49 protein-coding genes (2 of these 49 running past the window's edge) are annotated in these 57,671 nt (G+C 60.8%); 22 read left to right on the top strand and 27 right to left on the bottom strand.

The features are described 5' to 3' along the window. From FGE05_RS02375 to FGE05_RS02385, 3 genes are all read right to left on the bottom strand, one after another. Positions 1–369: the 5' portion of a PAAR domain-containing protein gene (locus tag FGE05_RS02375; protein ID WP_139641236.1), read on the bottom strand. It extends 927 nt beyond the left edge of the window; 369 of the gene's 1,296 nt are visible here — the first part of the coding sequence; the start codon lies at positions 367–369; the stop codon falls past the left edge of the window. Positions 370–397: 28 nt separating this feature from the next. Beyond that, a complete protein-coding gene (locus FGE05_RS02380; RefSeq protein ID WP_139641238.1) occupies positions 398–832 on the bottom strand; it encodes a DcrB-related protein in 435 nt (144 codons plus the stop codon). A gap of 161 nt (positions 833–993) precedes the next feature. Next, positions 994–1,710 (bottom strand): class I SAM-dependent methyltransferase, encoded by a 717-nt coding sequence (locus tag FGE05_RS02385; RefSeq protein ID WP_139641240.1) that lies wholly within the window; start codon positions 1,708–1,710, stop codon positions 994–996. A 164-nt stretch (positions 1,711–1,874) separates the two neighbouring features. On the opposite strand from FGE05_RS02385, the gene FGE05_RS02390 reads away from it, so the two are divergent. Next, the gene (locus tag FGE05_RS02390) at positions 1,875–2,252 is read left to right on the top strand and encodes a hypothetical protein (RefSeq protein ID WP_257225561.1); all 378 of its coding nucleotides are present in this window, start codon (positions 1,875–1,877) and stop codon (positions 2,250–2,252) included. Positions 2,253–2,450: 198 nt separating this feature from the next. Here FGE05_RS02390 and FGE05_RS02395 read toward each other — a convergent pair whose 3' ends face one another. The 3 genes from FGE05_RS02395 to FGE05_RS02405 all read right to left on the bottom strand — a co-directional run bounded on the left by FGE05_RS02395 (position 2,451) and on the right by FGE05_RS02405 (position 4,269). Further along, the gene (locus FGE05_RS02395; protein WP_024777879.1) at positions 2,451–2,726 is read right to left on the bottom strand and encodes an HU family DNA-binding protein; all 276 of its coding nucleotides are present in this window, start codon (positions 2,724–2,726) and stop codon (positions 2,451–2,453) included. 192 nt (positions 2,727–2,918) lie between these two features. Continuing rightward, a complete protein-coding gene (locus FGE05_RS02400) occupies positions 2,919–4,067 on the bottom strand; it encodes an NAD(P)/FAD-dependent oxidoreductase (protein WP_139641242.1) in 1,149 nt (382 codons plus the stop codon). A 34-nt stretch (positions 4,068–4,101) separates the two neighbouring features. Continuing rightward, a complete protein-coding gene (locus FGE05_RS02405) occupies positions 4,102–4,269 on the bottom strand; it encodes a rubredoxin (RefSeq protein ID WP_139641244.1) in 168 nt (55 codons plus the stop codon). Positions 4,270–4,444: 175 nt separating this feature from the next. On the opposite strand from FGE05_RS02405, the gene FGE05_RS02410 reads away from it, so the two are divergent. Further along, complete coding sequence (locus FGE05_RS02410; RefSeq protein ID WP_257225562.1) at positions 4,445–5,008, top strand: chorismate lyase; 564 nt, start codon at positions 4,445–4,447, stop codon at positions 5,006–5,008. Continuing rightward, entirely contained in the window at positions 5,008–5,898 is an 891-nt protein-coding gene (gene ubiA, locus FGE05_RS02415) for a 4-hydroxybenzoate octaprenyltransferase (RefSeq protein WP_139641248.1), read from the top strand. Before FGE05_RS02410 ends, ubiA begins: the two co-directional genes overlap by 1 nt. An 84-nt stretch (positions 5,899–5,982) precedes the next feature. On the opposite strand, the gene FGE05_RS02420 is transcribed toward ubiA, so the two are convergent. Beyond that, a complete protein-coding gene (locus FGE05_RS02420) occupies positions 5,983–6,366 on the bottom strand; it encodes a hypothetical protein (protein WP_139641250.1) in 384 nt (127 codons plus the stop codon). A gap of 151 nt (positions 6,367–6,517) precedes the next feature. On the opposite strand from FGE05_RS02420, the gene phoB reads away from it, so the two are divergent. The 3 genes from phoB to FGE05_RS02435 all read left to right on the top strand — a co-directional run bounded on the left by phoB (position 6,518) and on the right by FGE05_RS02435 (position 10,040). Further along, entirely contained in the window at positions 6,518–7,207 is a 690-nt protein-coding gene (phoB, locus tag FGE05_RS02425; RefSeq protein ID WP_003177195.1) for a phosphate regulon transcriptional regulator PhoB, read from the top strand. Positions 7,208–7,288: 81 nt separating this feature from the next. Then, positions 7,289–8,575: a phosphate regulon sensor histidine kinase PhoR gene (phoR, locus tag FGE05_RS02430; RefSeq protein ID WP_241801609.1), complete on the top strand. Its 1,287-nt coding sequence runs from the start codon at positions 7,289–7,291 to the stop codon at positions 8,573–8,575. A gap of 124 nt (positions 8,576–8,699) precedes the next feature. Next, positions 8,700–10,040 carry a hemolysin family protein gene (locus FGE05_RS02435; RefSeq protein WP_041020539.1) on the top strand — a complete coding sequence of 447 codons (1,341 nt, stop codon included), beginning with the start codon at positions 8,700–8,702 and terminating at the stop codon, positions 10,038–10,040. 203 nt (positions 10,041–10,243) lie between these two features. On the opposite strand, the gene FGE05_RS02440 is transcribed toward FGE05_RS02435, so the two are convergent. From FGE05_RS02440 to FGE05_RS02485, 10 genes are all read right to left on the bottom strand, one after another. Beyond that, a complete protein-coding gene (locus FGE05_RS02440; RefSeq protein WP_041024045.1) occupies positions 10,244–11,140 on the bottom strand; it encodes a M23 family metallopeptidase in 897 nt (298 codons plus the stop codon). Between the two features lie 152 nt (positions 11,141–11,292). Beyond that, on the bottom strand, positions 11,293–12,336 hold the full coding sequence (locus FGE05_RS02445) for a hypothetical protein (RefSeq protein ID WP_139641255.1): 1,044 nt from the start codon (positions 12,334–12,336) through the stop codon (positions 11,293–11,295). Positions 12,337–12,523: 187 nt separating this feature from the next. Next, positions 12,524–13,567, bottom strand: a complete 1,044-nt coding sequence (locus tag FGE05_RS02450; RefSeq protein WP_139641256.1) for a hypothetical protein — start codon at positions 13,565–13,567, stop codon at positions 12,524–12,526. 259 nt (positions 13,568–13,826) lie between these two features. Then, positions 13,827–14,774, bottom strand: a complete 948-nt coding sequence (locus FGE05_RS02455) for a response regulator (protein ID WP_139641258.1) — start codon at positions 14,772–14,774, stop codon at positions 13,827–13,829. A gap of 167 nt (positions 14,775–14,941) precedes the next feature. Then, positions 14,942–15,703: a phosphate signaling complex protein PhoU gene (gene phoU, locus FGE05_RS02460; RefSeq protein WP_139641260.1), complete on the bottom strand. Its 762-nt coding sequence runs from the start codon at positions 15,701–15,703 to the stop codon at positions 14,942–14,944. Positions 15,704–15,815: 112 nt separating this feature from the next. After that, positions 15,816–16,649, bottom strand: a complete 834-nt coding sequence (gene pstB / locus FGE05_RS02465; RefSeq protein ID WP_024777868.1) for a phosphate ABC transporter ATP-binding protein PstB — start codon at positions 16,647–16,649, stop codon at positions 15,816–15,818. 99 nt (positions 16,650–16,748) lie between these two features. Beyond that, a complete protein-coding gene (gene pstA, locus FGE05_RS02470; protein WP_041020232.1) occupies positions 16,749–18,419 on the bottom strand; it encodes a phosphate ABC transporter permease PstA in 1,671 nt (556 codons plus the stop codon). A 15-nt stretch (positions 18,420–18,434) separates the two neighbouring features. Continuing rightward, positions 18,435–20,468, bottom strand: coding sequence for an ABC transporter permease subunit (locus FGE05_RS02475; protein WP_175362316.1), 2,034 nt, complete (start codon positions 20,466–20,468; stop codon positions 18,435–18,437). Between the two features lie 472 nt (positions 20,469–20,940). Continuing rightward, on the bottom strand, positions 20,941–21,939 hold the full coding sequence (locus FGE05_RS02480) for a phosphate ABC transporter substrate-binding protein PstS (protein ID WP_139641264.1): 999 nt from the start codon (positions 21,937–21,939) through the stop codon (positions 20,941–20,943). A 239-nt stretch (positions 21,940–22,178) separates the two neighbouring features. After that, entirely contained in the window at positions 22,179–23,477 is a 1,299-nt protein-coding gene (locus FGE05_RS02485; protein WP_139641266.1) for an MFS transporter, read from the bottom strand. 381 nt (positions 23,478–23,858) lie between these two features. Here FGE05_RS02485 and FGE05_RS02490 point away from each other — a divergent pair, with 381 nt between their 5' ends. Together FGE05_RS02490 and FGE05_RS02495 are read left to right on the top strand one after the other, a co-directional pair. Beyond that, positions 23,859–24,263, top strand: a complete 405-nt coding sequence (locus tag FGE05_RS02490; protein WP_139641270.1) for an acyl-CoA thioesterase — start codon at positions 23,859–23,861, stop codon at positions 24,261–24,263. Between the two features lie 57 nt (positions 24,264–24,320). After that, positions 24,321–25,220 (top strand): D-hexose-6-phosphate mutarotase, encoded by a 900-nt coding sequence (locus FGE05_RS02495; RefSeq protein WP_139641272.1) that lies wholly within the window; start codon positions 24,321–24,323, stop codon positions 25,218–25,220. 133 nt (positions 25,221–25,353) lie between these two features. Here FGE05_RS02495 and FGE05_RS02500 read toward each other — a convergent pair whose 3' ends face one another. From FGE05_RS02500 to FGE05_RS02520, 5 genes are all read right to left on the bottom strand, one after another. After that, positions 25,354–25,890 carry a DUF3299 domain-containing protein gene (locus tag FGE05_RS02500; protein WP_139641273.1) on the bottom strand — a complete coding sequence of 179 codons (537 nt, stop codon included), beginning with the start codon at positions 25,888–25,890 and terminating at the stop codon, positions 25,354–25,356. A 91-nt stretch (positions 25,891–25,981) separates the two neighbouring features. After that, complete coding sequence (locus FGE05_RS02505) at positions 25,982–26,227, bottom strand: GlsB/YeaQ/YmgE family stress response membrane protein (RefSeq protein WP_055136418.1); 246 nt, start codon at positions 26,225–26,227, stop codon at positions 25,982–25,984. A 103-nt stretch (positions 26,228–26,330) separates the two neighbouring features. Beyond that, positions 26,331–27,416: a 5-(carboxyamino)imidazole ribonucleotide synthase gene (locus FGE05_RS02510; RefSeq protein WP_047703863.1), complete on the bottom strand. Its 1,086-nt coding sequence runs from the start codon at positions 27,414–27,416 to the stop codon at positions 26,331–26,333. Positions 27,417–27,428: 12 nt separating this feature from the next. After that, a complete protein-coding gene (purE, locus tag FGE05_RS02515; RefSeq protein ID WP_003196369.1) occupies positions 27,429–27,920 on the bottom strand; it encodes a 5-(carboxyamino)imidazole ribonucleotide mutase in 492 nt (163 codons plus the stop codon). A gap of 469 nt (positions 27,921–28,389) precedes the next feature. Further along, entirely contained in the window at positions 28,390–29,292 is a 903-nt protein-coding gene (locus tag FGE05_RS02520; protein WP_139641275.1) for a LysR substrate-binding domain-containing protein, read from the bottom strand. Positions 29,293–29,473: 181 nt separating this feature from the next. Between FGE05_RS02520 and aspA the strand changes: the two genes are divergently transcribed. The 5 genes from aspA (at position 29,474) to FGE05_RS02545 (ending at position 36,073) form a co-directional block, all read left to right on the top strand. Next, entirely contained in the window at positions 29,474–30,898 is a 1,425-nt protein-coding gene (aspA, locus tag FGE05_RS02525; RefSeq protein WP_139641277.1) for an aspartate ammonia-lyase, read from the top strand. Between the two features lie 447 nt (positions 30,899–31,345). Further along, positions 31,346–32,794, top strand: coding sequence for a sodium:alanine symporter family protein (locus tag FGE05_RS02530; protein WP_139641279.1), 1,449 nt, complete (start codon positions 31,346–31,348; stop codon positions 32,792–32,794). Between the two features lie 130 nt (positions 32,795–32,924). Then, positions 32,925–33,935: an asparaginase gene (locus FGE05_RS02535; RefSeq protein ID WP_139641281.1), complete on the top strand. Its 1,011-nt coding sequence runs from the start codon at positions 32,925–32,927 to the stop codon at positions 33,933–33,935. 187 nt (positions 33,936–34,122) lie between these two features. After that, positions 34,123–35,115, top strand: a complete 993-nt coding sequence (locus FGE05_RS02540; RefSeq protein ID WP_139641283.1) for an AraC family transcriptional regulator — start codon at positions 34,123–34,125, stop codon at positions 35,113–35,115. A 595-nt stretch (positions 35,116–35,710) separates the two neighbouring features. Next, on the top strand, positions 35,711–36,073 hold the full coding sequence (locus tag FGE05_RS02545; protein ID WP_139641286.1) for a DUF6124 family protein: 363 nt from the start codon (positions 35,711–35,713) through the stop codon (positions 36,071–36,073). 111 nt (positions 36,074–36,184) lie between these two features. On the opposite strand, the gene FGE05_RS02550 is transcribed toward FGE05_RS02545, so the two are convergent. Then, complete coding sequence (locus FGE05_RS02550; RefSeq protein ID WP_306669513.1) at positions 36,185–36,874, bottom strand: glutathione S-transferase family protein; 690 nt, start codon at positions 36,872–36,874, stop codon at positions 36,185–36,187. 72 nt (positions 36,875–36,946) lie between these two features. Then, a complete protein-coding gene (locus FGE05_RS02555) occupies positions 36,947–37,693 on the bottom strand; it encodes an SDR family oxidoreductase (protein ID WP_139641288.1) in 747 nt (248 codons plus the stop codon). Positions 37,694–37,831: 138 nt separating this feature from the next. Here FGE05_RS02555 and FGE05_RS02560 point away from each other — a divergent pair, with 138 nt between their 5' ends. From FGE05_RS02560 to FGE05_RS02585, 4 genes are all read left to right on the top strand, one after another. Further along, positions 37,832–38,743 (top strand): LysR family transcriptional regulator, encoded by a 912-nt coding sequence (locus tag FGE05_RS02560; protein WP_139641290.1) that lies wholly within the window; start codon positions 37,832–37,834, stop codon positions 38,741–38,743. 181 nt (positions 38,744–38,924) lie between these two features. After that, positions 38,925–39,956, top strand: a complete 1,032-nt coding sequence (locus FGE05_RS02565) for a histone deacetylase family protein (protein ID WP_139641292.1) — start codon at positions 38,925–38,927, stop codon at positions 39,954–39,956. An 11-nt stretch (positions 39,957–39,967) separates the two neighbouring features. After that, positions 39,968–41,068: a polyamine ABC transporter substrate-binding protein gene (locus tag FGE05_RS02570; RefSeq protein ID WP_139641294.1), complete on the top strand. Its 1,101-nt coding sequence runs from the start codon at positions 39,968–39,970 to the stop codon at positions 41,066–41,068. Positions 41,069–41,692: 624 nt separating this feature from the next. After that, complete coding sequence (locus tag FGE05_RS02585; RefSeq protein ID WP_139641298.1) at positions 41,693–46,306, top strand: dermonecrotic toxin domain-containing protein; 4,614 nt, start codon at positions 41,693–41,695, stop codon at positions 46,304–46,306. A 40-nt stretch (positions 46,307–46,346) separates the two neighbouring features. Here FGE05_RS02585 and FGE05_RS02590 read toward each other — a convergent pair whose 3' ends face one another. Beyond that, complete coding sequence (locus FGE05_RS02590; protein ID WP_139641300.1) at positions 46,347–47,972, bottom strand: PLP-dependent aminotransferase family protein; 1,626 nt, start codon at positions 47,970–47,972, stop codon at positions 46,347–46,349. 100 nt (positions 47,973–48,072) lie between these two features. On the opposite strand from FGE05_RS02590, the gene FGE05_RS02595 reads away from it, so the two are divergent. Genes FGE05_RS02595 through FGE05_RS02605 form a run of 3 tightly spaced genes read left to right on the top strand, consistent with a single transcriptional unit; the run spans position 48,073 to position 49,851 of the window. Further along, positions 48,073–48,714 carry an FMN-binding negative transcriptional regulator gene (locus FGE05_RS02595; RefSeq protein WP_139641302.1) on the top strand — a complete coding sequence of 214 codons (642 nt, stop codon included), beginning with the start codon at positions 48,073–48,075 and terminating at the stop codon, positions 48,712–48,714. Positions 48,715–48,716: 2 nt separating this feature from the next. After that, a complete protein-coding gene (locus tag FGE05_RS02600) occupies positions 48,717–49,163 on the top strand; it encodes a GNAT family N-acetyltransferase (RefSeq protein ID WP_053192030.1) in 447 nt (148 codons plus the stop codon). 10 nt (positions 49,164–49,173) lie between these two features. Then, positions 49,174–49,851, top strand: coding sequence for a GNAT family N-acetyltransferase (locus FGE05_RS02605; RefSeq protein WP_024777843.1), 678 nt, complete (start codon positions 49,174–49,176; stop codon positions 49,849–49,851). Between the two features lie 58 nt (positions 49,852–49,909). Here the strand turns inward: FGE05_RS02605 and FGE05_RS30010 are convergent, their stop codons facing one another. Both FGE05_RS30010 and FGE05_RS02615 read right to left on the bottom strand, forming a co-directional pair. After that, positions 49,910–54,862, bottom strand: a complete 4,953-nt coding sequence (locus tag FGE05_RS30010; RefSeq protein ID WP_257225567.1) for an OTU domain-containing protein — start codon at positions 54,860–54,862, stop codon at positions 49,910–49,912. Positions 54,863–55,095: 233 nt separating this feature from the next. After that, positions 55,096–55,995, bottom strand: a complete 900-nt coding sequence (locus FGE05_RS02615) for a homocysteine S-methyltransferase family protein (protein WP_139641304.1) — start codon at positions 55,993–55,995, stop codon at positions 55,096–55,098. Positions 55,996–56,108: 113 nt separating this feature from the next. On the opposite strand from FGE05_RS02615, the gene FGE05_RS02620 reads away from it, so the two are divergent. Both FGE05_RS02620 and FGE05_RS02625 read left to right on the top strand, forming a co-directional pair. Next, on the top strand, positions 56,109–56,930 hold the full coding sequence (locus FGE05_RS02620) for an ABC transporter substrate-binding protein (RefSeq protein ID WP_139641305.1): 822 nt from the start codon (positions 56,109–56,111) through the stop codon (positions 56,928–56,930). Further along, on the top strand, positions 56,927–57,671 hold the 5' portion of the coding sequence (locus tag FGE05_RS02625) for an amino acid ABC transporter permease (protein ID WP_139641307.1). 92 nt of this gene lie beyond the right edge of the window; 745 of the gene's 837 nt are visible here — the first part of the coding sequence; its start codon is at positions 56,927–56,929; the stop codon falls past the right edge of the window. Before FGE05_RS02620 ends, FGE05_RS02625 begins: the two co-directional genes overlap by 4 nt.

The raw sequence follows: 57,671 nt of genomic DNA on the forward strand, positions 1-57,671 counted from the left end.
CAGCACCGGGAATGGCCAGATCGGGTGATTCATCGGCAGGCCCGAACACGAGGACGACACGTCTGCCCCCGCGCGCATCGCGTTGCGGTTATTGATCTGGACGTTGAGGCTGCCCATGACCAACACTCCCGTGGTCGGCTCGGGCAGGTTGAAGATGGTGTTCAGGCCCTTGATGATCTGGAACATCGACAGGCCGCCCGCGGCAATCGAACCGGCCATGATCGCCAGCGCCACGCCGCCGGTCGCCACGGTGGCTGCGACCACCGCCGCACCGATCAACGCACCGGCAACGGCACCCGCCACCATCGCGGCGACACCAAAACCGTGGGCAATTTCATCGCCAAGACGCGCAGCGGCCAACATATCCATTTGGGGTTATCGTCTTCGCGCAGGGTAATCAGGCCGTTTGTGGACGCAGCTTGAGTGAGTGCATGGCCATCTTCCACGCCGACTCGTGGTGCACGAGATCGTTCGGGGTGGTGGTCAGGGTCGTGATCAACCCCACGGGCTGGCGGTCGATGAACACCTGGCGCAGCATCAGCTCCCGCCCCTCGCGCTGCCAGCTGTAATCGAGCAACACCGCTGCATGGCCATGGAGCGCGAAATCCCAGCGCTTGATCAGATTGAATCCGGGCAACTGCTGCTCGGCGCTTGCCAGTTGCGTGGCGACGTAGTCGTTGAACGGTGTATCGCCCCGGCCCGGGTCGCGGCTGATGACGAAACTGGCTTCCCTGGCCGTTCCGACGGCGGGCAACTTGAAGATGTTAATGCTCTGGTCCTGCCAACTGTCGGGAATGTCGAGGTCGGCTTCTTGGAGGCGATAGAGCGGCATGATTCGGGTTGTTTCCAGGCAAGGAGGTGGCGGAGTCAGCGGCAGATCTTCAAGCAATAGATGGTAACAATCAAGGCATGGGGAGGGGCCGTTCACGGGGCTATGACACCCGTCTCATTTCTCCCTCCCACAGCCTCCCTGGTCACCCGTTACCTGGATCTTCAAGCCGTCTTGCACGTCAACCAGGCGCTCCAGAACAGGCTGCTGAAGAAGCGGGTGGCATCGCCGAATCCGGACTCATGCAACAACGTCATGACGGCTGCCTCGGAATGCGGAGGGTCGGCACCTTCAAGGATCTTACCGAGCTTGACCTTCACTTCATCCGGACTTGCGCCGTGCTGCCGCCAGCGTTGTCCCCAGGCCGCCAGCAGCAACGGTTGGCTGGCATAAGCGTATTGGTTCCCCGCCACGACCAGAGGCGCCCCCGGTTTCAAATGGGCCCGTATGGACCGAAAGATCTGCCGCTTGGCTTCATCGCCCTCGAGGTGATGGAACACACCGATCAGGGTGGCGGCATCGTAAGACCCGTCCGCTGCCAGGTCCTCGACCTGACCGAGATGCAGGCGTGTTCTTTCAAGCAAGCCGTTCGCCTCCAACTGTTGCCTGGCGGCCTCCAGCATCGGCTCAGAAGGGTCGACGGCAGTGAAGCGCCAACCTGGCTCCAACGCTGCCATTGCAATGATCTCCTGAGCCGTGCCGCCAGCGCCCACGACCAGTATGTTCGCCGAGCCTGTCTGATCGAGGCTTGCCGCCAGCATGCAGGCGGCCAAGTCTTGGCAGGCGTCATACCCGGCCAGCGCGATACGGCTTTGTCGACCGTATTCATTGGCTCGGGCGGCATCGAATTTTGCAGCTGAGGGGTGTGGGGATGATTTCAAGGCGGCTCTCCTATGTCCGAGAATCAAGCTACGTCACCCGTTGGGATAATAAAAATTCATTAATTTCATGCGCTACATTCCCATCAGGAATGGCAAGCTCTATTCGAATTGAATTCGACGCCAGGGTAAGCTTCCCTCCAGCCCCCATCTCGAGCCGCACAACGATGAATAACCAGGCGATGCGCCGTGTGTTAATGGCTTTGATTTTCCCGCTGATGTGCGCGCCCGTGCATGCGGCAACGTGGCAGATCTGCCGTCTGGAACTGCGCATCGTCGAGGTGCTGAAACAACCGTATCCGCAGCTCCAGGCCGAGGTTCTGAAAGTAAGCCGCAAATCGCCCGCGATCGAATGTCCGGAGGAAGGCTCGAGCCTCACGTTCACGCCGGAAACCCCCGACTACCAAGCCACGCTGCCCCGCAAGCAATGGCCGGGGAAAGGGCAGTCGGTGCGTGTCGACTACCGGTATCTGGATGGCATTTGCAAGGGCGATGGCAATAACTATGCGTGCCGCATCAGGCATTACCCGGTGGTGGGTCGGTAGACCGCTATCGCGAGCAGGCTCGCTCCCACAATGGATTGGGGTCGTTCGCAGATCCCCTGGGGGAGCGAGCCTGCTCGCGATAACAGCTTGACGGGCACTGGGCCACTGAAAAAAAGCCATAAAAAAGGGCATCCGACTCCCTCGTCATGCCCTTTTTCATTGCTGCTTTATCCCCTCTGCCCGAGGAGCCCGTAGCAATTACGGGTTGACGCTGTCCTTCAACATCTTGCCCGGTTTGAAAGCAACGGTGTTGCTGGCCTTGATTTTCACCGGCTCACCGGTTTGTGGGTTCTTGCCGGTGCGGGCGCCGCGGTGACGTTGCAGGAAAGTGCCGAAGCCCACCAGGGTGACGCTGTCCTTGCGGTGCAGGGCGCCGGTGATTTCTTCCAGGACGGCGTTGAGGACGCGGTTGGCTTGTTCTTTGGTGAGGTCTGCTTTTTCCGCGATGGCGGCGGCGAGTTCTGGTTTACGCATGAATGAAGCCCCTTTGACGGTTTTTTTGTTGTTATGTCTGGACTGTTCTCTTGGGAAACAGCCTCTAAGGCACCGCAGGCTCTACACTGCGGCAGACGGGAGTGAGGATGGCACGGGCCCGGACACGACGCCAGTGTCCGCGCGACCTTTGTGGCATCAAAAGCATGGCTTTTGCGACAGACCCCCCAGTATTTACGCCAGCAAGGGCGGAAGTTCCTTGTTCAGGGCCAGTTTCTCCGTCACCGCTGTGCCTGTCAGGGCATAGCCCAGGAGGTTGCCTTCGGCGTCGCGGCACAACACCTTGATGTCGGAGCCCTGCCCTTCGACACTCCAGGTACCCTCACGGCCCCGTGGTGGCGGCGATACGACCAACGGGCATACCGGTGTCTTCACAGTAATCGGCATCGGACCGTAGCCGACGGCGGTCGGATTGCCCGCCAGGGTCTGGGCCAGGGCGCGGGCGCAGCTCATCAGCGGCATCACGTACAGCAGGTTCAAGCCATCGACCTCGGCGCAGTCGCCCAGGGCATAGATGTTGGCGTGGGATGTTTTCAGGTGGCGGTCGACCACCACGCCCCGATTGACCACCAGGCCGGCGGCGGCCGCCAGGTCGATACGCGGACGCAGGCCGATGGCCGAAACCACCAGGTCGCAGGCGATCACCTGGCCGTCGGACAGATGCGCCTCCAACCCGTCGGCGACCCGTTGCAGGCGGTTGAGTACCGGCCCCAGGTGGAAGCGGGCACCCAGGCTTTCCAGTCCAGCCTGCACCGCAGCGGCGGCAGCCGGATGCAGCAGCGTCGGCATGACCTGCTCGCAGGGCGCCACCAGTTGCACTTCGTAGCCGCCGAGGATCAGGTCGTTGGCGAATTCACAGCCGATCAGGCCGGCGCCCAGCAACAGCACCCGGCGCTTGCCGGCGGCCGACGCACGAAAGCGGGCGTAGTCTTCCAGGTCATTGATGGGGAAGATCAGGTCCGCCGCGTCGCCTTGCACCGGCACGCGCACGGTTTCAGCGCCCCAGGCCAGGACCAGGTCGCGGTAGTTCAGCGCTTCTTCACCGATCCACAAGCGCTTGTGGCCCGGATCGATGCCGCTGATACGGGTGTGGGTGCGGACTTCAGCCTTCAGTTGCTCGGCCATGGTCCCCGGCTCGGCCATGCTCAGGCCGTCGGCGTCCTTGTTCTTGCCAAAGCCGGTGGAAAGCATCGGCTTGGAGTAGGAACGACCGTCGTCCGCGGTAATCAGCAGCAGCGGGGTCTCGCTATCGAGTTTGCGAAACTCCCGGGCCAGGTTGTAACCGGCCAGGCCGGTACCGACGATGACGACAGGTGCGCTCATGTTGCTCTCCATGGGGCCTTTACGTGAAGGATGATCAGTTGATTTCGATCATTTCGAAGTCCATTTTGCCGACACCGCAGTCCGGGCAAAGCCAATCGTCTGGAACGTCCTCCCAGCGGGTGCCGGGCGCGATGCCATCGTCAGGCCAGCCGTCAGCTTCGTTATAGATCAGGCCACAGACGATACATTGCCACTTCTTCATTCCAATTCTTCCTCAAGATGTCAGGCCTTGGCCGGTATTTTCCGACTCAGGGCCGTTTTGTACTGATGGCTCGCGGCAGATGCAAGCACGATCGGCAGGCCGCAGGCCGGGCCAGTCAAAACCAGCGTCCGACATGGTAAGCTCGCGGCCTCATTTGCTGCCATTCAAGACTTCTGTGCCGCATACAAATTCGATATTTCCTACACTTCAATGGCAGCCCCGGCACCTGCTGTCACCTCGCCCCGATGCCGGTGTACTCGACTGGCTGTTCGACGAAGGCTCCCTGACCCGGCGCCTCACGCACCTGTCGGACGGACATTTCAGTGTGGCACCGTTGTTCGAGGGCTGGCAGCCGCTGCGCGACGACGAGTGTGCCGCGCTGGACCTGGCTCCTGGCAGCGAAGGCTGGGTGCGCGAGGTGTATCTGCACGGCCACGGCGAGCCCTGGGTGTTCGCCCGCAGCGTGGCGGCCCGCAGTGCATTGCAGGGCGACGGCTTGCAGATGGACGAACTGGGCAGCCGATCCCTGGGTGAGCTGCTGTTTAGCGACCAGGCTTTCCAGCGCGGGGCCATCGAGGTGTGCCATTACCCCGAGCCATGGTTGCCGCACGAGGTGCGCGCCGCTGAGTTGTGGGGCCGGCGCTCGCGTTTCGATCGCGGGGCGTTGAGTGTGCTGGTCGCGGAAATCTTCCTGCCGCGCCTGTGGAGCGTCGCCCGCGCCTATTCGGAGACTTGCTGATGTACTTGCAACTGCTCAAATCCTTGAATCGCTTGAACCCGCGGGCGTGGGACTTCGTGCAATTGACCCGCATGGACAAGCCCATCGGCATCTATCTGCTGCTGTGGCCGACCCTGTGGGCACTGTGGATTGCCGGCGACGGCTCGCCGTCGCTGGCCAACATCGTGATATTTGTTCTCGGCGTGACGCTGACCCGGGCCGGTGGCTGCGTGATCAACGATTGGGCCGACCGCAAGGTGGACGGCCACGTCAAGCGCACCGCACAGCGCCCGCTGGCCAGCGGCAAGATCAGTTCGAAAGAAGCCCTGGTGTTCTTCGCCGTGCTGATGGCTGTGAGTTTCCTGCTGGTGCTGTGCACCAACACGCCGACGATTTTGCTGTCCTTTGGCGGGCTGGCGCTGGCCCTCACCTACCCGTTCATGAAGCGTTACACCTACTACCCGCAGGTGGTGCTGGGCGCGGCGTTCTCCTGGGGCATGCCAATGGCGTTCACCGCCGAAACCGGCCATTTGCCGGCGTCCGCGTGGTTGCTGTACATCGCCAACCTGCTGTGGACCGTGGCCTACGACACCTACTACGCGATGACCGACCGGGACGATGATTTGCGGATCGGCGTGAAATCCACGGCGATTCTGTTTGGCGATGCCGACCGGGTGATCAATCTGACGCTGCAGGGCCTGGCGCTGGGCTGCCTGCTGCTGGCCGGCTCGCAGTTCAAGCTGGGCGGCTGGTTCCACCTGGGGCTGCTGGTCGCCGCCGGGTGTTTTGCCTGGGAGTTCTGGTACACCCGTGGCCGGGACCGGATGCGCTGCTTCCAGGCGTTCCTGCACAACCATTGGGCGGGGTTGGCAATTTTCGTGGGGATTGTGCTGGATTATGGGTTGCGCTGAGGCTAACTGTGGCGAGGGGCGGTGCGACGTTTCGCTAAATCCCCTCGCCACAATTGAATTTCACTAGCCCAAGCAGGTGGTTCGTCAGTCGGCCTTCGCAGCCTTCCAGGCGCCATCCATCAGGCCATCACCGGTCTTGTCCCCGGGCGCCTTGTCCTTGATGAAGGTGTACAACGGCTTGCCGTCGTAGGCCCACTGCATCGAGCCGTCGTCTCGCTTGATCACGGTCCATTCGCCCATGGACTTGTCGGTGTCCGTCGCCATGAGCGGTGGCCAGTTGGTTGCGCATTGGCCATTGCACATCGACTTGGCCCCTGCGTCCTTGGCAAACGTATACAGCGTCATACCTTTGTGGTCCGTCAGCATGCCGTCCTTTTCCATCGCCGGCTCAGCCGCGAAGGCCAGCGCCGGAAGCGCCAGGGCAGCCGTTACCGCCAATGCCTTGAGGGATTGCGTGAAATAAGTCATGGAAACCTTCTTTGGTGGTTGTCAGGATTCAGACTGAAAAGCGTAGTCCAGAATCCTCCTTGCCGTCGGACGCGGAAATACTGTCACACGACTGCAATAATTCCGTTATCTAATGCGGCGCAAGACAGTTAAATGACAAGAGGATTACCCCATGGTTGGCAGGAGCATTCTGATCGTCGACGACGAGGCGCCCATCCGCGAGATGATTGCCGTTGCGTTGGAGATGGCCGGCTATGACTGCATGGAAGCAGAGAACTCCCAACAGGCCCATGCCATCATCGTTGACCGCAAGCCCGACCTGATCCTGCTGGACTGGATGTTGCCCGGCACGTCTGGCATCGAGCTGGCGCGACGCCTCAAGCGTGATGAGCTGACCGGGGACATCCCGATCATCATGCTCACCGCCAAGGGCGAAGAAGACAACAAGATCCAGGGCCTGGAAGTGGGTGCGGATGATTACATCACCAAGCCGTTTTCCCCACGGGAGCTGGTGGCGCGCTTGAAAGCCGTGTTGCGCCGCGCCGGGCCAACCGATGGCGAAGCGCCAATTGAAGTCGGCGGCCTGCTGCTGGACCCCATCAGCCACCGCGTGACCATCGACGGCAAACCCGCCGAGATGGGCCCGACCGAATACCGCCTGCTGCAATTCTTCATGACCCACCAGGAGCGCGCCTACACCCGCGGGCAACTGCTGGATCAGGTCTGGGGCGGCAACGTCTATGTCGAGGAGCGCACCGTGGATGTGCACATCCGTCGCCTGCGCAAAGCCCTCGGTGACGCCTACGAGAATCTGGTACAAACCGTACGTGGCACCGGTTATCGTTTTTCTACCAAGGCCTGACCCGAGCCCTGACCGCCCGACAAGCTGACAAGGACGCGCGCTCAATTGAATCAAAACTGGCATGGCACCCTGATTCGCCACATGTTGTTGCTGGTGACCGGCTGTTTGCTGATCGGCCTGATCAGTGGCTATTACGGCTGGAGCCTCGCCGCGGGCCTGGGGCTTTACCTGGCCTGGACCCTCAAGCAGTTGCTGCGCCTGCATGAATGGCTGCGCCTGCACAAACCCGACGAGGCGCCACCCGACGGCTACGGCCTGTGGGGCGAGGTGTTCGACAGCATCTATCACCTGCAACGTCGCGACCAGCGCGTTCGCGGCCGCCTGCAGGCGGTAATCGACCGGGTCCAGGAATCCACTGCCGCCCTGAAAGACGCGGTGATCATGCTCGACAGCGACGGCAACCTGGAGTGGTGGAACCGCGCCGCCGAGACCCTGCTGGGCCTCAAGACGCCCCAGGACAGCGGTCAGCCGGTGACCAACCTGGTACGTCATCCGCGCTTCAAGGAATATTTCGAACAGGACAACTACGCCGAGCCCCTGGAGATTCCCTCGCCCACCAACGACCGGGTGCGCATCCAGTTGTACATCACCCGCTACGGCAACAATGAGCACTTGATGCTGGTGCGCGACGTCACGCGCATCCATCAATTGGAACAGATGCGCAAGGACTTCATCGCCAACGTATCCCATGAGCTGCGCACGCCGTTGACGGTGATCTGCGGTTACCTGGAAACCCTGCTCGACAACGTCGAAGAGGTGAATCCGCGCTGGAGTCGGGCCTTGCAGCAGATGCAGCAGCAGGGCGGGCGCATGCAGACCCTGCTCAACGATTTGCTGTTGCTGGCAAAACTGGAGGCCACCGATTACCCGTCGGACAACCAGCCGGTGCCCGTCGACGACCTGCTGCAGATCATCAGCGAGGATGCCCAGGAGCTGTCCGGGCCCAAGCGGCAGACCATCACCCTGGAGGTCGACCCTGCGGTGCAACTCAAGGGCAGCGAGGCGGAACTGCGCAGCGCGTTTTCCAACCTGGTGTTCAACGCGGTCAAGTACACGCCGGAACAAGGCCGGATCCACATCCGTTGGTGGGGCGATGTGCAAGGTGCCCACCTGAGTGTGCAGGATTCGGGCATCGGCATCGACAGCAAACACCTGCCACGGCTGACCGAGCGCTTCTACCGCGTCGACTCCAGTCGCAACTCCAACACGGGAGGCACCGGGTTGGGCCTGGCGATCGTCAAGCACGTATTGCTGCGCCATCGCGCACGCATGGAAATCAGCAGCGTACCCGGCCACGGCAGCACGTTTACCTGCCATTTCGCCCCGGCACAGGTGGTTCGCGCGCGCCTCACCAACCCCGCCGATTGACACCGGTCGGCACTACCCCCTAGGCAATCGCCGAGTCAGCCGCTACATTGGCTGACTTATGCCTGCTTTTTCAGGCCCTCATTTTTAACCTCTACAGCCCTTACGGAACCTGCAAAACTCCATCATGGACCCTTCCCCTGGCTTGTCCCTCGTTACACTCTTCGCCGAATTCGGCATGATTCTTTTTGCTCTGATCCTGGTTCTGCTCAACGGTTTTTTCGTTGCGGCCGAATTCGCCATGGTCAAATTGCGCTCGACCCGGGTCGAAGCCATTGCCGACCAGAACGGCTGGCGGGGGCACATCCTGCGCACCGTTCACAGTCAGCTCGATGCCTATCTGTCCGCCTGTCAACTGGGTATCACCCTCGCCTCCCTGGGCCTGGGCTGGGTGGGCGAGCCGGCGTTCGCCCACATCCTCGAACCGTTGCTGGACCTGGTGGGCGTTCAGTCGCCGGAGTTGATCAAGGGCATTTCGTTCTTCACCGCGTTCTTCATCATTTCGTATCTGCACATCGTGGTCGGTGAGCTGGCGCCCAAATCCTGGGCGATCCGCAAACCCGAGCTGCTGTCGCTGTGGACCGCCGTGCCGCTGTACCTGTTCTACTGGGCCATGTACCCGGCGATCTACCTGCTCAATGCCAGCGCCAACGCCATCCTGCGCATCGCCGGCCAAGGCGAACCCGGTCCCCATCACGAACACCATTACAGCCGTGAAGAGCTGAAGCTGATCCTGCACTCCAGCCGTGGCCAGGACCCGAGCGACCAGGGCATGCGCGTCCTGGCGTCGGCGGTGGAGATGGGCGAGCTGGAAGTGGTGGACTGGGCCAACTCCCGGGAAGACCTGGTGACGCTGGAATTCAACGCGCCGCTCAAGGAAATCCTGGCGCTGTTCCGACGCCACAAGTTCAGCCGTTATCCGGTGTACGACAGCGAGCGCCAGGAGTTCGTCGGCCTGCTGCACATCAAGGACCTGCTGCTGGAACTGGCGGCCCTGGACCACATTCCCGAGTCGTTCAACCTGGCCGAACTGACCCGTCCCCTGGAGCGCGTGTCGCGGCACATGCCGCTGTCTCAGTTGCTGGAGCAGTTCCGCAAGGGCGGCTCGCACTTCGCCGTAGTCGAGGAAGCCGACGGCAATATCATCGGCTACCTGACCATGGAAGACGTACTGGAAGTGCTGGTGGGCGATATCCAGGACGAACACCGCAAGGCCGAGCGCGGCATCCTGGCGTACCAGCCGGGCAAGCTGCTGGTACGTGGCGATACGCCTTTGTTCAAGGTCGAGCGCCTGCTGGGGATCGACCTGGACCATATCGAAGCCGAGACCCTGGCCGGGCTGGTCTACGAAACCCTCAAGCGGGTGCCGGAAGAGGAAGAAGTGCTGGAAGTCGAAGGTCTGCGGATCATCATCAAGAAGATGAAAGGACCGAAGATCATTCTGGCGAAGGTGTTGATGCTCGATTGAGCATCGCCCTGTGGCGAGGGGGTTTATCTGTGGCGAGGGGATTTATCCCCGTTGGGCTGCGCAGCAGCCCCATACAGCCTACTCAATCTGCCTGAAACACCGCGTTGCTGGTGTTCAGGGCTGCTTCGCAGCCCAGCGGGGATAAATCCCCTCGCCACAGATAGATCCTCTCGCCACAAAAACTCCCTCGGCACACCTCCAATCTATTGCTTGCCCACCGCAAAGTTGGGCAACTCCCCCACCGGTTGATCGAACTGGTAGGGAATCGACACCAGCCCCAACCCGGTATTGCGCTGCACCACGAAGTGCAGGTGCGGCCCGGAGCTGTTGCCGGTGTTGCCCGATAGCGCCAGTGGCGTGCCCACCGCCACCCGCTGTCCTTCCCGAACGCTCACCGAACCTTTCTGCAGGTGCAGGTAGACGCCCATGGTGCCGTCATCGTGCAGCACCCGCACGAAGTTGCCCGAGGGGTCGTCGCCACGGCCGGTCTGTTCATTCTCGGTCTTGATCACCACGCCGCCCCGCGCCGCAATGATCGGCGTGCCTACCGGCATGGCAATGTCCATGGCGTAGCGGTTCTTCGGACCGTAGTGACTATATTGGCCGTTGGCCCCCTGGCTCAGCCGGAACGGCCCACCGCGCCACGGCAACGGGTAGCGATAGGCCTGTGCCGCGTCTGCCGGGTCGCCCAGGGAGTATTCGAACCTGGGGGTGTACATCAACGGCTTTCCAGGTTGAATGGCCGTGAGCAGCGCCAGGCGCAGGTTGCTGCGCGCCGGCAAGACCCGACGAATCGGCCGGCTCGGCGCCCCGCTCACATTGTCCAGACCGGCGAAACTCAATTCGATCTCTACCGGTGCGTACAAGTCATTGCGCACGAACACTGCGTCCGCGCCCTTCTGCTTCTTGATGTCGAGAAACACCTGGCGCTCCAGGTGTTCGACCATGCGATCGCGAAACACGAACACCTGAGCGCCCCTGCTCGGGCGATCACTATAGGACACCACGCCATTGGCATCCGTGGATTTGTAGATCGTCATGGCCATGGCCGAAGTGGAGGCCAGGACAAGACCGCAAGCGAACAGCAGGGGCGCGAGCATGGGCAAAGGTTCTGTCGAAAAGTGGAGGCCTGCACAGCAGCCTAGCAGCTGGGATGGACATTCGTAATCGACAGATGTTGCAGAGAGGGCTTGCCCGGGACCCACAGTCCCATCGCGAGCTGGCTCAGGATGGGGCTGATAAATACCTGTAATTAACTATCAGGAAACACCACCAGCTCCAGGTCAGGAGAACCAGCGGCCGTGCCGGCGAGTCGATCGACAATGCTCCAGATCGCGACTTTCGTCCCCAAAGGCAGATACGAAACTGGTACTTCATAGAGTATTTCACCCCCGTTGATGTCTGACTCTCTGACGGGAAAACGCCGCACGAAACCCATGCCGAAAATGCTGAGCATCAATACCACCACATCTCCCGCACTCATGCCCTGGGTCTTGATTCGTCCCGAGATTATGTCGCTTCCATCAGGCGGTAAGAGATTAGGGTAGTTCCCTCGAATCCAAAAAAGCGGCTCAGGCACAGTCAGGTCACCCGCGACCTCCAGCCTGAGCGGTCGAGATATCACGGTACCCGTCGTAGATTGCACCGTATAGATAATCCGAACGCTGCCGTACTTGATCGACGTCAGGTAAGCCGGTTCGACCGGCACGAGCAGATCTTCAACCGGGCCAGCGCCGATGGTCAGGTGTTTGACGAAACAGGCGTCTGCACTGGAGCCCCACCAATAAACCGAAACCAGTGCCCCCGGCGTGAATGAGGACGTAACCCTGAGCCTGAGGTTGACCCCTTGCGATTGCACAGACAGAGGAATCACGCCGTCAACGGCCTCATCCACGCACGGCGGGTAAAGCTGCCCCTCAAAAGCCAGGGGAGTGCTCGGTGATGTCGGATCTTCGAATTCGCTATAAAAATAGTACAGAACCGCGTCATACCATTGAAACAGCAACGCCCGTTCAGGCGGCACTTCCACCGTGACGTCCCGCCCTTCCTCCTCAATCGCTCCACCCTGGCCAAACATGGCCAGCAAATCCAGTGAGTGGAGGGCCACTTGATATCGCCCACCCACCCGCATCCCGTCGACAAAGGGAAACCGAATGGTTAAGCCTTTTTCCATAGCGGAAAATGGAATCTTCCCATCTACGGCTTCATCGATTGACGGCGCGAGTAAAGGTCCTTCATTTTGACGCAACGCCTTGGCAATCCGGTTCCTTTCTTCCAGGCTGATGAACTTGTTCATCGCGTTTTCCTATTTGGTGATGCGCACACGAAAAGTGCTCGCTCACGACAACCTAGAAAACAACGCCCCCAAAAAAACCTGTAGGAAATAACAGTTCAGACAAGCGGTTTCGTACAGCCGAACAGCTGTGTGGCTACCTGGCCTCATCGCGAGCAGGCTCGGGATGGGGCTGATAAATATCCTGCAATTAACTCTCAGGAAACACCACCAGCTCCAGATCAGGAGAGCCCGTGGCCGCGCCGGCAAAACGATCGACAATACTCCAGATCGCGACTTTCGTCCCCCATGGCAAATACGGAGTCTTTACCTCATAGAGTATTTCGCCCGCGCCGATGTCCGGCTCTCTGATGGGAAAACGTCGCACAAAGCCCTCGCCAGCAACGGAGAGCATCAATATCACCACATCTCCCGCGCTCATACCCTGGGTCGTGATTCGTCCCGAGATGATGTCGCTTCCGTCAGGCGGTAAGAGATTGGGGTAGCTCCCTAGCATCCAAAAAAGCGGCTCAGGCACAGCAAGGTCACCCGCGACCTCCAGCTTGAGCGGGCGAGATATCACGGTACCCGTCGTAGATTGCACCGTATAGATAATCCGAACGTTGCCGTACTTGATCGGCGTCAGGTAAGCCGGTTCGACCGGCACGAGCAGATCTTCAACCGGGCCAGCGCCGATGGTCAGGTGTTTGACGAAACAGGCGCCTGCACTGGAGCCCCACCAATACACCGAAACCAACGCCCCTGATGTGAATGAGGGCGTAACCCTGAGCCTGAGGTTGACCCCTCGCGATTGAACAGACAGAGGAATGACGCCGTCAACGGCCTCCTCCACGAGAGGCAGGTATAGCAGCCCCTCAAAAGCCAGTGGAGTGGTCGGTGACATCGGGTCTTCGAATTCGCTATAGGAATAGGACAGAACCGCGTCATAACCTTGAAATAGCAGCGCCCGTTCAGACGGCACTTCCACCGTGACGTCCCGCCCCTCCTCTTCAATTACTCCACCCTGGCCAAACACGACCTCCGTACCCGGTACTCGAAGGCTCACGTGGTATCGCCCACCCACCTGCATCCCGTCGACAAAGGGAAACCGAATGGTCAGCCCTTTTTCCATAGCGGAAAACGGAACCTTCCCGTCTACGGCTTCATCGATTGACGGCGCGAGTAAAGGTCCTTCATTTTGACGCAACGCCTCGGCAATCCGGTTCCTTTCTTCCAGGCTGATGAACTTGTTCATCGTAGTTTTCCTGTCTGATGATGCGTTCACGAAACGTGCTCGCTCACGACAACCTAGAAAACAACGATCCCAAAATAACCTGTAGGAAATAACAGTTCGGACAAGCGGCTTCGTACCGCCGGACTATGTGGATGCCTGGCCCATCGCGAGCGGGCTCGCTCCCACACTGGCGCTGCTGCGGGCACACATTTCGTGACACTCAGAGCCCCATGTGGGAGCGAGCCTGCTCGCGATAGGCGGCCCAGCAAGCACTGCCGGATCAGGCGCCCGGTACGAAGTGCTTCTGCGCGGTGCCGCGGGCGATCAGGCGGGAGATGTAATCGAGTTTCTGCGGGTCTTTGTCGACGAAGCGGAAGGTCAGTTGCAGCCACTCGCTGTCCGGCGTCTGTTCGTGGGCGACGATGGCGTGCAGGTAGCCGTTCAGACGAGCGGTTTCAGCGTTGTCGCCCTGCTCCATGTCCAGCACCGAGCTCTCGAGCACCTGCGGCAGGGTGTCGGAGCGCTTGACCAGCAGCAGCGCTTCCTTGAGGCTTAAGGCCTTGATCACGCACTGTTGGGTGCCGCTGGACAGGCGCAATTGGCCCTGGCCGCGGCTGGCGCCGGCAGAGGCGGATGCGACAGGTGCCTTGACCGGCGGGCTGTTGAGCAGGCCACGGGCCGGCGCAGCGGCGGCAGCAGCAGGCGCCGCTGCGGCTGGCCTGGCAGGCGTAGGGGCTGCTGCCGCGACAACCGGAGCCGCCTTGCCGCCCGTCAGGGCGCTGAGGGAATCATTGCCGAACGCCGAGTTCATCTTGGTCGGAGCGCTGTTCATCAGCGTGTCGAGCTTGCCGACCTTGTGCAGGGCCTGTTTGACTTTCGTCAGCAACTGTTCGTTGGTGAAGGGCTTGCTGACATAGCCGGAAACACCGGCCTGGATCGCCTGGACCACGTTTTCCTTGTCGCCACGGCTGGTGACCATGACGAACGGCATGCCCTTGAGGTTGTCCTGCTGGCGGCACCAGGTCAACAACTCCAGGCCAGACATTTCCGGCATTTCCCAGTCGCACAGCACCAGGTCGAACGCCTCGCGGGCCAGCAGAGCCTGGGCTTTTCTGCCATTCACCGCGTCTTCGATACGGATGCCCGGGAAGTAATTGCGCAGGCACTTCTTCACCAGGTCACGAATGAACGAAGCATCGTCCACGACCAACACACTGACCTTACTCATCCAGATACACCTCTAAAAAATCCCGGCAAGCATACCGCTTTTACTGATGGCACATCGCCAAAAACCTTCAGTCACGCCGGGACTTTTCGTTCACGGGGTGCTGCTGTCGATAAAAAAAATGGCAAAAAAAAGCCCGACCAGAAGGCCGGGCGCTTTTCTTGGCAATCCTACTTATCGTCAGTTTCGCCCGGAACATTAGGGGTTTCGGACAGGGTGCCCTCAACTTCTTCCTTCATGCGCTTGAGTCCCATGTGCCGTACGTCGGTACCACGCACCAGGTAGATCACAAGTTCGGAGATGTTGCGCGCATGATCGCCGATACGCTCCAGGGAACGCAGCACCCAGATGATGCTCAGCACCCGGGAGATCGAGCGCGGGTCTTCCATCATGTAGGTCGCCAGCTCACGCAGGGCGGTCTTGTATTCGCGGTCGATGATCTTGTCGTACTGGGCCACCGACAACGCCAGGTCGGCGTCAAAGCGGGCGAAGGCGTCCAGGGCATCGCGAACCATGTTGCGTACCTGGTCGCCGATATGACGCACTTCGACATAGCCCCGTGGCGCCTCGCCCTCTTCGCACAACTGGATGGCGCGACGGGCGATCTTGGTGGCTTCGTCGCCGATCCGCTCGAGATCGATCACCGACTTAGAGATGCTGATGATCAGCCGCAGGTCGGAAGCAGCCGGCTGGCGACGCGCCAGGATACGCAGGCACTCTTCGTCGATGTTGCGTTCCATCTGGTTGATCTGGTCGTCGATCTCGCGCACTTGCTGGGCCAGGCCGGAATCGGCCTCGATCAGCGCGGTCACCGCGTCGTTGACCTGCTTTTCCACCAGCCCGCCCATGGCCAGCAGATGGCTGCGCACCTCCTCCAGCTCGGCGTTGAACTGGGCGGAAATGTGGTGAGTAAGGCCTTCCTTCGAAATCATGGGTTTGCTCCGCAAAAGCTGTGAGCTGCAAGCTTCAAGCTGCAAGCTGATTTGTGTCGTTACGCTGAACTGCTTTTACTTGCCGCTTGAAGCTTGCGGCTCGCAGCTGCCGCTAGCCGTAGCGGCCGGTAATGTAGTCTTCGGTCTGCTTCTTGGCCGGATTGGTAAACAAGGTGTCGGTATCGCCGAACTCCACCAGCTTGCCCATGTACATGAAGGCCGTGTAGTCGGAAACCCGCGCCGCCTGCTGCATATTGTGGGTCACGATGACGATGGTGAACTTGGACTTGAGCTCGTAGATCAACTCTTCGACCTTCAATGTCGAAATCGGGTCCAGGGCCGAGCAGGGTTCGTCGAGTAGCAGTACTTCCGGCTCCACGGCGATGGTGCGGGCAATCACCAGGCGTTGCTGCTGACCACCGGACAGGCCCAGGGCCGAATCATGCAGGCGGTCCTTGACCTCATCCCACAGTGCCGCCCCCTTGAGCGCCCATTCCACGGCTTCATCGAGAATGCGCTTCTTGTTGATGCCCTGGATGCGCAGTCCGTAGACCACGTTTTCGTAGATGGTCTTCGGGAACGGGTTGGGCTTCTGGAACACCATACCCACGCGACGGCGCAGCTCGGCGACGTCTTCGCCCTTGCGGTAGATGTTGTTGCCGTAGAGATTGATTTCACCTTCGACGCGGCAACCGTCAACCAGGTCGTTCATGCGGTTGAAGGTGCGCAGCAAGGTCGACTTGCCGCAGCCCGACGGACCGATGAACGCGGTCACGCGCTGTTTCGGGATGTTCAGGCTGACATCGTACAGCGCTTGCTTCTGGCCGTAGAACAGGCTCAGGCCCGGCACTTCGATGGCGACAGTTTCATCGGCCAGGTTCAGGCTCTGCTTATCGCGACCCAGGGCCGACATGTTGATGCCGTGTGTATGTGCTTCGTGTTGCATGGGAGGCTCCCTGTGCTAACAAATTCGGTTCGGTTGGCTGCTGAGCAGCCATGCCAATCGGTGTACTTGTGTGGGAGCAAGCCCGCTCCCACATGGAAATCAGCTATCCAGTGCCTTGTACTTCTCGCGCAGGTGGTTACGGATCCACACGGCCGACAGGTTCAACGTGGCAATCACCAGCACCAGCAGCAATGCCGTGGCATAGACCAGGGGCCGTGCCGCTTCGACGTTCGGGCTCTGGAAGCCCACGTCATAGATATGGAAGCCCAGGTGCATGATCTTCTGGTCCAGGTGCACGTAGGGGTAGTTGCCGTCCAAGGGCAGCGACGGCGCCAGTTTCACCACACCCACCAGCATCAGCGGCGCCACTTCACCGGCGGCACGGGCCACCGCGAGGATCATACCGGTCATCATCGCCGGGCTCGCCATCGGCAGGACGATCTTCCACAGGGTCTCGGCCTTGGTCGCGCCAAGGGCCAGGGAGCCTTCACGCACGGTGCGCGGGATCCGCGCCAGGCCTTCCTCGGTCGCCACGATCACCACCGGCACCGCCAGCAGGGCCAGGGTCAGGGAGGCCCAGAGCAGGCCCGGGGTGCCGAAGGTCGGCGCCGGCAGCGCTTCGGGGAAGAACAGACGGTCAACCGAGCCGCCCAGCACATAGACGAAGAAGCCCAGCCCGAACACGCCGTAAACGATGGCCGGTACGCCCGCCAGGTTGTTCACCGCAATGCGGATCAGGCGGGTCATCGGGCCCTGACGGGCGTACTCACGCAAGTAAACCGCTGCCAGCACGCCGAACGGCGTCACGATCATCGCCATGATCAGGGTCATCATCACCGTGCCGAAAATCGCCGGGAAAATCCCGCCTTCGGTGTTGGCTTCACGGGGATCGTCGCTGAGGAACTCCCAGACCTTGCTGAAATAGAACCCGAGCTTGGTGAAAGTGCCCATGCCGTTCGGCTGGTAAGCGTGCACCACTTTGCCAATGCCGATTTCCACTTCCTTGCCGTTGGCATCGCGGGCGGTCAGGCTATCGCGGTTGAACTGGGCGTGCAGGTCGGTCAGGCGCGCCTCAATCTCCTTGTAGCGGGCGTCGAGCTCGGCACGTTCGCTGGCCATGTCGGCTTGCGCAGCGGCGTCGAGTTTGCCCTCCAGTTCCAGCTTGCGACCGTGCAGGCGGATACGCTCCAGGCCGGCGTTGATCGCACCGATGTCGGATTTTTCCAAGGTCTTGAGCTCGGCGGCGAGCTGGTTGACCCGCGCAATGCGAGCCTGCAACTGCGGCCAGGCGGCCTCGCCTTCGGCGACGACCTTGCCTTCTTCCTTGACGTTGACCAGATAGCCGTAGAAGTTGCCCCACTCGCGGCGCTCGATGGCCATCAGCTCCGGCGGCGTGGTCTGGTCGCTCAGCCAGTCACCGACGATCCAGGTGAAGTCGGTGCCGTTCAAGTCCCGGTTGCCGACCTTGATCAGCTCGCGGGTCATGAACTCGGGGCCTTCGTCCGGCACCGGCAGGCCAGCGCTTTTCAGGCGCTCACGGGGCACTTCTTCCTTCTGCACCACTTCGCCGACCACCAGGTGCGCGGGCATGCCCGGCACGTTGTAGTTGGCGTGGATCAGGTCCGCCGGCCAGAAATGACCCAGGCCACGCACGGCAATCACTGCCAGCAGACCAATGGTCATGATGACCGCGATGGACACCGCGCCACCGCTGATCCAGACGCCGGGGGCGCCGCTCTTGAACCATCCTTTCAGGGAGTTCTGTTTCACAGACTTCTACCTTTCTTAAAGCGACGAATATTTCTTGCGCAGACGCTGACGGATCAGCTCGGCGAGGGTGTTCATGATGAAGGTGAACAACAGCAACACCAGCGCCGACAGGAACAGCACGCGGTAATGGCTGCCGCCGACTTCCGATTCGGGCATTTCCACCGCCACGTTGGCCGCCAGGGTCCGCAGGCCTTCGAACAGGTTCATTTCCATGACCGGCGTGTTGCCGGTGGCCATCAAGACGATCATGGTTTCGCCCACCGCACGGCCCATGCCGATCATCAACGCCGAGAAGATGCCGGGGCTGGCGGTAAGGATCACCACGCGGGTCATCGTCTGCCAAGGCGTGGCGCCCAGGGCCAGGGAGCCCAGGGTCAGGCCGCGCGGCACGCTGAACACGGCGTCTTCGGCGATGGAGTAGATGTTCGGGATCACCGCGAAGCCCATCGCCAGGCCCACCACCAGGGCGTTGCGCTGATCGTAGGTGATGCCCAGGTCATGGGAGATCCACATGCGCATGTCGCCGCCGAAGAACCAGGCTTCCATGTACGGGCTCATGTACAGCGAGAGCCAGCCCACGAACAGGATCACCGGGATCAGCAGCGCACTTTCCCAGCCATCCGGCACTTTCAGGCGAACGGACTCCGGCAGGCGGCTGAAGACGAAACCGGCCACCAGGATGCCAATCGGCAACAGCATCAGCAGGCTGAAGATACCCGGCAGGTGCCCTTCGACGTAGGGCGCCAGGAACAGGCCGGCGAAGAAGCCGAGAATCACCGTCGGCATGGCTTCCATCAATTCGATCACCGGCTTGACCTTGCGGCGCATCCCGGGGGCCATGAAGTACGCGGTGTAGATGGCGGCGGCCACCGCCAGCGGTGCAGCCAGCAACATGGCGTAGAACGCGGCTTTCAACGTACCGAAGGTCAGCGGCGAGAGACTCAGCTTGGGTTCGAAATCGGTGTTGGCGGCGGTCGATTGCCAGACGTATTTAGGCTCGTCGTAGTTCTCGTACCAGACCTTGCCCCACAACGCGCTCCAGGAGACTTCCGGGTGCGGGTTATCCAGCAACAGCGGTTTCAGCTTGCCACCCTGCTCCACGATCAACCGGTTTGCCCGGGGCGACATGCCGAACACGCCCTGCCCATCGACCACCTGGTCCACCAGCAATGTGCGGTGGGCAGTGCTGTGGAACACACCCAGCTTGCCAGCGGCGTCGAGGGCGACGAAGCCCTTGCGGCGCTCTTCGGCGGTGATCTCGACGATTGGCGCGGTGCCCATCTGGAAGGTGCGGATCTCTTTCAGGCGCTGCTCGCCGTCCACATCCCGGGCCATGAACCACTGGGACAGGCCGCCCTTGGAGTCGCCGACGATCAACGAAATCCCGCCCACCAGTTGGGTCGCGGTGGTGACCTGGGCGTCGGCATTTTCCAGCAACTTGTAACGACCGTTGAGGCTCTTGTCCCGCAGGCTGAACACATCGGCCTGGGCCCGGCCGTTGACCACGTACAGCCATTGCTGGCGTGGGTCGACAAAAATGTTCTTCACCGGCTCGGTCATCTGCGGCAGATCGATCCGCGTCTGCTCGCTGGTGACTTCACCGGTCATCATGTTCTCTTCGCTGGTGATCGACAGCACCTGCAACTGGGCGCCGCTGGAACCGGCGATCAGCAGGGTCGAATCGGTGGCGTTGAGGCTGACGTGCTCCAGGGGTGCGCCCTGCTCATTCAAGGCGATAGGTGTTTCGCCATAGGGGTATTCAACGGCCGGTGAGATGGTCTTCTTGCCGTCCGGGTAGCTGACCTTATAGGTGTGTCGGAACACCAGGGCCTGGCCATTGGACAGACCGATGGCTACCAACGGGCTGCCGGGCTGGTCTTCGCCAATGGACGTCACGCTGGCACCGGCTGGCACCGGCAGGTCGACACGACGCAGCTCGGCACCGCTGTCGATGTCGTAGAACAGCGCCTGGCCCTTGTCGGAAACCCGCATGGCGACCTGGTTCTGCTCTTCGATAGCGATCATCAGCGGCTTGCCGGCGTCCTGCATCCAGGCCGGGGTGATGGAGTCCTTGGCCGTCAAGTCCGCGCCCTGGAACAGAGGCAACACCACGTAGGCCAGGAAAAAGAAGATCAAGGTAATGGCAGCCAGAACGGCAAGGCCACCGACCAGGACGTACCAGCGGGTCAGGCGGTCCTTGAGCGCACGGATACGGCGCTTGCGTTGCAGCTCAGGCGTATTGAAATCAATGCGCTTGGGAGGGGAAGTCGTAGTCATTGTGGAATTGGCCAGATCATTCATGCGCACACCCTAGCGATCCTGTATGACAGAAAGATGACAATGCAGTGACGCAGCAAATCCGCCGCCCGTGGAAGCTGGCAGCGGAGAGGAAATTAGTGTCTGTGGGAGCAGGCTTGCTCGCGAAGGGGCCAGCACATTCAACATGGATGCCGACTGATCCATCGCATTCGCGAGCAAGCCCGCTCCCACAGAGAGCCGGGCGTTGGCCCGGGCTCAGGTGTTACTTCTTGGCGACGTTTGCGCCTTCCGACAGACCCAGGTCAGCCAGTGCCTTGGCGGCTACTTTGGCTGGCAGTGGGATGTAGCCGTCCTTGACCACGACTTCCTGACCTTGCTTGGACAGAACCATCTTCACGAACTCGGCTTCCAGCGGGGCCAGAGGCTTGTTCGGGGCCTTGTTGACGTACACGTAGAGGAAACGCGACAGCGGGTATTTGCCGTTCAGTGCGTTCTCTTCGCTATCTTCGATGAACTCGGTGCTGCCTTTCTTGGCCAGGGCCACGGTTTTCACGCTGGCGGTCTTGTAGCCGATGCCCGAGTAACCCACGCCGTTCAGCGAGGAGCTGATCGACTGCACGACCGAAGCCGAGCCAGGTTGTTCGTTGACGTTTGGCTTGTAGTCACCTTTGCACAGGGCTTCTTCCTTGAAGTAGCCGTAGGTGCCGGATACCGAGTTGCGACCAAACAGTTGAACCGGCTTGTTGGCCAGGTCGCCGGTCACGCCCAGGTCGCCCCAGGTCTTGACGTCAGCCTTGGCGCCGCACAGGCGGGTGGACGAGAAGATCGCGTCGACCTGTTCCATGGTCAGGTGCTGGATCGGGTTGTCCTTGTGCACGAATACAGCCAGGGCGTCCACGGCAACCGGGATAGCGGTTGGCTTGTAGCCATACTTCTGCTCGAAGGCCTGCAGTTCGTTGTCCTTCATCTTGCGGCTCATCGGGCCCAGGTTGGAGGTGCCTTCGGTGAGTGCGGGCGGCGCGGTGGAGGAGCCGGCGGCCTGAATCTGGATGTTTACGTTCGGGTATTCCTTCTTGTAGTTCTCGGCCCACAAGGTCATCAGGTTTGCCAGGGTATCGGAGCCGACGCTGGACAGGTTGCCCGACACACCAGTGGTCTTGGTGTAGCTCGGGATCGCAGGGTCAACAGCGGCAACCGCGTTGGCAGTCGCTACGCCAGCAGCGACAAAAGTCATTGCCGCCATCAAACGCTTCAGTTTCATGCCTTACTCCTAGCAGATAGGGTGTGTTAAGTCGGCCAAGTATCGGTAAGCCGTGTGAACACTCTATGGCTGAAATATGACAATTGGATGAAAGGCCAGCATTGAGTTTTACAGGATGATTCGCAGAGTCCCCTATCGCGAGCAGGCTCGCTCCCACAATGGTTCTGCGCCATCGCGTAAACCCTGTGGGAGCGAGCCTGCTCGCGATGAGGCCAGTAAAGCCAATGAAAAACGGAAGACTAGCGCCCTTTCCTCCACAGGTAGGCACCCACCACCATCCCGACCCCACACAACACCGCCACATAATAAGCCGGCCCCATCGGGCTCTCCTTGAGCAGCAGGCTGACGATCATCGGCGTCAGGCCGCCGAAAATCGCATAGGCCACATTGTAGGAGAACGACAGGCCGCTGAAGCGCACCACCGGCGGGAAGGCTTTGACCATGACGTAGGGCACCGCCCCGATGGTGCCCACCAGCAGACCGGTGAGGGCATACATGGGGAACAGCCACTGCGGATGGTCGGCCAGGTTGTGGTAGAAGGTCCAGGCACTGGCCAGCAACGCGGCGCAACCGAAGACGAAGACCCGTCCCGCGCCGAAGCGGTCCGCCAGGGCACCGGCCAGGATGCAGCCAATGCTCAACATCACGATCGCCACACTGTTGGCTTGCAAGGCGGTGGTCGCCGCGAAATGGTAGACCGTCTGCAGGACCGTCGGCGTCATCAGGATCAGCACCACGATGGCGGCTGACAACAGCCAGGTCAGCAGCATGGAGATAACGATGGCGCCGCGGTGGTCGCGCAGCACCGCGCGCAACGGCACTTCTTCAGCCAGGGCCTTGCGCAATTGCAGTTCGGCGAACACCGGAGTCTCGTGGAGCCACTGGCGCAGATACACCGAAAAGAGCCCGAACACACCGCCCAGCAGGAACGGAATGCGCCAGGCGTAATCCGCCACTTCCACCGGCGTATAGAGGCTGTTGATCGCGGTGGCCACCAGCGAGCCCAGCAGGATCCCCGCCGTCAGGCCGGACGTGAGGGTGCCGCAGGCATAACCAATGTGGCGCCCCGGAACGTGTTCGGAGACAAATACCCAGGCCCCCGGCACTTCGCCGCCAATGGCCGCGCCCTGGATCACCCGCATCAGCAACAGCAGGATCGGCGCCCACATGCCGATCTGCGCGTAGGTGGGCAACAGGCCCATGATCAGCGTGGGTACGGCCATCATGAAGATGCTCAGGGTGAACATCTTCTTGCGTCCCAACAGGTCGCCGAAGTGCGCCATCACGATCCCGCCCAGGGGCCGGGCCAGATAGCCGGCGGCAAAGATGCCGAATGTCTGCATCAGACGCAGCCACTCGGGCATGTCGGCGGGGAAGAACAATTTGCCGACCACAGTGGCGAAGAACACGAAAATGATGAAATCGTAGAACTCCAGGGCGCCGCCCAGAGCAGACAGCGACAGGGTCTTGTAATCGTTGCGGGTCAATGGACGGGCGGGTTGCGCAGGGGCTGCCGTGCTCGAAGGCGCAGTGGTCATGGCGAAGGCTTCTCTTATAGTCGGTTCTGCAACCCGCAAATCGGGGTTGGAGCGGTTTGGCACGATAGCAAATTGTTCGAAAAAGCACAGTGAGGCGCGTCATTCTCGGTCGAAATCAGAACCCGGTAGTCGTCTCGACGTCTATCGCCCGATATACTCGCTAGCTTGCGACACTCTGTAAGGGGTTGCTGTGCGAAAACGTCGTTGGTGCAGGGTTTGTAGGAAAAAACGCCAGAACCAGCCGGTTTCGCAGAGTCTCCCTTTAGCGCGCCTTTACGAAAAACGTGACGAACGCAATGTGTTCGGGCTGAATCGTTTTTTACGAAGACGGCTATTCACCTGAAGTACAAGACAGAGTTACGGGTCAGAGGCACCCCCGGCATGATAGAGCTCGAACAAGAAGATCCAATTCCGCAAGGCGACCTGGCCCTGCAAATCACCGCGCTTCCCCGCGAGACCAATGGCTTCGGCGATATCTTCGGCGGCTGGTTGGTGTCCCAGATGGACCTGGCCGGCACGGCAATGGCCAGCCGGGTAGCCGGCGGGCGCGTGGCGACCGTAGCGATCGATCGCATGGCGTTCCTGGTGCCAGTGGCCGTGGGGGCTCAGCTGTCGTTCTACACCCAGACCCTGGAAATCGGCCGCAGCTCGATCCAGATGATGGTCGAGGTCTGGAGCGACGACCCACTGTCCAGTGAATGGCGCAAGGTGACCGAGGCGGTGTTCGTGTTCGTTGCTATCGATGGCAGTGGCCGCACCCGTTCGGTTCCGCCGCGCGCTCGTTAAACGCGACGGCCGTTTTGTGGTCCATTGCGGTTCCTGTTCCTGAACGAGGTTTGCAGTATGCCCACGCCCAATGTCGAAGCCGTCAAACTGGATGAACTCAATGGCTGGCGTATCCGCCACGGTCAGGCCGAGTTGCTGGTGGCCCAGCAAGGCGCGCATATCCTCAGCTATCAAGTGGACGGCCAACCGCCGCTGATCTGGCTCAACGACCAGGCGACCTTCAAGGCTGGCAAGAGCATCCGTGCCGGTGTGCCGGTGTGCTGGCCGTGGTTCGGCAACCTGACCCGTAACCCCGACAGCGTCCAGGCCATGCGCGTGAGCAACGAGCCGGCCACCGCCCATGGCCTGGTGCGGGCGATGGATTGGGAATTGAAAGGCATCGAAACCGAGGACGAAGGCCTGAAAGTCGAATTCGTGCTGCCCTATCCCGAAAACGGCCTGCCGGGCTGGCCTCATCAGGTCGACCTGACGCTGACCATCGTGATGGACGCGCAATTGCACATCCGCCTCACCAGCCATAACCGCGGCAGCGAAACCGTCAGCCTCAGCCAGGCGCTGCACAGCTATTTCGCGGTGAGCGACGTGCGCAACGTGCATGTCGAAGGCGTGGCCGGCTTGAACTACATCGAAACCCTGGACGATTGGAATACCGCCACCCAGTCCGGCGACCTGCACTTTGCCGGCGAGACCGACCGTGTCTATCTCGATACCCCGGCGACGCTGAGCATCGTCGATCCGCATTGGGAACGGCGGATCGAACTGACCAGCAGCGGCTCGCGCTCGGCGGTGATCTGGAACCCCTGGACCGAACGCGCCAAGGCCTTCAGCGACATGGCCGACGATGGCTGGCAGCGCATGCTGTGCATCGAAACGGCGAATGTGATGGACGATGTGGTGACGCTGTTGCCCGAGGCCAGTCATACCCTGGGTGTGAGCATCAGTAGCAAACCGCTCTAAAACCCATCACATCCCTCTGTGGGAGCGAGCCTGCTCGCGATAGCGATCTGTCAGCCACCATTACTTTGACTGATCCCACCGCTATCGCGAGCAGGCTCGCTCCCACAGGGGATCTGCGTCAGGTTGACCTGAGCTACAGATCCGCTTCCTGCACCACCCGCACCTTCTCCGCATCCAGCGCATACGCCGCACTCGCCAGGTCGTTGTTGACCTTTTCGATCTTCAGCGTGCCGGTCACCCACAGCGGCGTGTAGATGTCGTCCAGCTTCAAGCCCTTGGGGTAGCGCACCAGCACCAGTTGGTTAGGCGGTGGCGGCGGAACGTGGATGCAGGCGCCGGGGTATGGCACCAGGAAGAACAGCGTGCTGCGGCCCTTGGCGTCGGTTTCCAGCGGCACCGGGTAGCCGCCGATGCGGATGTGCTTGTCGTTCATCGAGGCCACGGTCTTGGTCGAATACATCACCGCCGGCAAGCCTTTGCTTTGCTTCAGGCCACCCTTGTTGGTGAAGGTGCCATTGGCTTCGGGGGAGTTGTGGTCGATCTCGGGCATGGCCTCAAGGGCTTTCTGGTCCGACTTGGGCATCAGTTCGAGCCAATCGGTTTCCGGCAATTCGGCAGCATGGGCCAGGCCACTGCCCAGCAGAAGAAGGGTCAACACTAGACGGCGCATGAAAGGGCTCGGCGGCAATGAGTGATAGATGGAACGCCGGGCATTCTAGCCCCCCGCGCGCGCCATGCGCAGAGGGCTTTGTCGCATTGATTCAGTTTCTTTTGATCAGGCCGTAGATCACCAACAACACAATCGCGCCGACCAGGGCACCGATGAAGCCGGCCCCTTGCCCAGCCTGGTAGATACCCAGGGCCTGGCCGCCATAGGTGGCTGCCAACGAACCGCCGATACCGAGCAGGATGGTCATGATCCAGCCCATGCTGTCATCGCCCGGTTTCAGGAAGCGTGCCAGCAGGCCGACGATCAAGCCGATGATGATGGTTCCGATGATTCCCATGGCATTTCCCTCTTTTTTGAGACGCTAAGCCAAAGCCTGGTCAGGCTTTGGCGCTTAGCCATGAGAGAGTCTTGCCGATGAATGGTTCCACCGAAAACACGCACTATTGCTCGGCGATCAGCGTCTCGACCTTGATGATCTGCTGGGCCAGCGTGGCCCGGTCAGCACAACGCAGGTTGGCGTGGCCGACCTTGCGACCGGCCTTGAACGCCTTGCCATAGTGATGCAGATGGCAATCGGCAATCGCCAGGACCTTCTCGGTGTCCGGTACTTTGCCGATGAAGTTCAGCATCGCGCTTTCGCCGACCTTGGCGGTCGAGCCCAGCGGCAGCCCGGCCACTGCCCGCAGGTGGTTCTCGAACTGGCTGCACTCGGCGCCTTCGGTGGTCCAGTGCCCGGAGTTGTGCACCCGCGGCGCGATTTCGTTGGCCTTGAGACCGCCGTCCACTTCAAAGAACTCGAACGCCATCACGCCGACGTAGTCGAGCTGCTTGAGCACGCGGCTGGAATAATCCTCGGCCAGGGCCTGCAGCGGATGGTCGGTGCTGGCGACGGAAAGCTTGAGAATGCCGTCCTTGTGGGTGTTGTGCACCAGCGGGTAGAAACGGATTTCACCGTCGCGGGCACGCACGGCGATCAGCGAGACTTCACCGGTGAACGGCACGAAACCTTCCAGCAGGCAGCCCACGCTGCCCAGTTCGGCGAACGTACCGGCTACGTCTTCAGGGTTGCGCAGGACTTTCTGGCCCTTGCCGTCATAACCCAGGGTGCGGGTCTTGAGCACGGCCGGCAGGCCGATGGCTGCGACGGCGGCTTCCAGGTCTGCCTGGGATTGAATGTCAGCGAAGGCCGGGGTAGGAATGCCCAGGTCCTTGAACATGTTCTTCTCGAACCAGCGGTCGCGGGCGATGCGCAAGGCTTCGGCGCTCGGGTAGACCGGGACGAACTGGGACAGGAAGGCGACGGTTTCGGCCGGGACGCTCTCGAACTCGAACGTCACCAGATCGACTTCATCGGCCAGTTGGCGCAGGTGATCCTGGTCGCCGTAGTCGGCCCGCAGGTGTTCACCCAGCGCGGCGGCACAGGCGTCCGGCGCCGGGTCCAGGAAAGCGAAGTTCATCCCCAGCGGCGTACCTGCCAGGGCCAACATGCGACCCAACTGGCCGCCACCGATTACACCGATCTTCATTCGTCAACAACCTCAGGCAATGCGTGGGTCTGGATTGTCCAGGACGCTGTCTGTCTGCTCAGCGCGGAATTTTTTCAGCACGGTATGGAATTGTGGATGCTTGGCACCCAGGATACTCGCCGACAACAGGGCGGCGTTGATCGCGCCGGCCTTGCCGATGGCCAGGGTCGCGACCGGAATGCCGGCCGGCATCTGCACGATGGACAACAGCGAATCGACGCCCGAGAGCATCGACGACTGCACCGGCACGCCCAGCACCGGCAGGTGGGTCTTGGCCGCACACATGCCTGGCAGGTGAGCCGCACCACCGGCACCGGCGATGATCACCTCGATACCACGGGCCTCGGCTTCTTCGGCGTACTGGAACAGCAGGTCCGGGGTGCGGTGGGCAGAGACCACTTTCACCTCATAAGGGATGCCGAGCTTTTCCAGCATATCGGCGGTGTGGCTAAGGGTGGACCAATCGGACTTGGAGCCCATGATCACGCCAACCAGTGCACTCATCGTCGTGCCTCTTCTCTCTGGGCGCCCGCAGGCGCGTCAAAAAACAACAAGCCACGCGGGAAACCGGCGTGGCTTGTTGTACGAATAATGGCCGATCTGGACCGGCCGAAGGCCGCGCAGTATACCGCAATGAAGCAGATAAACAGCCCCTGTCGCGACCATCTGTCATTTGTGCCTGGACAGCGGTTTTATTGACTTCAAGGTCAATACAAGAACACCCCAGATCCCCCTCTGTGGGAGCGGGCTTGCTCGCGAAAGCGGAGGATCAGTGCAGAAGGTGGTGACTGGCACGCCGCCTTCGCGAGCAAGCCCGCTCCCACATCTGATCTGTATTGATTCCATACGTTGTGAACGACACAAACCCTGTGGGAGCGAGCCTGCTCGCGATAGCGGTGGGCCAGGCAACAGTGATGTTGAATGTCAGTCCGTCATCGCGAGCAGGCTCGCTCCCACAGGGTTGTGCGTGTTTTCAGGAGCCGGCGCCACCTTCGAGCTTGCGCCACAGCAATCGCACATTGGCCTTGCGCACCAGGGCACAGCGGTACAGGCGGATCTCCAGCGGGACGTGCCATTGCGCACCGCCGCAGATCACCAGTTCGCCCCGGGCCAGTTCGGCGCGCACGCTCAGTTGCGGCACCCAGGCGATGCCCAGGCCTTCCAGGGCCATGCTTTTCAAGCTGTCGGCCATGGCCGTTTCGTAGACAGTGGTGAAACGCAGCGCCCGCTGACGCAGCAACTGGTTCACCGAACGACCGAGAAACGCCCCGGCGCTGTAGGCCAGTAGCGGCACGCTGGCCTCGCCTTCGAGGTCGAACAGCGGCTTGCCGTTGGCATCGGCGGCACACACCGGCAGCATTTCGGTCTGGCCCAGGTGCAGCGACGGGAAGATTTCCGGGTCCATCTGCATCGCCGAATCCGGGTCGTAGAACGCCAGCATCAGGTCGCAACCGCCTTCACGCAGGGCATGGACGGCATCGCCGACGTTGGTCGCCACCAGGCGCGTGGCGATGTTCATGCCTTCGTTGCGCAACTGCGCGATCCAGCGCGGGAAAAAGCCCAACGCCAAGGAGTGCGCAGCCGCTACCTGGATCACTTCGCCCTGCCCGCCTTCCAGATGATGCAAATGCCGCAGCACCTCGCCCAACTGTTCCACTACCGTGCGCGCCGTCACCAGGAACAACTGCCCGGCCGCTGTCAGCTCGACCGGCGTGCGGGAGCGGTTGACCAACGTCAGCCCCAGCGCCGCCTCAAGGCTACGGATCCGCCGACTGAACGCCGGTTGCGTGACGAAACGCCGTTCGGCCGCCTGGGAGAAACTGCGAGTAGCCGCCAAGGCACTGAAGTCCTCGAGCCATTTGCTTTCAAGATTCATCACGCTCTCCCGAAACATGCACCAAAACAGGTCACACGTCCGCCGTACCGTCGGCGTCACATCCGCATTATGCCGAATATGCATAGGGCAGTGTTTAACAGCATTGGCCCTTACGTTTATGAGAGCCTACGATCCACAGCGTTCCGGCTCAGACCGGGTCCTTATCGAGATGATTTCCATCATGTCCTCCGCTGCATCATTCCGCACAGAAAAAGACCTGCTTGGCGTACTCGAAGTACCAGCACAAGCGTATTACGGCATCCAGACCCTGCGAGCGGTGAACAACTTCCGTCTCTCGGGCGTTCCGATCTCGCATTACCCCAAGCTGGTGGTCGGTCTGGCGATGGTCAAACAGGCTGCCGCTGACGCCAACCGCGAGTTGGGCCAACTCAGCGAAGCCAAGCATGCAGCCATCAGCGAAGCCTGTGCCCGTCTGATCCGCGGCGATTTCCACGAAGAATTCGTGGTGGACATGATTCAGGGCGGCGCCGGCACGTCGACCAACATGAATGCCAACGAAGTCATCGCCAACATCGCCCTGGAGGCCATGGGCCACCAGAAAGGCGAATACCAGTACCTGCACCCGAACAACGACGTGAACATGGCGCAGTCTACCAACGACGCCTACCCGACCGCGATCCGCCTGGGTCTGCTGCTGGGTCACGATGCGTTGCTGGCCAGCCTCGACAGCCTGATCCAGTCGTTCGCCGCCAAGGGTGAAGAATTCAGCCACGTTCTGAAAATGGGTCGCACCCAGCTGCAGGACGCCGTGCCGATGACCCTCGGCCAGGAATTCCGCGCCTTCGCCACCACCCTGAGCGAAGACCTGGCGCGCTTGAAAACCCTGGCGCCCGAACTGCTGACCGAAGTGAACCTGGGCGGCACCGCCATCGGCACCGGCATCAACGCCGACCCGCGCTACCAGGCCCTGGCCGTACAGCGCCTGGCAACCATCAGCGGCCAGCCGCTGGTACCGGCCGCCGACCTGATCGAAGCCACGTCTGACATGGGTGCCTTCGTCCTGTTCTCCGGCATGCTCAAACGCACCGCGGTCAAGCTGTCGAAGATCTGCAACGACCTGCGCCTGCTGTCCAGCGGTCCACGCACCGGTATCAACGAAATCAACCTGCCGGCCCGCCAGCCAGGCAGCTCGATCATGCCCGGCAAGGTCAACCCGGTGATCCCGGAAGCGGTCAACCAGGTGGCGTTCCAGATCATCGGCAACGACCTGGCCCTGACCATGGCAGCCGAAGGCGGCCAACTGCAGCTGAACGTGATGGAGCCACTGATCGCCTTCAAGATCTTCGACTCGATCCGCCTGCTGCAACGGGCCATGGACATGCTGCGCGAGCACTGCATCGTGGGCATCACCGCCAACGAAGCGCGCTGCCGCGAACTGGTCGAGCACTCGATCGGCCTGGTCACCGCCCTGAACCCGTACATCGGCTATGAAAACGCCACCCGCATCGCCCGTGTTGCCCTGGAAAGCGGCCGCGGCGTGCTGGAACTGGTGCGCGAAGAAGGCTTGCTCGACGACGCCATGCTCGACGACATCCTGCGCCCGGAAAACATGATTGCTCCGCGTCTGGTCCCGCTGAAAGCGTGATCGATGCAACCACCGCTCACCAGGTCGAGGGACTAGACACCTCTCACCTTTTGAGGGCTTGGGGATTATTCCCCAAGCCCTTTTTTTGCCACTGCCACGGAGGCCTTATGCCGAAAACGACAACATCGGATAAAGATCGCAGCCTTGGACAGCTCCTGCAAAGGGCTGTCGAAGGCTGCGATTTTCGTTAATCCCAGCAAGTCGTTTCGTCGCTTGCACCACAACCGTGCAGACGGGCATCGCACTGATAGGTATAGTGCCGCCCCTCTTCACATGTGTGGTCGTCGGTAGCGAGATCTTAAACATGCGAAACCCGAACTAATAACAACCCGCGAATTGGACCGGGACGAAACCTCGCCTCACCTGTCAAGCCGTGCGCCGACGGATGTTTCGTGATGTTTCCAAATGGCCAGCATTTGCTTAAACAAAAAACAGCGAGGAATACTCATGCTCGAAGTCATCAACGACTTCCTCTCAGGGAAAGTGCTGATCCTGCTCATTGTCGGGCTCGGCGGCTACTTCACGATCCGCTCGCGTTTCGTCCAGTTCCGTCATTTCTTCCACATGTTCGCGGTGTTCCGTGACAGCCTAAAAAGCAGCACCGACCAGCTCAGCTCCTTCCAGGCCCTGATGCTCAGCCTCGCCGGTCGTGTCGGCGCGGGCAACATTGCCGGTGTCGGCATCGCCGTGACCCTCGGCGGCCCCGGTGCAGTGTTCTGGATGTGGGTAACCGCGCTGGTCGGCATGTCCAGCAGCTTCTTCGAGTGCTCCCTCGGCCAGCTGTACAAGCGCTGCGACTCCGAAGGCCAGTACCGTGGCGGCCCGTCCTACTACATCCAGCACGGCCTGCAGAAACGCTGGTTGGGCATGATCATGGCCTTCCTGCTGCTGATCACTTTCGGCTTCGCCTTCAACGGCCTGCAAGCCCACGCCGTGACCCACTCGCTGAACAATGCCTTCGGCCTCGACACCACCTACACCGGCCTGGGCCTGGCGGTGCTACTGGGCCTGGTGTTCATCGGCGGGATCAAGCGTATCGCCCGCGTCGCCGACCTGCTGGTACCGGTCAAGACCCTGGCCTACATCGCCGTGACCATCTACGTGATCGTGCTGCAGTTCGACCACGTACCGGCCATGCTGGCTACCATCGTCAAGAGCGCCTTCGGTCTGGACCAAGCGTTCGGCGGCCTGATCGGCAGCGCCATCGTCATGGGCGTCAAGCGCGGCGTCTTCGCCAACGAAGCAGGCCTGGGCAGTGCGCCTAACGTGGCCGCCGTTGCATCGGTCGAACACCCGGTCGCCCAAGGCGTGGTCCAGGCGTTCAGCGTGTTCCTGGACACCTTCGTGATCTGCACCTGCACCGCGCTGCTGATCCTGCTGTCGGGCTTTTACACCGCAGGCTTCGAAGGCGACGGCATTGCCCTGACCCAGAACTCCCTGGCCGCCGTGGTCGGTGACTGGGGCCGGATGTTCATCTCCGTGGCCTTGGCGCTGTTCGTGTTCACCTCGATCCTCTACAACTACTACCTGGGCGAAAACAACCTGCGCTTCATGCTCGGTGAGAACCGCAAGGCGCTGATCGGTTATCGCGCACTGGTACTGGTGCTGATTTTCTGGGGCGCCATCGAAAACCTCAGCACCGTGTTCGCTTTCGCCGACATCACCATGACCCTGCTGGCCTTCGTGAACCTGATCGCGCTGTTCCTGCTGTTCAAGGTCGGCATGCGCATCCTGCGCGACTACGACGCCCAGCGTTCGGCCGGCATCAAGACTCCGGTCTTCGATTCCAGCAAATTCCCGGACCTGGATCTGGACCGCAAAGCCTGGCCAGCCAGCCCATCCGCCTCGGCTGCCCAGCCTGACGCGGTGACCGGTGTGGCCGCAGCGCAACGCTGATCGGCAAGCCTGCTGCAAAAACCGGGCGCATCCCCTGCGCCCGGCGTGACACAACGTAAGGTCGGCGTCATGCTCGACCTTATGTTGGGCAGCTCGACGAAGCTGCCGTTTTCGTCCTCGGAGAACAACCATGAATTCCTCGACCTATCCTGCCGCCCAGCACGTCATGGTGCTCTACACCGGCGGCACCATCGGTATGCAAGCCAGCGCCCACGGCCTCGCCCCGGCTTCCGGCTTCGAAGCTCGCATGCGCGACTACCTGCACAGCCAACCTGAACTCGCCGTCCCGCAATGGCGCTTCCGGGAAATGTCGCCGCTGATCGACAGCGCCAACATGACCCCAACCTATTGGCAGCAACTGCGCGAAGCGGTGGTCGACGCCGTGGATGTGCAAGGTTGTGACAGCGTGTTGATCCTGCACGGCACCGATACCCTGGCCTACAGCGCGGCGGCGATGAGCTTCCAGTTGTTGGGCCTGCATGCCCGTGTCTGCTTCACCGGTTCCATGCTGCCCGCCGGCGTGACCGACAGCGACGCCTGGGAAAACCTCAGCGGCGCGCTGGTCGCCCTCGGCCGGGGCCGGGGCCTGGCGCCGGGCGTGCACCTGTACTTCCACGGCGAGCTGCTGGCGCCGACCCGTTGCGCGAAAGTACGCAGTTTCGGTCGCCATCCGTTCAAACGCCTGGAGCGTCAGGGCGGCGGTGCCAAAGCCACGTCGCTGCCGGCGCAGTTGAATTACAACCAGCCGAAGCAACTGGCGAACGTCGCGGTACTACCGTTGTTTCCGGGCATCAGCGCCGACATCCTCGATGGCCTGCTGAGCAGCGGCATCCAGGGCCTGGTGCTGGAATGCTACGGCAGCGGAACCGGCCCGAGCGACAACCCGGCCTTCCTCGCCAGCCTGACCCGAGCGCGGGACAGCGGCGTGGTGGTGGTGGCGGTGACGCAATGCCATGAAGGCGGCGTGGAGCTGGACGTGTACGAGGCCGGCAGCCGTTTGCGTGGCGTCGGCGTGCTGTCCGGCGGCGGCATGACCCGCGAGGCTGCGTACGGCAAGTTGCAGGCGCTGATCGGCGCAGGGCTGCCGGTGGATGAGGTTCGGCGGTTGGTTGAGCTGGACCTGTGTGGCGAACTGATCTGACCGCCAGGCACACCTGTGGGAGCAAGGCTTGCCCGCGACAAAGTTGACGCGATCCTCAGAAATCGCGGCGATATATCGCGAGCAGGCTTTGCTCCTACAATTTGCTGCCACGAAGCATGGCAGCTTTGGGCTTTACTCCCGGCACACAACTTGCTCCATTTACAGCTTCCCCAGGCTGGAAACGGACATGCTTCATTCCCACCTCACCACCCTCAACGCCGTCTCACTGGTGCTCAACGCCTTCAAACATGAAGGCCTGCCCAGTGACGAATTGCTGGCCGGCAGCGGCATCAGCGCGGCGGACCTGAGCCGGGCCGACACGCGTATCACCACCAACCAGGAAATGCAGGTCTGCGCCAACGCCGTGGCCCTCAAGCGCGACATCGGCCTGGAATTGGGGCGCAGCATGCACGTTTCCTCCTACGGCATGCTCGGCTACGCCCTGCTCACCAGTGCCACCTTAGGTGACGCCTTGCAGCTGGCGCTGCGCTATCCGGCGCTATTGGGAACACTCTTCGACCTGAACCTGGAAGACGATGGCGAGCACCTCTGGTTCAGCGCCAGCGACTATCGGGAGGCCCCGGCCCTGGCCGCATTCAACGCCGAATTCTGCATGGTCTCGCTGAAAGTCATCTGCAACGACCTGCTCGGTCACCCGCTGCCCTTGCGCGCGGCGCGCTTCGAACACCCGGCACCGGATTACCAAGCCCGCTACGGGGCCCATTTCGATTGCCCGGTGCGTTTCGACGCCATCGACAACGCCTTTGCCTTCGACCGCCACTGGCTCGACCACCCGTTGCCGCTGGCCGACCCCATCACCCACCACGCCATGGTCGAACGCTGCCGCAAGCAAAATATCGAATTCACCGGCCGCCAGGCCTGGCTGGGCCGCATCCGCCAACTGCTCGCCGCCCAACTCGACGCCGCCCCCGGCCTGGAAGGCCTGGCCGAACAAATGAACTGCTCCGCCCGCACGTTACGCCGGCACCTCAAGGATTCGGGTTGCAGTTACCAGGAGCTACTGGACGAACTGCGCTTCGAGCGGGCCAAGCAAATGCTCTGGGAGGACCAACTCCCCATCCACCGCATCGCCGAACTGCTGGGCTTCAGCGAAACCGCCAGCTTCCGCCACGCCTTCGTCCGCTGGAGCGGCGTGGCGCCGAGTCAGTTCAGGCCCTAAACCCACAGACAACACCCACCCCCTGTGGGAGCGAGCCTGCTCGCGAAGCAATCCTCCATACACCACATCCCAGAAGCCCAACCACAACCCCTGTGGCGAGGGAGCTTGCTCCCGCTGGGCTGCGCAGCAGCCCCAATCCAACCGACGCATGTCTACCTGACAAACCACACCAGCCAACCCACGACGGCTACGCCGCCGAGCGGGAGCAAGCTCCCTCGCCACGGATTGCAGCCCGCTACGCCCGCGTCGTATCTCCTGACTGCCAGACTTCCGGCGGGCTACCCAACCTTGCGCCTTTACCTACAACTACGCCAGAATCCGCCCGCTTGTGCGCCCTGGCCTTGGCCCCTATCGTAATCCCCGTCGCTGCACACTCAGCGAACGGGCTTGGCGGCCCGGAACACGAAAGGCGCAATACCCTCAAACATGATTGCAATGCCCCTGGCCTTGCATGCTCTTGTTATGACGGGTTGCGCAAGGATCCCCTCGGGGATGCCGGGTTCCTTTCGTTCCGGTCCGCCAACCTTGTGTAATCCGTCACCCCATCTGCTTGGCGGCAGACGGTGACGGTTCCTCTTACGAAAGGAGCACCACCATGTTCAAGATCACCCCCAATCCTCCTGAAGCAGACCCTACCTCCCCCTACGCCGACGGCATCAACGCCCAAAAACTCGACGCCGCCGCCAAACGTGCCCTGGATTTCTATCTATTACCAAAATCGGAAAAACCTGAAGCCACCACTCAACCGGGTCAGCTGTTCACCGTCGTAGAAGACGTCGACACCGAATGCCTGCTCGCCAACCTCAGCGAAACCCTGGCTTCGGCTGATGCGATGGTCAGTGATCTCGCATTCGAATTGGATGGCTCTCGCCGCCACGTTGCCCTTGGCATTCAGCAATTGATCGAGCTGAGTTCATTACTGGCGAACCGGGCGTTGGATAACGTTGATCCGCGATAGCCGTAAGCCTTCCCGCAAGCCCGGCGCATTGCGTCGGGTTCACTTCAGAAGTGTTTATCCTGAACGGCCATGACAACGACTTGAGGGCCGATTTCGTCGCGTGTAACGTCCCTATGCAGTCGCCAGTACCGCTCCTGCTTCTTGCAAATGCTCGCGGAACCGGACGGCGTAGTCCTCTGCAACGGCCGCCTGAATACTGGGATGTTTAGCCAGGGCACGACGCCACTCAGCCACTCGGCTCAGCCCATCGAACAGAGGGTGGTTGGATGCGAATCCAAGTATGTCGAAATAGCGAAAGACCGGGGCCATGGCGATGTCGACCATGCTGAGTCTTTGTCCGGCGAAATAAGGTCCGTCTGACATTTCACCGTCGAATCGCTCCAGCTTTCCTCTCAAAGCTGCGGATTTTCCAAGGGCTGTCTGCTGATCTGAGGCGTTCAGAAATCCCCATGCGTCCCCCAGGGTGGCAGATGCGAATTCGACCCAGGCGCGGTGTTGTGCTCGGGTCAGCGCATTCACCGGATGCAACGCAGGGTCGGGGTGCACGTCCTCCAGGTATTCACAGATGGCGACGCTCTCGAATAGAACGGACCCGCCCTCATTGCCATCTGGCACCTTGAGCAGCGGAACCTTGCCCGTTGGTGACATCGTCAGAAACCAGTCCGGCCTGTCGCGAAGGTCGACATTTACACGCTGAAAGGAAACTTCTTTTTCGAGCAACACGATGGCCACTCGCTGAACGAATGGACACAAGTGGTGGCTGACGAGCACCAGCGGTGATCGGGACATTGGAATACCCATCAATAAAAGAATCCGCGCCCGCCGCCACGCATGGGCGCCGGGCTATATAGACGCGTCGTTCGTGCGAAGCACTTAGAGCGAGCGGCCGCCGTCGACAATGATTTCCGAACCAACCGTCCATCGTGACTCGTCCGAAGCCAGGTACAGCACAGCCTTGGCGACTTCCTCGGGCGTGCCGAAGCGGCCGAACGGGATGGTCGCAACGATGTCTTTGTTGACCTGCTCGCGATAGGCATCGGGAATCCCGAGCTTGTCGTAAAGTGGCGTATCGACCGGGCCGGGGCTGACGGCATTGAAACGAATGCCACGCTGGAGCAGTTCGCTCGAAAGCGTCTTCGACATGTTGAGGAACGCGGCCTTTGTCGCCCCATACACCGATGAATGCGCAGCGCCGATGTGTGCATTGACCGATGTATTGAGCACGACCGACGCGGGGTTCGCAAAGACGGGTAGCAGCGCCTGGATCAGAAAGTACGGCCCCTTGACGTTGATGTCGAAGGAGCGATCGAACATGTCCTCCGTCCACTCCTCGATTGGCAGCCAAACGGATACGCCCGCATTGAGGAAGGCAACATCGAGTTGGCCATAGTGAGTCTGAACGGCATGCGCCAGTTCCTTCTGAGCAGCGATGCTGGCCGAGTCGGCACGGAGTACCAGAACCTCGCTCCCCAGTTCCGCCTGGGCATTTGCGATGGATGCCGGATTGACTCCAGTGACGATCACCCGTGCGCCTTCAGCAAGGAATTGCTTGGCCGTTTCCAGGCCAATGCCGCTGGTGCCACCGGTAATGAGAGTGCGTTTGCCTTGTAATCGGGACATGTAAAGTTTCCTTTCGGTTTTCAAGGTCAGTCGATGCACTGACCTGCTTGAGGGAAACTATGTATTCATGCCCACGTATTGATAAGATTGTTTCTTTGCATACATTTCATGCCAAAACTGCATGAATAAGAGGCTCAAATGGATCGACTGCTGCTGATGACCTGCTTTGTCCGCGCTGTCGAGACAGGAAGTTTCTCGGCTGCGGGGCGCGACTTGGGGCTGGGTCAGCCCAACGTCAGCCGCTATGTGGCGGCGCTGGAAGATCATCTACAGACCAGGTTGCTGCACCGATCCACGCGAAAGCTTGCTCTCACCCCCGAGGGAGAGCGCTATTACGCAGACGCCCTGCGCATTCTCGACGCTGTAGCACAATCGGAGTCGTCCTTCAGGGAAAACGTCGCCCCGTCCGGATTGTTACGCATCGCCTGTCCGACCGCGCTAGCCCATACCTTCGTCTTGCCGCATGTCTCCACCTTCCTGGAGCGCTATCCAGAGTTGACGCTCGATCTGCAGCTCAATGACCGCTATGTAAATCTGGTCGACGAAGGGGCTGAACTGGCGATTCGCATCGGACATCTGGAAGACAGCGCAATGCGTGCCCGACCGCTGGCCTGGTTCGAGCGTGTGTGCGTTGCCAGCAAGGGATACCTGGCCAAACGCGGAGTCCCCGTTACGCCCAATGATCTGAGAACGCACGATTGCCTGATCTACACCTTGCTGTCGACAGGCACTACATGGCGTTTCCGCAATATCGAGGTTCCCGTTTCCGGCAGGCTTCGGGTCAACTCACCCGAAGCCATACGAACGTGTGTCAATGCCGGGCTGGGGATCGCACAGGGGCCTGAATGGCTTTACGAGGAAGGGCTGAAAAATGGCAATCTGCAGTTGGTGCTGAGGGACTACGTAGCCCCGCCTGTTCCCCTTCAAGTCGTCTACCTGGCGGATAGGCTCCTGCCCAAACGAGCCCTCGTATTCATGGATTTCATCGCCGAAGTATTTGCGAAGAGTCCTGCATTCAGCGAGCGCCACAAGCTGTCTCAGTTGCAATAGTCCAGCGTACGACCGCGCCATCGCCACGCCTTGATCCTAAGGTCCTGATCCCACCAAAGAGCCATTTCCGGTCAAACCTTTTGGCCATTTCAATCCCCTTTTGGCCTCTCCCACCGTTCTCCTGAGTTCCACCCGCCGCAAGACTATCCTCAACCGATCAGTCCCCTTGCGGAGAACAACAATGCTGACGATCTATTCAGACGATCACCACCTGCACCACGGCCGCTGCGAGCTCATGGACGGGCAGCTCATGCCCTGTTTCGAAATGCCCTCCCGCGCCGACCACGTGCTGGAGCGGGTCAAGGCTCGTGCGCTGGGGCCGGTGGAAGCGCCACGGGATTTCGGCCTGGCACCCATCCAGCGCATCCACACCCCCGCCTACCTGGAGTTCTTCAAAGGCGCCTGGGATCGCTGGGCCGAATACAACCGCGACGGCGACTTGCTGCCCTTCACCTGGCCGGCTCGCACCCTGCGCACGGTGATCCCGAAGAGCCTGCACGGCCAACTCGGCTATTACAGCTTCGACGGTGGCGCGCCGATCACCGCCGGGACCTGGCAAGCCGCCTACAGCGCAGCCCAGGTGGCCCTCACCGCCCAGGCCGAGATCCAGCGTGGCGCGCGCAGTGCCTTTGCGCTGTGTCGGCCGCCGGGGCATCACGCTGCCAGTGATCTGATGGGGGGTTATTGCTACCTCAACAACGCGGCCATCGCCGCCCAGGCGTTTCTCGACCAGGGCCATGGGAAGGTCGCAATCCTCGATGTGGATTACCACCACGGCAACGGCACTCAGTCGATCTTCTATGGGCGCAGCGATGTGCTGTTCGCCTCGATTCATGGCCATCCAGAGGCAGAATTTCCGTTCTTCCTCGGTTATGCGGACGAGCGCGGCGAAGGCGCTGGCGAAGGCTTCAACTTCAACTATCCATTGTCGGCCGGTTCAGGCTGGGACACCTGGAGTGCTGCGCTGGAGCAGGCGTGCAGCGAGGTCCAGGGTTACGACGCCGATGTCATCGTCGTCTCGCTGGGCGTGGACACGTTCAAGGATGACCCGATCTCGCAGTTCAAGCTCGACAGCCCGGATTACCTGGCGATGGGCAAACGTATCGCGGCACTTGGCAAGCCGACGCTGTTCGTGATGGAAGGCGGCTATGCGGTGGCGGAAATCGGCATCAACGCCGTGAATGTTCTCGAAGGTTTTCAAAGCGCCCAATGAGGAAGAAGAGCATGCAAAGACTCAAGCGTTTGATGGTTCCCGCCCTCTGCACCGCGCTGCTGTGTAGCGCCGCCCAGGCCGAAGAGCGGACCTTGCGCGTCTACAACTGGTTCGACTACATCACGCCCAAGGCTCTGGAAGACTTCAAGGCGCAGAACAGTCAGGTCAAGTTGGTCTACGACATTTTCGATACCAATGAAGCTTTGGAGGCCAAGTTGCTGACCGGTAATTCCGGTTATGACGTGGTGGTGCCTTCCAACGTGTTCCTTGCCAAGCAGATCGAGGCCGGGGTGTTCCAGCCGCTGGACCGCAGCAAGTTGCCGAACTGGAATCACCTCGATCCCAAGTTGATGAAGTTGATCGAGGCCAACGATCCGGGCAACAAGTTCGCCGTGCCGTACATGTACGGGACCATTCTGATCGGCTTCAACCCGGACAAAGTCAAGGCTGTCCTGGGTGATAACGCGCCAGTGGACAGTTGGGACCTGATCTTCAAGGAAGAAAACATCAGCAAGCTCAAGCAGTGCGGCGTGGCGCTGCTGGATTCACCTTCGGAAATCCTGCCCCTGGCCTTGCAGCACCTGGGACTGGACCCCAACAGCAAGAAGCCGGCGGATTATGCCAAGGCCGAGGCGTTGATGATGAAGCTCCGGCCGCACATCACGTACTTCCATTCTTCCAAGTACATGGCGGACATCGCCAATGGCGACATTTGCGTGGCGGTTGGGTATTCCGGGAGTTTTTCCCAGGCGGCCAATCGGGCCAAGGATGCCAAGAACGGTGTGACGGTGGACATGCGGCTGCCCAAGGAAGGCGCGCCGATCTGGTTCGACATGCTTGCCATTCCAAAAGGGGCGAAGAACCCGGATGACGCGTACGCCTTTATCAACTACTTGCTGCAGCCGAAGGTGATTGCACCGGTGAGTGATTTTGTGGGTTATCCGAATCCGAACAAGGATGCTACCGAGATGGTGGATCCGGCGATTCGTGGCAATCCCAATCTTTACCCGACAGAGGCGGCCATGGCGACGCTGTATACCTTGCAGCCTTTGCCGAGGGATGCCGAACGGGTGCGCACGCGGGTCTGGACCCGGATCAAGTCTGGGCAATGACCAGGGAGCTTGCTCGCGATGGCGGTGGGTCAGTCACCGGCGATGTTGGATGGGCCGACGTCATCGCGAGCAGGCTCGCTCCCACAGGTTTTGCGTCTTGCATGAAGATCGGGTACACCGCCAATCCCATTGTGGGAGCGAGCCTGCTCGCAATGGCGGTGGGTCAGTCACCGGCGATGTTGGATGGGCCGACGTCATCGCGAGCAGGCTCGCTCCCACAGGTTCTGCGTCGGGCATGAAGATCGGGTACGCCGCCAATCCCAATGTGGGAGGGAGCTTGCTCGCGATGGCGGTGGGTCAGTCACCAGCGATGTTGGATGTGCCGACGTCATCGCGAGCAGGCTCGCTCCCACAGGTTTTGCGTCTTGCATGAAGATCGGGTACGCCGCCAATCCCATTGTGGGAGCGAGCCTGCTCGCGATGGCGATGGGTCAGTTACCCGTGATGTTGGATGTGCCGACGCCTTCGCGAGCAAGCCCGCTCCCACAGGGAGCGGCATCACCAGGCCCTTAACGACACGAGCAATACATAGTTACCACCTCCGCTGTTTCTCGCACCACTAGCATGGATATCCCGAAGCGTTCGACTTCGGGATTCCATTCATCGCGAGACAGGGAGACTCAGATGACAAACACTTCTACCACCACGATCCCCAAGGCCGACGCCAACCCCAGGGACGCTATATTGAATCAGTTGCTCGCCGGCCCCACGTATCCGGAGGTGGCGTCCATACTTCTGCGCGACGGCCTCAAGAAACTCTACCCCACGCTGAACCTTGACCCACACAACACCGTGGTCGGCGAACCGAGCTGGGACATTGTCGACGGCGAAATCGTGCCACGCCCGACCCGCTATGAAACCCTTGCCGAAATGCTGGCCGGCCTGGTGAACGAAAAAAGCGATCCGATGCTGTTGATCGAAGGGTTGCATTACCTGACCCAGCTACCACTGACGTCCCCGAGTGTGCATTTGCCAGTGCGCATCGACCAGATCGGGCGCCTGGTCAATGAGCTGGTGCCGGCCATGTTGACGGCCTGTCAGGAGCAACAACTGGCGTACTGGAATGCATCCGTTGGCGAGTCCGGCCCACGCTGGCATGAACTCTCCAGCACCCTGCGCAAGGCGTGGAACGTCGGTCGTATCGAGGGCTGGACGACGACTGAGTGCGACATGGCCAGGCAACTGTTCCATTACCCCGACCGCAAGGACCGCAAGGAGAGCGACCCTTATGACACCCACGCGTATCTGATCGACGTCGACAAGGTGGATGGCCCAGAGGTGAAACGGCTGGGCGACAACTCAATCGTGGTCCTGATCGGCACCATCGAAGGCAAGGAAGTCATCCTCAAGTACTCGATCGTCAACGGTTACGAGAAGTTCGCTTCACGGCAGGCCCTGGGCCAATCCCTCCCGAACCATTTCGGTACGGCCACCTACCGCAAAATCCAGTGGCGGCTGTTTGAGCCCGACGGCAACATTTTCGATCACAAGGCCTGCGGGATGATTGCCGAGCAGGTCAAGGTCATCGGGTCCTCCCCGCAGACCTGGGTGACCTACGAGCCCCCTGTCAACGGCGAAGAAGCCGCTGAGGACGAGCTCGTGGCCTGGTTCCAGAGACAGATGCCCCATTGGTTGCTGGAGGCCTCGCCGTCCGATCAGACGCTGTTTGCCCAGTACATGAAGAACCTGTCGATACTCAATCAATCCCATGCCGGCAAAACCTATCTGGATGGGATTCCTGCCATCAAGGACTACGCGTTAAGCGAGCTGAAGAAACAGATAGTCCTGGACCACCCCGATGCCTCGACGCTCGATCTGAATGAAATCGAGTTCGAGGTACGCAGCCCCGTTATCTGGGGAAGCTTCGTCGTGCCCGGAAAGATCGATACCACCCGCTTCACCTTGGTCGAGCTCGCCTTGCAGAACCTGATCGCCCTTCCCCTGGGCGACAAAGCCGTCCAGTCCCTGGGCGAGAACGAGTTGCCCGAGTGGATGACCGTGGCGTACATCGAAAACCTCATCACCCAAGTCGATATCGGTCGCACTTACCTCGAACTGGTGAAGGGCAAACTGCTCGACGATCCGGCAGAGTCGAGCCGCCGCGAAAAGTTGTACACCTCCCAGTTGCGCATCCAGCTGCCAATGCTGGCGCTGGAATGCAAAATCCGTGGGGAAGGACGCCTGGACGATAGGGGTTACCGCTACGTCGCCGCGCTGATGGAGCTTGATGAAGCCGATCGCAAGGTGGATGGAAAAACCATTGTCGTGCGCCAACTGGCCTTCGTACCCGAACTACAACTGGGCGACTCGGAAGACGTCGTGACCAATATGTTCGTCATCGGCCCCGAGGATGCGAGCGCCGGGCCTTGCCTGCTGTATCGGCCCATGCTGGAGCCGCAACTGAGCCAGTACCCATCGTTCAGCAACCTGTTGTATGCGATCAGGCAAATCCCTTCGTTACGCCAATCGGTGCTGGCCTGGCTGCCTGATGGGGTGCGTAACGATTACGGCCGATTGGTTTTTCCGGACCTGTTGCCTTCCCCTTGGGGCATCGTGTCGTTCGTGACCGACCCTTTGACCTCCTTGGCCTATAGCGGTCCCGTCAGTTTGACCGACAAAACCCTGGGGACGGATTTCCTGCCACAGTTGTTCAAGGCCAATGCCGATGCCTTGGTCGAACTGGCCGATCGGCAATCGGTGTCCAACCAGGAAAATCGCTGGGAAACCTTCAAACGCGCGGGCTGGCTGATGTTCAACCTGACCTTGCCTTACCTGGGAACCGCCGTTGGTACCGCAGCCTGGCTCTGGCAAATCCTGGACGACGTCGACACGTTGATGCAAAACAAACCAGAGGCCGAACGACCGGCCAAGTGGGAGGCGTTCACTGACCTGCTGCTGAACATCGCGCTGGCGATCATTACCCACGCCATCGACCGCGCCAGGGCTGCCAGGAGTCCTCATCGGGTAAAAGCCCCGCCAGAGGTGCGCGAACTGGAAAACCTGCCAAAAACCCCACACAAACTGGTGATAGAGCAACTCGGAGCGCTTCCGAGTACGTCGCTGCCGACCGAGCACTACGAGACCATCCGTTCCATTGGCGCCTTGATGGGCAGATCGCGGGAAAGCGCACAGTTCATCGACACCTTCAGCATCGATGAACCCGCAGATCCGGGAGAGCTCCAAACCGAGGGCGTGCTCAAGGGACTCTACGAACAGACGGGGGACTGGCACGCAAAAATGGCCGGCAAGTGGTTCAAGGTACGGGTCGAAGGCGAGCTGGTCTCTATCGTCGACGGAAAAAATCCCGCCCGCGAGGGCCCTCCCCTGATGGGTGATGCCCACGGCAAATGGCACATCGACACACGTCTGCGGATACGCGGTGGCGGGTCCAAAGGTGTCAGGCAGAAAGTCATCGCCGACGCACAGCGGCGTCGGATCGATCTGCTAGCTGCACTGAATCAATTCGAAGCAAAGAAGCCGCAGAACCAGAAAGCGCTGACGATGCAGGCCGAGGCAATGGACGAAGCGTCGGGCGCGGCCAGGGAAATCAAGCGCGATGTGTATGTCGCCACGCTGAAAACCCAGCGAGAAAACTACGAGCAAGCGTTGAGAACTTTGATGGAATGGCCACTTTTCCAGTCAAGGCCCGACTACCCTCGCACCCGACTTGGTTACCTGAACGCCCAGGTCAACTTCACGTTCGCCGAGTTGGAAGCTCTCCAGGAACGCTTCATTCCGGCCTTGGACAAAGCCAAAGGCTTGATCACGTCCGGGGTGAAGGTGCTGGAACAACAGCACATTGACGCCGCCGAGAGCATGGTCAGCGTCGGTGACGACATGATCGAGCGCCTGGACTATATGGAGACGCGCTTCACCGAACTGAAGAACGTCGGCTATGAAGGTTTCGAATTCATCCGGCGGCACCGTAAGAAGATGCCGATCTATACGGCCGCCGACCTTCGCCTGATCAAGATCGATATGTTTCGTCACCTGTGCCTGACGCTGGAAAGTGTCGAGTCGATGCCCGAAGGCTGGGAAGCGCTCAACCAGGTTGTCGATAACGCCACGGTCGCGTACCAAAGCCTGCGCGACGCCATCGATGAGCGCAGCGTGATCCGGCTGGATGAACGGATCGATGCATTCGGTAGTCTGGCCGAGCAGTTCGCCGCCATCGACGAACACCTCCACTACCTGAGTAACGAGTACAAGAGCAGCGTGCGTCAGCCCCAACTCGCCCGACTGCGCACGGGGATCGCTACGCTTGAACAATGGACGTTGCGTCATCTGGCGACCGCCCTCGACGAGAGAAGAGATCGGCGAAACGCTGGTTCCCCGTATGAGCAACGCCCCAGGCCGAGGAAAAAGTTCATCCGAGCGCGCTTCTGGGGCCTGGTCAGCGGCGAGCCGCGTTTATCCCGATCGATGGAGGAAACCGATTGGCTCGATGTGAAGAATCCGTTCTCGGGAGACATCATCGTCACGTTCCATCGCAAGGAAACCGGCGAATGGATCCCGCATATGAAACCCGACGCCTCGACCTCCACCGTCCCGGCCTTGAACATCAGCATCACGAAGGGCAACGACCTGATCAACGGGCTGGCGGCGTTCAAGGCACAGATCGAGGAAACCGTGAACCAGCCCAGCAAGACACCTGCCGGCATCGGGATGATCCTCAATGCCCACGCAGGCAGGATGGAGAAAGTCAGCGCGGCCATCAAGAAGGCCCTCGACCAGGCGCAAGGCGTGACCTCAAACGAAACGTTCGAACTGCCGCAAGAGCAGCGACGCTCGGCCGAGACCCTGCGCACGCAGCTTGAGAAGGAAGCGAGCGCCCTTTATGTCCTGGGGTTCGAAACCGTTCTGAATGTCATCAAACAACGTCCGCCGACCATGAGCAGCATCATATGGCTTAAAAGTCGGAACCTGATTTCCATCACCAAACAGAAGAGCCGGCAACGCATCAAGTATCCGCCCTATGGCTTCCTCGACCGGTACGAGATCAAGGACATGAAAACCGGTAAAGCGCTCTGGTATGCAGACTTCCGTTACTCGACAAACTGGGTACCCGCTTACACATTCCTTTCCGCACGCCTGAAAACCGTTGCCCAAGCCAATCACAGGACCACCGTCATCGCCGACACCGAATCCCTCACCCAACGCCAACTGATCGACCATTATCGCGCTGAAATCGCCGTGGATCAGGCCAAGGACGTGTTCTTTAGAAAAACGCGACCATAAATGCACAGCCGGGCATCCTCCAATGCCCGGCCTTCACGCCTCAGCTCTTCCAGGCATTCACCAGGCTCGCCAACGCGGCAGCGATTGCCGCGGGTGGCACGGCTGCAAAACCCAGCACCAGCCCGCCACGAACCGGCGAGGTGGCGCTGGGCAACCAATAGTTGCTCAAGCCATTGACTTCGACCCCTGCCGCAGTCGCCTGGGCGATCAGTTCACGCTCACGTTCGACACTGTCCACCGGCACCGTGACATGCAGCCCGGCCACGACGGTCGGCATGGCGCCGACACCCGCAATGTTTTTTGGCCAGCCCGCCAGCAGTGCATCACGCCGCGCCAATGCGGCCCGCCGCATACGCCTGATGTGACGCTGGAAATGCCCCGCCGCCATGAACTCGGCCATCACCGCCTGGGTGCTGACTTCGGAGTGGCGCACATCCACCGCACGGCGACGGGCAAAGGCGTCCACCAGGCCGGGAGGCAGCACCAGGTAGCCCAGGCGCAAGGCCGGGAACGCCACCTTGCCGAACGTCCCAACGTAGAGCACGCGTCCCTGGCGATCCAATGCAGCCAACGGCGCCAGTGGCGCGCCGCTGTAGCGGTACTCGCCGTCATAATCGTCCTCGACGATCCAGCCGTCATTACGCTCGGCCCAGGCCAGCAACTCCAGCCGCCGCGCGAGGCTCATCACCACCCCGGTGGGGTATTGGTGGGACGGTGTCACGTAGGCCAGTCGACAAGGGTTCAACGAGGCGAGCGCGCTGCAATCCAGGCCCTCACCGTCCACCGGCACGCCTCTCACGTCGGCACCGGCCACGGCAAAGGCATGCCCGGCTGCGCGGTAGCCTGGGTTTTCCACTGCCACGACGTCTCCAGGGTCCACCAGCAACTGTGCACAAAGGCTGATGCCCTGCTGCGCGCCACTGGTGATCACAATTTGCTCAGCCGTGCAGTGCAAGCCACGGGAACTACGCAAATATGCTGCGATCAGCCCACGCAAGCGGGCATCGCCCTGGGAGTCGCCGTAGCACAGCTGTTGCAAGTCCGGTTTGCGCCAGAAAGCCGCGTTCAGCTTGGCCCAGACGTCGAAAGGGAACAGATCGAAAGCCGGGACGCCCACCCGAAACGCTCGTGGCGGACCACTGGGAGGCGCTGGTAAATGGTGCTTTTCGACCCGATCCAACGCACCACTGTGGATAACTTTACTGGATGAAATCACAGGCAAATCCAACCAATCTGTGGATAACCCAGTGGATAAGCCTGTTGAGAACCCTGTGGACACTTTTGTGGATATGTTTTTCTCTCCGGGCCTCTTCGCGCGCAAACTCGCTTCCCCGGCGGTACCCATTCCAATGTGGGAGCGAGCCTGCTCGCGATGAGGCCGGCCCAGCATGAGAGAAGACAGCTCTGCCACGTAAGTGCCGTCCCCTACCCGCCCTTCAATGAAACCCTCGGCATAGAGCTGGTCGTAGGCCCGGACCACGCTGTTGCGAGAAATCGACAGCGCCGCCGCCAGTTCACGACTGGCCGGTAGCCGGGTGCCGCTGCCCAGCCGTCCATCCAGCACCCGCGCCCGCAGCGCCTGGTAAAGCTGGCGGCTGAGCCCCTGACGACGGTCCAGCTCGATTCCCGCTGGGTTGAATGACAGCGGCGGCACGACGTTGCTCATGACAACCCTCGCAAATGGACCTATCGAATTGGTCTTAAGTGGCTCTTACAACAGACCAATAGCCTGCCTAGGATGCTCGCATTCGCCAAGGAAAATCGTCATGTACAACCCCAAAGCCTTTGCCGTCGAAGACCTGTCCCAATTACACCGGATGATGGAAGCGTGTCGCCTGGCCTTGCTGGTCACCCATGGCGAGCATGGCTTGCAGGCCAGCCATCTGCCGCTGTTGCTGGACACCCGACAAGGCCCCAACGGCAGCCTCTACGGGCATATGGCCCGGGCCAATCCACAATGGCGCGACCTGGAATCCGGGGCCGAGGCGCTGGTGATATTTGCCGGAGCCGACGCCTACGTCAGCCCGGGTTTCTATCCCAGCAAGACCGAACATGGCAAAGTCGTGCCAACCTGGAACTACCAGGCCGTACACGCCTATGGCGGCGCCGAGGTGTTCAATGATGCCCATCGGTTGCGCAACCTGGTGAGTGCCCTCACCGACCGCCACGAAAGCGGCCGGGCCCAGCCGTGGCGCATCGACGATGCGCCGGCTGAGTACATCGACAGCATGCTCAAGGCCATCGTCGGCTTCGCCCTGCCCATCCAGCGCCTGGAAGGCAAACGCAAACTCAGTCAGAACCGCGCTCCCGCCGACGCAGCGGGTGTGCGCCAGGGATTGGCCGCCAGCCACAATGCCCAGGACCATGCCGTCGCGAGCCTGATGTCCGAATTTTCGACCAAGGAATGAACATGAGCCAGATCGAGATCCGCCCTGTTACCGCTGACGATCACGCCGCGTGGCTGCCGCTGTGGCAGGCCTACCTGAGGTTCTACAACACCGAACTGCCAGATGCGGTAAGCCAAAGCACCTGGCAACGCTTGCTCGATGAGCGCGAACCGACCCATGGGGCCCTGGCTTGGCGCGGCGACACGGCCATCGGCCTGGTGCACTTCATTTATCACCGGTCCAATTGGAGCATCGAGAATTCCTGTTACCTGCAGGACCTGCTGGTCACGGAGCAGAGCCGTGGCACCGGCGTCGGTCGTCAGCTCATCGAGTACGTCTACGCCACCGCCAAGGCCGATGGTTGCTGCAAAGTGCACTGGCTGACCCATGAAACCAATGCCACGGCGATCCAGCTCTACGAGCGCATCGCCGAACGTCCCGGCTTCATCCAATTTCGCAAAGCCTTGTAAGGAGCGCCGCATGTTGACTTCACTTGCCGATTGGAAAGGGGTTCCGGCACCGTTCACACAGTTGATCGAAGGGCGCTTCATCCGCCTGGAAAAACTCGATCCGGCACGGCACGCCGACGGTCTGTGGCAAGCACTGGAAGGCCCCGGGGCCGATCCGAAACTCTGGGACTATCTGCCCTACGGCCCCTTTTCCGAGCGCAAGGCGTTCGATGCCTGGCTGGGTAATCATGCCGCGAACATCGACCCATACTTCTTCACGGTGATCGACCGCGCCAATGGCGAGGTGCAGGGCATTCTCAGCCTGATGTCCATCGTGCCAGCCCAGGGTCGCATCGAGATCGGCCATGTGACGTTCGGCGCTTCCATGCAACGTTCGCCGAAAAGCACCGAGGCGGTTTACCTGCTGGCGAAAGAGTCCTTCGCTTTGGGTTATCGACGCCTGGAGTGGAAATGCAACAACGCCAACGCCCGCTCGAAATACGCTGCCGAACGATTGGGGTTCACGTTCGAGGGCGTCTTCCGCCAGCACATGGTAGTCAAGGGACAGAACCGCGACACCGCGTGGTACTCGATGCTGGATTCGGAATGGCCGGCCATCGGCGCGGCGTTCGAGCAATGGCTCAGTGAAGAGAATCAAAGCGAGAACGGACAGGTGCGTAGCCTGGCGGAATGTCGCTCATCGCAGTGAGTGATAGATGATCGCCACCGCGAATCCCTTCGCGATGGCGATCGATCAAGGCAAGCTATCAGGACTCAGGCGGTTTCCGGGTGGCCAGGAAGGGTTTGAGCACCTCGGGCGTCACCGCACTTCGGGCATAGGGCCAGGCCCATTGCGGTATCGATCCATGAGCGCTCACGTAGCTGGCGAAATCCAGCCGACTGTGCCCCGCCGGGCTCTGCGAGAAATCGAAATTATGGAGAAAGTACTGGGCCTGTCTTTCGCTCATGGTGTACGACCCCATGATCAACTGATGCGCCCGGGCCTCTTCATTGACCAGGCTGTCTATCAACGCCTCCGTGAAAGCCGACTCGCTGTTGAGCGAGCCGGGCCGCCCCAGGGTGAAGCGAATATTGCTGTCGCTGAATGCCGGACCCGTCAAATCCTGCCAGATGGCCCTGGCGCTTTCCCGCGAGATCCCGCGCATGGCACGAATGGACATCCACAGGTTCGGCCTGCTGAACAGGATCGCCACCCGGCTGTTGGAAAGCCGCTGCCCTGGCGCAGTGAACAACCTGGCGACAGCCGACAGGTCACTGTCCTTGAAGTACCGGACCTCCTGGAGAAAGTTGAAGAAGTCCAGTAAAGCCTGCCGATGCGTGAACAGACTGTTCAGGTTCCAGTCATCGAACGGTCGCATCCAGTTGATATCGACGCCAGCGTACCTCGTCAATTCGTCATAACGACTACTGACATAATCGCCGATGAGCTGAAGTCGCATGTTGGATATGCTCGGGTTGCGTATCCATTGTGAAAGCAGACTCACGGGAAACAGGCCACCCAGGTTGGAAGCGATCACCGGGGACTTGAGAAGAATATTTGCCCGCGTCTGCAACATAGGAAATCGCTCGAGCGCCACGGTGAGCAGGTCGGCCAGGTCCTCGGCACGGTCGTAATAAATGTGCTGCTCCAACAGCTCCGAGTCGTCATCCATGGCATTGCCGGTCTCTTGCTCGTACCGTCTCTTGACCTTTTTCAAATCATCACGATCCACCAGATAGGCACCATTGAGCAGCTCCTCTAGCTGCGTATCGTCGAGATGACCATGCAGAGCGTCATCGTAGAGGACATATGCCAGACTGTTCTTGGGATGGTGATCGGTCAGCTCTCGGGCCCTGACCCCGTATTCGAGCATGATATGAATCACGTCCTGGGAGAACATGAGGTGTTCATTGTTGAGCAGTTCTTCAATCTCCGAGCTTTCGACGGGGCGCAGTAGCGTGTCCTCGAAGAAGGTCCGCACGGATCGATCGCTTTGCATGTAGTAAGGAATGCTGCTCAGTATCGGACGACCCGGAGCCCGGGGGGACAAGTAGCTACCGATGTGTTGCAGGATCTCGGGTGGCAAGTCGGCTTTCCGGGCTTGGTTCAAGGTCCTGCGCACCATGTCGTCGGCATACAGGTTCAGGAAATGCACCAGCGGTCGAAACAGGTTATGCGGGTTGCGCGTGCCATAGACAATCTGACTCACGTCATACACCGCGGCCTTGCCCAACAAGTTCTCCAGGGAGCGTGCGTTATCCGCCAGCGCCTGCTGCAAACCGGTGGGCGGTGACACCAGGTAATGACTCATCTCCGGGTGTAGATCGATATAAGCGGCGGTTTCATTGCGCAGCCCCTGCATCGAAAACGTTGGCTGGGGCTGCCCCTCGTTCAGTCCCCGGGCAACGGCATTGAAGAAGCAATTGCCGTCGGCATCGAACGTGACGTCAGTGTTATCAGCCAACCTTAAGGTGTAATGATTCTCACCGGTGCGTATCAGCACCACGTCAGTGTTGGACCTGAGCGGATGCGCGCCCGTCGGATAGCCGCTTTCCTCTTGCCCGGGGGTGAAGCGTATCGACCAGTCCTGGCGTCCACGCCGTTGATCCACAATCAACAAGCTGCGATGTTGCGGCCAGCTTGGAAGGCGGGTGATGAGTGACGGGACCAGATCCATGATCTCGACGTCCCACTCGTTTGACGTGCGGATCAGATCGGCCACGGCGCGAAGCGATGTCGAAGGTTGCTTAGGGGCTGATGGGCCCGGTTGGGGAGGTCCTCCGCGCGGGCGTTTGCCCCCTCCGCCCAGGCCAAAGCCCACGGCATGCCACTGCCCATCGGGCGCGCGGGCCACCGTGCTCCTCATCACGCCACTGGAGCGAATATTCAAGCCCGTCGCCGGGTCGACAATGGTGGCCTCGATGGCCTTGAGCGACGTATGGTCATGGACCCGGAATACCGTGCCATCGGGTTGCTGCACATACACCTGGCGAGCAGAGCGCCCCGTGACGCTGTTCGTGATCGTGGGGCGATAAAAGCCCTGGGCATCCGCTGACACTCCCCGGAGCACCGACCTATCCGCCACGGCATAGCGCCGATAAAGCGTTTCTTCCAAGGGCAATCCAAATCGCGCTTTAGCCTGGCTTTGGCGAGCCGTTATCGCCAGGAAAGAGGAGCGCCCTCGCACGTTGACGCTCACGCCACCGAAGCCGACAGCCTTCCGGGTGTTTGCCACCGCATGGACGAACGCCAGTGTCGTCGTATTCGTTGGCACGGCACCGGTCCTGACCACCAAAAGGCCGGTCCTGACGGCACGGGTCAGCATCTGGAAACCGGGGATCAACAGCAGGCCGGCCAGGTCCATGACAATTTCAACCGTCATCATCACCAGCCGCGCGACGGTCTGCAGGCCGATGTCCCGGTTGCTGTTGGAGCGGTGATCCGCGTATGCGCTGTGGAAGTTGACGTGGGCCCGGTGAAAGCGCTCAAGCCAATCATCGGTAATCAAGACGCCACTGATCAGGGGCCGACCGCGGTGCTGCCCCAAGGCGCGCTTTATCTCCTCTGGATCGAGGGCGCAAATGCGCGAACGGAAATACGCTCGCCATTCTTCCTGTTGCAGCAGCCCGGTAATGCCATCGCTCAGGTCGGAAAACTCTTGCAGGTCATGGCCCTGGGGGCTGTCCGGTAAATACACGCCCACGGTGCCCTTGATGTCCGGCCCAGGCTGGTCTGAAAAGATCAGCACACCATCGATGCCGAGCGCGTTGCGCGGTGTACCACCTTGCGCGCTGACACTGCCCCCCAGGAGAAGACCATGGACATGGACCCTGTGCCCGCCAACCCAGGCCCGATTCGCCGCCGTGGGTGATTGCAGGACCGCCTCCAGCCAGCTAGCCAGCAGTTTTCGCGGATGGGCTGGCTTGGCAACCGGATCCGTCACTCTGGCCTGGAACACTGTGTCGCCCCTGAGTGCAGCCTCATAGCCCTTGAACTCCAGGTGGGCCCGGTACGACGCCTGCCAAGCCGCCTTGTACCGAGGTTCATTCATTTGCTGGCGCAGCAGGATTTCATAATTGCCACCGACATCGAGGCTCGTCGCCATCCTGGCCAGTTCGCCCCCAGTCACCGTGATCAGGAAACCGTTTTCCGGATGGCGGATCCGTTGACCGTGTTGATCGAGAAGGTAGACCGCCAACACTTCGCGCATGGCGTTCGGGTATTGCCGTGGCCGCAGATTGTCGAGCATCAATTGGGTCAAGCTGCTGGTACGGGACTGCCTGGGGCTGGCCCGGTCACCGTAGAACAGCCTGACCAGGGTTTGGTCCGGGTCCACGTCGATGCGCGGGTGAATGGTTTGCTGCAGGTACTGCTTGATCTTCTGGCGAGCGAACTGCACCAGGGTCGGAACACCGCTGCCCAGTGTGTAGACGGCCTCGAATACCTTTGTTTCGAGGCGGCGATAGTGGGCTCGCTCGGCAAACGTCGCGGTCTTGTAGAAACCGGGGCGACGGTTTTCCACCAAGGTTTCCTGACGGGCCGCCAGTGGCCCGGCCAGTGACAACAGGGGCAAGCCAAGGGCATCTTCGGTTTGCCGGGCAAAGTCACTCACTGTCACCGTTGCGTTTCCTGGCGCATCCAGGACTTTCTCCAGCGCCGTACTTTGCATTTGCAGCAGATCCGCCGCCGCCACTTCGAAAACATGCCCGGACAGTTCGACGGAAATGTCCTGGATCTTGCACGCCTGGCCCTCAAGGGTGGGAAATACCTGTCTGATCAGGTCCTGGAAAGCGTTGAAGCGCTGAAGCCCATGCTCCAGGGAATACAGAAACAGCGATGGCCGGTCGGTAAACTTGATCACCATCGCGGCAGGCCATTTTTGCGGCTGCGCGGCGCCGCTATCGAGCCTGACCGCATAGACATGGGGAACCGGTGCGCGCAACAGGCGACTTCTGTCCGCCTGGGAAGGATGGGTAGTGATGATGTCCAACAGGCGATCTTCATCGCTTTGCTGAATTCGCTCACCCTGGCTGAGTCGAGCGGCAGGATCCCGATCGGCTTTGTACAGTTCGAAAAGATGCAGGAAGCGCCGGGACAATAAATGCGCCAGGGCGACTTCGGTCGTGGATGACGCCGCCACGCCTGGCAACACCTCCCAGCCCTTGCGCTGACGAAAGAGCACCAGTTCGTCGCGGAACTGATGCTTCACCCGTTCATTCGTGGCTGGATGGGCCACATAGAACACGGCTTCCATGGCCCGCAACGTGTGCTCGTCCAGCGGGCCGGCAAAGACGCTGTCGGCCTCCTCCAGGGAATCCGGACGGGTAAAGAACCCGACGCCACCCTTCGAGAAGTCGGGCGCCGTGTCGCTGAGCAAACAGTTGCGCATGACGTGGGTAAAGCTGTCCGAGGCGGCCAGGATGCGCCCACCGTCCGGGCCCGTGGTGAAGCGGCTCACATAGCATTGATCCGGTTCGATGTCCGGAAGCAGCGATGCACGAAATTTCTTGGCGGGAATCCTGGTTTTGAGCAGGCCGACCAGCAGCGCGCCCATCACCCTGTCGAAGGTGGGAACGGCTGCGAACAGCAGGGTCAGCTGTACCTGGTGGGTGTCCAGCAAGTCCAGTTGCCTGAGCTGTTCCTTCGCCTGGGCATTGATCGTTTCTGATTGCGGTATAGGTGACGCAACACCCGGTTCATCCTTGGGGGAAATCGACATCTCAATGGTCCGGTTCTGATTGAAGAGTCCGGACCTTATCGCGCTGTTCGTCCCGAGATGACGTACATATGTATAGAGGGCAGTGGAACTGGGAGGGAAACGTAAGCTGATATTTATGGACAGCTGAAGTCCGCTATCGCGAGCAGGCTCGCTCCCACATTGGGAATGCATTTCCCCTGTAGGAGCGAGCCTGCTCGCGATGACAATCGATCAGCTGATGATTCGCTAAAGGCTCAAACCAACTTCTGCGCCAGCACCGCAATATGCTCCGGGCCGATTCCGCAGCAACCACCCAGGTGACTGGCCCCACGTTTCTGCCAGTCCGCCGCCCATTGAAGGTAGCCCGGTGGATCGAGGTCTTCACGCAGCGGATCCAGCCCGTCGTTGGCGGTCGCCTCTTTGGGTTGCGGCGGGAAGGCGTTGGCGTAGGCGCCGATGTCGATCTTCACCCCCAGGCGCTCGAAGGTTTGCCGGGCAGCATCGATCGCAGCACCGATCACCTCCGGCTGGCTGCAGTTGAACAGCAGCGCCTCGACGCCCAGTTCGGCCGCAACGGCCGCAGCCTCCGCCACCGGCTCGCCGGAACGCAAGCGCGGCACTTCATCAGTGTCTTCGTCCTTGAGGGTGAACGACAGCCAGAACGGCTTGCCGTCCTGGGGCAGCCCGGCATGAATCGCCTTCGCTTCCACCGTCGAGCTTTGGGTTTCGGCCAGCCACAGGTCGACATGGGGCGCCAGGCCGGTTACCAGAGGCGACAACAGCTCACTGGCGCGGGAGGCATCGAACAGATCAGGCCGATAGGAACCGAACAGCGGCGGCAGCGAGCCGGCAACCCGCACGGCTTTGCCGGAAGCTTGCACCGCCCGCCGGGCCAGTTCGCCGGCCAGCGCTGCCAGGGCCTGGCCTTCGGCGGCGAAGCGCGCTTCGCCAATGTGAAACGGTACGACAGCATAGCTGTTGCTGGTGATGACATTGGCGCCGCTGGCGATATAGGCCGCGTGCACGGCCTCTACGGCCTGCGGGGCTTCGCTCAGGGCCAACGCCGACCATTCGGGCTGCCTGAACGGCGCGCCACGGCGTTGCAGTTCGCGGCCCATGCCGCCGTCGAGAATGACTGTCGTTGCTGAGCCCATATACGATTCACTCATAAGCTTATGAAAATAACTCACTACCGGAGTTGTTCTTATAACTATTTAATACGCACTCTTCAGTTAACCACAACCTGTATTTTCAGCCAGGGCCCTACATGAAACTTCAACCATTGATGGCCTTGGGCCTGACTCTGCTGGCCGCCGCTTCGCAAGCTTTCGCCGGTACCACGCTGGACCGTGTCGAGCAGAAAAAAGAACTGGTCGGCGTATTGATGGAAAGCTATCCGCCCTTCTCGTTTCTCAACGATCAGAACCAGCTCGACGGGTTTGATGTGGACGTAGCCAAAGCCGTGGCGCAGAAGCTGGGTGTGAAGCTGCGCCTGGAAACGCCGTCCTGGGACGTGATCGCCGCCGGACACTGGAGCGGGCGCTATGACATCTGCATCTGCTCCATGACACCGAGCAAGGCCCGCGCCGAAGTGTTCGATTTCCCGGTGCAGTATTACGCCTCGCCGGCGGTCATCGTGGTCAACGCCAAGGACGACCGGATCCACGGCGCCAAGGACTTGAGCGACAAGAAAGTCGGCCTCACCAGTGCCTCCAGCTACGAGAGTTACCTGAACAAGAACCTGGTGATCGAAGGCGCCGAGGATACCCAGCTGAGCTATCCGTTCGAGAACGTACAGATCGCCCCGTATGACACCGACAACGTGGCCTTCCAGGACTTGGGCCTGGGCGCCGGGGTACGCCTGGACGCGGTGCTGACCAATCTGGTGACCGCGCAACCGCGCCTGACCGAAGACAAACGCTTCAAACTGGCCGGCGAGCCGCTGTACTCCGAACCGAACTCGGTGGCCATCGAAAAGGGCGATGCCCAGTGGGACAGCAAGGTGCGTGAAGTCTTCGCCCAGTTGAAACAAGATGGCACCTTGAGCAAACTCTCGCAGAAATGGATCGGCGCCGACATCACTCAATGACCTCTTTTCCATCCCCTTCCCAGCCACCGCAACCGGTGGCTGAGTCGCGCCTGAAGAAAATCTTCGGTTTTCGCACACGGCTGTACCTGACCTGGGCGGTCATGCTGGCGCTGTTCGCGAGTTTTTTCCTGGGCTTCGACCTGAAGTTCTCGATCATCCTGGACAAGTTGCCGAACCTGATCGGCCTGCACCTGGCACCCAACGGCTTTCTGCAGGGCGCGGTGCTGACGCTGTTCCTGTGTCTGTGTTCGATCGTCGCGTCGTCATTGCTGGGCTTCATCACCGCCCTGGCACGACTGTCCAACAGCGCGGTGGCGTTCGGCATTGCCAGTTTCTATGCGTCGTTCTTCCGTGGCACGCCACTGCTGATCCAGATCCTGCTGATCTACCTGGGCTTGCCGCAACTGGGGGTGGTCCCAGGCGCCGTCACCGCCGGGATCATTGCCCTGTCGCTGAACTACGGCGCTTACCTGAGCGAAATTTTCCGCGCCGGCATCGTCGGCGTCCCCCAAGGCCAACGCGAAGCCTCGCTGGCGCTGGGCCTGAGCGAGACAGTGATCTTCTGGCGCGTCACCCTGCCCCAGGCCATGCGCACCATCATCCCGCCGACCACCAACCAGTTCATCTCCATGCTCAAGGACTCTTCCCTGATTTCGGTGATGGGCGTCTGGGAGGTGATGTTCCTCGCGCAATCCTATGGCCGCTCCAGCTATCGCTACATCGAAATGCTCACCACGGCGG

The organism is Pseudomonas sp. ICMP22404 (assembly GCF_006227205.1).
GTDB lineage: Bacteria > Pseudomonadota > Gammaproteobacteria > Pseudomonadales > Pseudomonadaceae > Aquipseudomonas.

What these genes read in the sequence shown, in the direction of transcription:
- FGE05_RS02405 (WP_139641244.1), bottom strand. Translation starts at nt 4,269, where the DNA reads ATGAAGAAGTGGCAATGTATCGTCTGTGGCCTGATCTATAACGAAGCT.
- FGE05_RS02560 (WP_139641290.1), top strand. Translation starts at nt 37,832, where the DNA reads ATGGATCGACTGCTGCTGATGACCTGCTTTGTCCGCGCTGTCGAGACA.
- FGE05_RS02535 (WP_139641281.1), top strand. Translation starts at nt 32,925, where the DNA reads ATGAATTCCTCGACCTATCCTGCCGCCCAGCACGTCATGGTGCTCTAC.
- FGE05_RS02445 (WP_139641255.1), bottom strand. Translation starts at nt 12,336, where the DNA reads ATGAACAAGTTCATCAGCCTGGAAGAAAGGAACCGGATTGCCAAGGCG.
- FGE05_RS02545 (WP_139641286.1), top strand. Translation starts at nt 35,711, where the DNA reads ATGTTCAAGATCACCCCCAATCCTCCTGAAGCAGACCCTACCTCCCCC.
- FGE05_RS02395 (WP_024777879.1), bottom strand. Translation starts at nt 2,726, where the DNA reads ATGCGTAAACCAGAACTCGCCGCCGCCATCGCGGAAAAAGCAGACCTC.
- FGE05_RS02595 (WP_139641302.1), top strand. Translation starts at nt 48,073, where the DNA reads ATGTACAACCCCAAAGCCTTTGCCGTCGAAGACCTGTCCCAATTACAC.
- FGE05_RS02510 (WP_047703863.1), bottom strand. Translation starts at nt 27,416, where the DNA reads ATGAAGATCGGTGTAATCGGTGGCGGCCAGTTGGGTCGCATGTTGGCC.
- FGE05_RS02615 (WP_139641304.1), bottom strand. Translation starts at nt 55,995, where the DNA reads ATGGGCTCAGCAACGACAGTCATTCTCGACGGCGGCATGGGCCGCGAA.
- FGE05_RS02390 (WP_257225561.1), top strand. Translation starts at nt 1,875, where the DNA reads ATGAATAACCAGGCGATGCGCCGTGTGTTAATGGCTTTGATTTTCCCG.
- FGE05_RS02440 (WP_041024045.1), bottom strand. Translation starts at nt 11,140, where the DNA reads ATGCTCGCGCCCCTGCTGTTCGCTTGCGGTCTTGTCCTGGCCTCCACT.
- pstB (WP_024777868.1), bottom strand. Translation starts at nt 16,649, where the DNA reads ATGCAACACGAAGCACATACACACGGCATCAACATGTCGGCCCTGGGT.
- phoB (WP_003177195.1), top strand. Translation starts at nt 6,518, where the DNA reads ATGGTTGGCAGGAGCATTCTGATCGTCGACGACGAGGCGCCCATCCGC.
- FGE05_RS02420 (WP_139641250.1), bottom strand. Translation starts at nt 6,366, where the DNA reads ATGACTTATTTCACGCAATCCCTCAAGGCATTGGCGGTAACGGCTGCC.
- FGE05_RS02435 (WP_041020539.1), top strand. Translation starts at nt 8,700, where the DNA reads ATGGACCCTTCCCCTGGCTTGTCCCTCGTTACACTCTTCGCCGAATTC.
- FGE05_RS02380 (WP_139641238.1), bottom strand. Translation starts at nt 832, where the DNA reads ATGCCGCTCTATCGCCTCCAAGAAGCCGACCTCGACATTCCCGACAGT.
- FGE05_RS02530 (WP_139641279.1), top strand. Translation starts at nt 31,346, where the DNA reads ATGCTCGAAGTCATCAACGACTTCCTCTCAGGGAAAGTGCTGATCCTG.
- FGE05_RS02520 (WP_139641275.1), bottom strand. Translation starts at nt 29,292, where the DNA reads ATGAATCTTGAAAGCAAATGGCTCGAGGACTTCAGTGCCTTGGCGGCT.
- purE (WP_003196369.1), bottom strand. Translation starts at nt 27,920, where the DNA reads ATGAGTGCACTGGTTGGCGTGATCATGGGCTCCAAGTCCGATTGGTCC.
- FGE05_RS02565 (WP_139641292.1), top strand. Translation starts at nt 38,925, where the DNA reads ATGCTGACGATCTATTCAGACGATCACCACCTGCACCACGGCCGCTGC.
- FGE05_RS30010 (WP_257225567.1), bottom strand. Translation starts at nt 54,862, where the DNA reads ATGTCGATTTCCCCCAAGGATGAACCGGGTGTTGCGTCACCTATACCG.
- FGE05_RS02475 (WP_175362316.1), bottom strand. Translation starts at nt 20,468, where the DNA reads ATGCAGGACGCCGGCAAGCCGCTGATGATCGCTATCGAAGAGCAGAAC.
- FGE05_RS02540 (WP_139641283.1), top strand. Translation starts at nt 34,123, where the DNA reads ATGCTTCATTCCCACCTCACCACCCTCAACGCCGTCTCACTGGTGCTC.
- FGE05_RS02455 (WP_139641258.1), bottom strand. Translation starts at nt 14,774, where the DNA reads ATGAGTAAGGTCAGTGTGTTGGTCGTGGACGATGCTTCGTTCATTCGT.
- FGE05_RS02620 (WP_139641305.1), top strand. Translation starts at nt 56,109, where the DNA reads ATGAAACTTCAACCATTGATGGCCTTGGGCCTGACTCTGCTGGCCGCC.
- FGE05_RS02590 (WP_139641300.1), bottom strand. Translation starts at nt 47,972, where the DNA reads ATGAGCAACGTCGTGCCGCCGCTGTCATTCAACCCAGCGGGAATCGAG.
- ubiA (WP_139641248.1), top strand. Translation starts at nt 5,008, where the DNA reads ATGTACTTGCAACTGCTCAAATCCTTGAATCGCTTGAACCCGCGGGCG.
- FGE05_RS02480 (WP_139641264.1), bottom strand. Translation starts at nt 21,939, where the DNA reads ATGAAACTGAAGCGTTTGATGGCGGCAATGACTTTTGTCGCTGCTGGC.
- FGE05_RS02505 (WP_055136418.1), bottom strand. Translation starts at nt 26,227, where the DNA reads ATGGGAATCATCGGAACCATCATCATCGGCTTGATCGTCGGCCTGCTG.
- FGE05_RS02570 (WP_139641294.1), top strand. Translation starts at nt 39,968, where the DNA reads ATGCAAAGACTCAAGCGTTTGATGGTTCCCGCCCTCTGCACCGCGCTG.
- FGE05_RS02500 (WP_139641273.1), bottom strand. Translation starts at nt 25,890, where the DNA reads ATGCGCCGTCTAGTGTTGACCCTTCTTCTGCTGGGCAGTGGCCTGGCC.
- FGE05_RS02485 (WP_139641266.1), bottom strand. Translation starts at nt 23,477, where the DNA reads ATGACCACTGCGCCTTCGAGCACGGCAGCCCCTGCGCAACCCGCCCGT.
- FGE05_RS02585 (WP_139641298.1), top strand. Translation starts at nt 41,693, where the DNA reads ATGACAAACACTTCTACCACCACGATCCCCAAGGCCGACGCCAACCCC.
- aspA (WP_139641277.1), top strand. Translation starts at nt 29,474, where the DNA reads ATGTCCTCCGCTGCATCATTCCGCACAGAAAAAGACCTGCTTGGCGTA.
- phoR (WP_241801609.1), top strand. Translation starts at nt 7,289, where the DNA reads ATGTTGTTGCTGGTGACCGGCTGTTTGCTGATCGGCCTGATCAGTGGC.
- phoU (WP_139641260.1), bottom strand. Translation starts at nt 15,703, where the DNA reads ATGATTTCGAAGGAAGGCCTTACTCACCACATTTCCGCCCAGTTCAAC.
- FGE05_RS02400 (WP_139641242.1), bottom strand. Translation starts at nt 4,067, where the DNA reads ATGAGCGCACCTGTCGTCATCGTCGGTACCGGCCTGGCCGGTTACAAC.
- FGE05_RS02555 (WP_139641288.1), bottom strand. Translation starts at nt 37,693, where the DNA reads ATGTCCCGATTACAAGGCAAACGCACTCTCATTACCGGTGGCACCAGC.
- FGE05_RS02605 (WP_024777843.1), top strand. Translation starts at nt 49,174, where the DNA reads ATGTTGACTTCACTTGCCGATTGGAAAGGGGTTCCGGCACCGTTCACA.
- FGE05_RS02495 (WP_139641272.1), top strand. Translation starts at nt 24,321, where the DNA reads ATGCCCACGCCCAATGTCGAAGCCGTCAAACTGGATGAACTCAATGGC.
- FGE05_RS02450 (WP_139641256.1), bottom strand. Translation starts at nt 13,567, where the DNA reads ATGAACAAGTTCATCAGCCTGGAAGAAAGGAACCGGATTGCCGAGGCG.
- FGE05_RS02550 (WP_306669513.1), bottom strand. Translation starts at nt 36,874, where the DNA reads ATGGGTATTCCAATGTCCCGATCACCGCTGGTGCTCGTCAGCCACCAC.
- FGE05_RS02490 (WP_139641270.1), top strand. Translation starts at nt 23,859, where the DNA reads ATGATAGAGCTCGAACAAGAAGATCCAATTCCGCAAGGCGACCTGGCC.
- FGE05_RS02600 (WP_053192030.1), top strand. Translation starts at nt 48,717, where the DNA reads ATGAGCCAGATCGAGATCCGCCCTGTTACCGCTGACGATCACGCCGCG.